The sequence below is a fragment of the Actinoplanes sp. G11-F43 genome, assembly GCF_050589265.1.
Taxonomy (GTDB): domain Bacteria; phylum Actinomycetota; class Actinomycetes; order Mycobacteriales; family Micromonosporaceae; genus Actinoplanes.
Window position 1 is genome coordinate 115,011 of sequence record NZ_JBNZCE010000004.1, and the last position, 54,771, is coordinate 169,781.

66 protein-coding genes, 3 tRNA genes, 1 pseudogene and 1 riboswitch (1 of these 71 cut by a window edge) are annotated in these 54,771 nt (G+C 68.1%); of the genes and pseudogenes, 66 read left to right on the forward strand and 4 right to left on the reverse strand.

Annotation, left to right across the window (positions count from 1 at the left end; all coding sequences use genetic code 11):
• Positions 1–144 carry the 3' end of a YajQ family cyclic di-GMP-binding protein gene (locus tag ACQ0O7_RS04290; protein ID WP_430780428.1) on the forward strand. 348 nt of this gene lie to the left of the window's left edge, so only the last 144 of its 492 coding nucleotides appear in the window; the start codon falls outside the window, past its left edge; its stop codon occupies positions 142–144.
• Between the two features lie 273 nt (positions 145–417).
• Here the strand turns inward: ACQ0O7_RS04290 and ACQ0O7_RS04295 are convergent, their stop codons facing one another.
• Positions 418–720, reverse strand: coding sequence for a hypothetical protein (locus tag ACQ0O7_RS04295; protein WP_430780429.1), 303 nt, complete (start codon positions 718–720; stop codon positions 418–420).
• A gap of 260 nt (positions 721–980) precedes the next feature.
• Here ACQ0O7_RS04295 and ACQ0O7_RS04300 point away from each other — a divergent pair, with 260 nt between their 5' ends.
• From ACQ0O7_RS04300 to truA, 55 genes are all read left to right on the forward strand, one after another.
• A complete protein-coding gene (locus tag ACQ0O7_RS04300) occupies positions 981–1,124 on the forward strand; it encodes a hypothetical protein (protein ID WP_430780430.1) in 144 nt (47 codons plus the stop codon).
• Between the two features lie 50 nt (positions 1,125–1,174).
• Complete coding sequence (locus ACQ0O7_RS04305; RefSeq protein WP_430780431.1) at positions 1,175–3,706, forward strand: putative bifunctional diguanylate cyclase/phosphodiesterase; 2,532 nt, start codon at positions 1,175–1,177, stop codon at positions 3,704–3,706.
• Between the two features lie 127 nt (positions 3,707–3,833).
• Positions 3,834–3,906 (forward strand) — tRNA-Thr (locus ACQ0O7_RS04310).
• Between the two features lie 50 nt (positions 3,907–3,956).
• Positions 3,957–4,029 (forward strand) — tRNA-Met (locus tag ACQ0O7_RS04315).
• Between the two features lie 107 nt (positions 4,030–4,136).
• On the forward strand, positions 4,137–4,304 hold the full coding sequence (gene rpmG / locus ACQ0O7_RS04320) for a 50S ribosomal protein L33 (RefSeq protein WP_014687739.1): 168 nt from the start codon (positions 4,137–4,139) through the stop codon (positions 4,302–4,304).
• Between the two features lie 109 nt (positions 4,305–4,413).
• Positions 4,414–4,860: an FAS1-like dehydratase domain-containing protein gene (locus ACQ0O7_RS04325; protein ID WP_430780432.1), complete on the forward strand. Its 447-nt coding sequence runs from the start codon at positions 4,414–4,416 to the stop codon at positions 4,858–4,860.
• Positions 4,860–5,255 carry a MaoC family dehydratase gene (locus ACQ0O7_RS04330; RefSeq protein WP_430780433.1) on the forward strand — a complete coding sequence of 132 codons (396 nt, stop codon included), beginning with the start codon at positions 4,860–4,862 and terminating at the stop codon, positions 5,253–5,255. Before ACQ0O7_RS04325 ends, ACQ0O7_RS04330 begins: the two co-directional genes overlap by 1 nt.
• 81 nt (positions 5,256–5,336) lie before the next feature.
• Positions 5,337–5,409 (forward strand) — tRNA-Trp (locus ACQ0O7_RS04335).
• A gap of 106 nt (positions 5,410–5,515) precedes the next feature.
• Complete coding sequence (secE, locus tag ACQ0O7_RS04340) at positions 5,516–5,884, forward strand: preprotein translocase subunit SecE (protein WP_430780434.1); 369 nt, start codon at positions 5,516–5,518, stop codon at positions 5,882–5,884.
• A gap of 46 nt (positions 5,885–5,930) precedes the next feature.
• Positions 5,931–6,638: a transcription termination/antitermination protein NusG gene (nusG, locus tag ACQ0O7_RS04345; protein WP_430780435.1), complete on the forward strand. Its 708-nt coding sequence runs from the start codon at positions 5,931–5,933 to the stop codon at positions 6,636–6,638.
• 76 nt (positions 6,639–6,714) lie between these two features.
• Positions 6,715–7,431: a 50S ribosomal protein L1 gene (gene rplA / locus ACQ0O7_RS04350; protein ID WP_430780436.1), complete on the forward strand. Its 717-nt coding sequence runs from the start codon at positions 6,715–6,717 to the stop codon at positions 7,429–7,431.
• Between the two features lie 78 nt (positions 7,432–7,509).
• Positions 7,510–8,694: an ATP-binding cassette domain-containing protein gene (locus tag ACQ0O7_RS04355; protein ID WP_430780437.1), complete on the forward strand. Its 1,185-nt coding sequence runs from the start codon at positions 7,510–7,512 to the stop codon at positions 8,692–8,694.
• Complete coding sequence (locus ACQ0O7_RS04360; RefSeq protein ID WP_430780438.1) at positions 8,691–9,389, forward strand: hypothetical protein; 699 nt, start codon at positions 8,691–8,693, stop codon at positions 9,387–9,389. The genes ACQ0O7_RS04355 and ACQ0O7_RS04360 overlap by 4 nt, the downstream gene beginning before the upstream one ends.
• Before the next feature lie 270 nt (positions 9,390–9,659).
• Complete coding sequence (rplJ, locus tag ACQ0O7_RS04365) at positions 9,660–10,205, forward strand: 50S ribosomal protein L10 (protein WP_430780439.1); 546 nt, start codon at positions 9,660–9,662, stop codon at positions 10,203–10,205.
• A gap of 54 nt (positions 10,206–10,259) precedes the next feature.
• Entirely contained in the window at positions 10,260–10,643 is a 384-nt protein-coding gene (gene rplL, locus ACQ0O7_RS04370) for a 50S ribosomal protein L7/L12 (protein ID WP_430780440.1), read from the forward strand.
• A gap of 594 nt (positions 10,644–11,237) precedes the next feature.
• Positions 11,238–14,678 (forward strand): DNA-directed RNA polymerase subunit beta, encoded by a 3,441-nt coding sequence (locus tag ACQ0O7_RS04375; protein WP_430780441.1) that lies wholly within the window; start codon positions 11,238–11,240, stop codon positions 14,676–14,678.
• A 94-nt stretch (positions 14,679–14,772) separates the two neighbouring features.
• Positions 14,773–18,663: a DNA-directed RNA polymerase subunit beta' gene (locus tag ACQ0O7_RS04380; RefSeq protein ID WP_430780442.1), complete on the forward strand. Its 3,891-nt coding sequence runs from the start codon at positions 14,773–14,775 to the stop codon at positions 18,661–18,663.
• A gap of 98 nt (positions 18,664–18,761) precedes the next feature.
• Complete coding sequence (locus ACQ0O7_RS04385; RefSeq protein WP_430780560.1) at positions 18,762–19,079, forward strand: hypothetical protein; 318 nt, start codon at positions 18,762–18,764, stop codon at positions 19,077–19,079.
• 127 nt (positions 19,080–19,206) lie between these two features.
• A complete protein-coding gene (locus ACQ0O7_RS04390; RefSeq protein WP_430780443.1) occupies positions 19,207–19,740 on the forward strand; it encodes a hypothetical protein in 534 nt (177 codons plus the stop codon).
• A gap of 432 nt (positions 19,741–20,172) precedes the next feature.
• Complete coding sequence (rpsL, locus tag ACQ0O7_RS04395) at positions 20,173–20,547, forward strand: 30S ribosomal protein S12 (RefSeq protein WP_014440718.1); 375 nt, start codon at positions 20,173–20,175, stop codon at positions 20,545–20,547.
• 1 nt (position 20,548) lies between these two features.
• Positions 20,549–21,019 (forward strand): 30S ribosomal protein S7, encoded by a 471-nt coding sequence (gene rpsG, locus ACQ0O7_RS04400; RefSeq protein ID WP_043531103.1) that lies wholly within the window; start codon positions 20,549–20,551, stop codon positions 21,017–21,019.
• Positions 21,020–21,104: 85 nt separating this feature from the next.
• On the forward strand, positions 21,105–23,201 hold the full coding sequence (gene fusA / locus ACQ0O7_RS04405; protein WP_430780444.1) for an elongation factor G: 2,097 nt from the start codon (positions 21,105–21,107) through the stop codon (positions 23,199–23,201).
• A gap of 119 nt (positions 23,202–23,320) precedes the next feature.
• On the forward strand, positions 23,321–24,514 hold the full coding sequence (gene tuf, locus ACQ0O7_RS04410) for an elongation factor Tu (protein WP_430780445.1): 1,194 nt from the start codon (positions 23,321–23,323) through the stop codon (positions 24,512–24,514).
• 405 nt (positions 24,515–24,919) lie between these two features.
• On the forward strand, positions 24,920–25,228 hold the full coding sequence (gene rpsJ, locus ACQ0O7_RS04415) for a 30S ribosomal protein S10 (protein ID WP_007073037.1): 309 nt from the start codon (positions 24,920–24,922) through the stop codon (positions 25,226–25,228).
• Positions 25,229–25,238: 10 nt separating this feature from the next.
• Positions 25,239–25,889 carry a 50S ribosomal protein L3 gene (gene rplC / locus ACQ0O7_RS04420; RefSeq protein WP_430780446.1) on the forward strand — a complete coding sequence of 217 codons (651 nt, stop codon included), beginning with the start codon at positions 25,239–25,241 and terminating at the stop codon, positions 25,887–25,889.
• Entirely contained in the window at positions 25,886–26,533 is a 648-nt protein-coding gene (rplD, locus tag ACQ0O7_RS04425) for a 50S ribosomal protein L4 (protein ID WP_430780447.1), read from the forward strand. The genes rplC and rplD overlap by 4 nt, the downstream gene beginning before the upstream one ends.
• Positions 26,530–26,832, forward strand: coding sequence for a 50S ribosomal protein L23 (gene rplW, locus ACQ0O7_RS04430; RefSeq protein WP_430780448.1), 303 nt, complete (start codon positions 26,530–26,532; stop codon positions 26,830–26,832). The genes rplD and rplW overlap by 4 nt, the downstream gene beginning before the upstream one ends.
• Before the next feature lie 14 nt (positions 26,833–26,846).
• Positions 26,847–27,686 carry a 50S ribosomal protein L2 gene (rplB, locus tag ACQ0O7_RS04435; RefSeq protein WP_317788697.1) on the forward strand — a complete coding sequence of 280 codons (840 nt, stop codon included), beginning with the start codon at positions 26,847–26,849 and terminating at the stop codon, positions 27,684–27,686.
• A 13-nt stretch (positions 27,687–27,699) separates the two neighbouring features.
• Positions 27,700–27,981, forward strand: coding sequence for a 30S ribosomal protein S19 (gene rpsS, locus ACQ0O7_RS04440; RefSeq protein WP_067696121.1), 282 nt, complete (start codon positions 27,700–27,702; stop codon positions 27,979–27,981).
• A gap of 37 nt (positions 27,982–28,018) precedes the next feature.
• Positions 28,019–28,477, forward strand: coding sequence for a 50S ribosomal protein L22 (gene rplV, locus ACQ0O7_RS04445; RefSeq protein ID WP_430780449.1), 459 nt, complete (start codon positions 28,019–28,021; stop codon positions 28,475–28,477).
• Positions 28,477–29,304: a 30S ribosomal protein S3 gene (gene rpsC / locus ACQ0O7_RS04450; protein WP_092548796.1), complete on the forward strand. Its 828-nt coding sequence runs from the start codon at positions 28,477–28,479 to the stop codon at positions 29,302–29,304. The genes rplV and rpsC overlap by 1 nt, the downstream gene beginning before the upstream one ends.
• 3 nt (positions 29,305–29,307) lie before the next feature.
• Positions 29,308–29,733: a 50S ribosomal protein L16 gene (gene rplP / locus ACQ0O7_RS04455; RefSeq protein ID WP_014440729.1), complete on the forward strand. Its 426-nt coding sequence runs from the start codon at positions 29,308–29,310 to the stop codon at positions 29,731–29,733.
• Positions 29,733–29,966 carry a 50S ribosomal protein L29 gene (gene rpmC / locus ACQ0O7_RS04460; protein ID WP_106315554.1) on the forward strand — a complete coding sequence of 78 codons (234 nt, stop codon included), beginning with the start codon at positions 29,733–29,735 and terminating at the stop codon, positions 29,964–29,966. Before rplP ends, rpmC begins: the two co-directional genes overlap by 1 nt.
• The gene (rpsQ, locus tag ACQ0O7_RS04465; RefSeq protein WP_092548791.1) at positions 29,963–30,235 is read left to right on the forward strand and encodes a 30S ribosomal protein S17; all 273 of its coding nucleotides are present in this window, start codon (positions 29,963–29,965) and stop codon (positions 30,233–30,235) included. Before rpmC ends, rpsQ begins: the two co-directional genes overlap by 4 nt.
• Positions 30,236–30,376: 141 nt before the next feature.
• Positions 30,377–30,745 (forward strand): 50S ribosomal protein L14, encoded by a 369-nt coding sequence (gene rplN / locus ACQ0O7_RS04470; RefSeq protein WP_007465279.1) that lies wholly within the window; start codon positions 30,377–30,379, stop codon positions 30,743–30,745.
• Positions 30,742–31,062 (forward strand): 50S ribosomal protein L24, encoded by a 321-nt coding sequence (gene rplX / locus ACQ0O7_RS04475; RefSeq protein ID WP_430780561.1) that lies wholly within the window; start codon positions 30,742–30,744, stop codon positions 31,060–31,062. The genes rplN and rplX overlap by 4 nt, the downstream gene beginning before the upstream one ends.
• Positions 31,062–31,631: a 50S ribosomal protein L5 gene (gene rplE / locus ACQ0O7_RS04480; protein WP_430780450.1), complete on the forward strand. Its 570-nt coding sequence runs from the start codon at positions 31,062–31,064 to the stop codon at positions 31,629–31,631. Before rplX ends, rplE begins: the two co-directional genes overlap by 1 nt.
• Positions 31,632–31,633: 2 nt before the next feature.
• Positions 31,634–31,819: a type Z 30S ribosomal protein S14 gene (locus ACQ0O7_RS04485; protein ID WP_020513598.1), complete on the forward strand. Its 186-nt coding sequence runs from the start codon at positions 31,634–31,636 to the stop codon at positions 31,817–31,819.
• Positions 31,820–31,938: 119 nt separating this feature from the next.
• Positions 31,939–32,346, forward strand: coding sequence for a 30S ribosomal protein S8 (gene rpsH, locus ACQ0O7_RS04490; protein ID WP_014440735.1), 408 nt, complete (start codon positions 31,939–31,941; stop codon positions 32,344–32,346).
• A 14-nt stretch (positions 32,347–32,360) separates the two neighbouring features.
• Positions 32,361–32,900 carry a 50S ribosomal protein L6 gene (gene rplF, locus ACQ0O7_RS04495; RefSeq protein WP_106315550.1) on the forward strand — a complete coding sequence of 180 codons (540 nt, stop codon included), beginning with the start codon at positions 32,361–32,363 and terminating at the stop codon, positions 32,898–32,900.
• Positions 32,897–33,292, forward strand: a complete 396-nt coding sequence (gene rplR, locus ACQ0O7_RS04500) for a 50S ribosomal protein L18 (protein ID WP_430780452.1) — start codon at positions 32,897–32,899, stop codon at positions 33,290–33,292. Before rplF ends, rplR begins: the two co-directional genes overlap by 4 nt.
• A gap of 13 nt (positions 33,293–33,305) precedes the next feature.
• Entirely contained in the window at positions 33,306–33,929 is a 624-nt protein-coding gene (rpsE, locus tag ACQ0O7_RS04505) for a 30S ribosomal protein S5 (protein ID WP_430780453.1), read from the forward strand.
• On the forward strand, positions 33,929–34,111 hold the full coding sequence (gene rpmD / locus ACQ0O7_RS04510) for a 50S ribosomal protein L30 (protein WP_043531070.1): 183 nt from the start codon (positions 33,929–33,931) through the stop codon (positions 34,109–34,111). Before rpsE ends, rpmD begins: the two co-directional genes overlap by 1 nt.
• Positions 34,111–34,560: a 50S ribosomal protein L15 gene (gene rplO / locus ACQ0O7_RS04515; RefSeq protein ID WP_430780455.1), complete on the forward strand. Its 450-nt coding sequence runs from the start codon at positions 34,111–34,113 to the stop codon at positions 34,558–34,560. Before rpmD ends, rplO begins: the two co-directional genes overlap by 1 nt.
• A 468-nt stretch (positions 34,561–35,028) precedes the next feature.
• On the forward strand, positions 35,029–36,369 hold the full coding sequence (gene secY / locus ACQ0O7_RS04520; protein ID WP_430780562.1) for a preprotein translocase subunit SecY: 1,341 nt from the start codon (positions 35,029–35,031) through the stop codon (positions 36,367–36,369).
• A 71-nt stretch (positions 36,370–36,440) separates the two neighbouring features.
• Entirely contained in the window at positions 36,441–37,094 is a 654-nt protein-coding gene (locus ACQ0O7_RS04525; RefSeq protein WP_430780456.1) for an adenylate kinase, read from the forward strand.
• Between the two features lie 87 nt (positions 37,095–37,181).
• Entirely contained in the window at positions 37,182–38,015 is an 834-nt protein-coding gene (map, locus tag ACQ0O7_RS04530) for a type I methionyl aminopeptidase (protein ID WP_430780457.1), read from the forward strand.
• Between the two features lie 34 nt (positions 38,016–38,049).
• A complete protein-coding gene (locus tag ACQ0O7_RS04535; RefSeq protein WP_430780458.1) occupies positions 38,050–38,472 on the forward strand; it encodes a DUF1707 SHOCT-like domain-containing protein in 423 nt (140 codons plus the stop codon).
• 235 nt (positions 38,473–38,707) lie between these two features.
• Positions 38,708–38,929, forward strand: a complete 222-nt coding sequence (gene infA / locus ACQ0O7_RS04540; protein ID WP_018347787.1) for a translation initiation factor IF-1 — start codon at positions 38,708–38,710, stop codon at positions 38,927–38,929.
• 52 nt (positions 38,930–38,981) lie between these two features.
• Entirely contained in the window at positions 38,982–39,098 is a 117-nt protein-coding gene (gene rpmJ / locus ACQ0O7_RS04545) for a 50S ribosomal protein L36 (protein WP_014440745.1), read from the forward strand.
• Positions 39,099–39,247: 149 nt separating this feature from the next.
• Positions 39,248–39,628, forward strand: a complete 381-nt coding sequence (rpsM, locus tag ACQ0O7_RS04550) for a 30S ribosomal protein S13 (RefSeq protein ID WP_430780459.1) — start codon at positions 39,248–39,250, stop codon at positions 39,626–39,628.
• Positions 39,629–39,645: 17 nt separating this feature from the next.
• A complete protein-coding gene (rpsK, locus tag ACQ0O7_RS04555) occupies positions 39,646–40,053 on the forward strand; it encodes a 30S ribosomal protein S11 (RefSeq protein ID WP_014440747.1) in 408 nt (135 codons plus the stop codon).
• Positions 40,054–40,145: 92 nt separating this feature from the next.
• Complete coding sequence (locus ACQ0O7_RS04560) at positions 40,146–41,168, forward strand: DNA-directed RNA polymerase subunit alpha (protein ID WP_014440749.1); 1,023 nt, start codon at positions 40,146–40,148, stop codon at positions 41,166–41,168.
• Positions 41,169–41,204: 36 nt separating this feature from the next.
• A complete protein-coding gene (gene rplQ / locus ACQ0O7_RS04565) occupies positions 41,205–41,771 on the forward strand; it encodes a 50S ribosomal protein L17 (RefSeq protein ID WP_430780460.1) in 567 nt (188 codons plus the stop codon).
• An 82-nt stretch (positions 41,772–41,853) separates the two neighbouring features.
• A complete protein-coding gene (truA, locus tag ACQ0O7_RS04570; RefSeq protein ID WP_430780461.1) occupies positions 41,854–42,681 on the forward strand; it encodes a tRNA pseudouridine(38-40) synthase TruA in 828 nt (275 codons plus the stop codon).
• Here the strand turns inward: truA and ACQ0O7_RS04575 are convergent.
• Positions 42,678–43,430 (reverse strand): hypothetical protein, encoded by a 753-nt coding sequence (locus ACQ0O7_RS04575; RefSeq protein WP_430780462.1) that lies wholly within the window; start codon positions 43,428–43,430, stop codon positions 42,678–42,680. The genes truA and ACQ0O7_RS04575 overlap by 4 nt on opposite strands.
• Before the next feature lie 95 nt (positions 43,431–43,525).
• On the opposite strand from ACQ0O7_RS04575, the gene ACQ0O7_RS04580 reads away from it, so the two are divergent.
• The 10 genes from ACQ0O7_RS04580 to ACQ0O7_RS04625 all read left to right on the forward strand — a co-directional run bounded on the left by ACQ0O7_RS04580 (position 43,526) and on the right by ACQ0O7_RS04625 (position 52,590).
• Entirely contained in the window at positions 43,526–44,143 is a 618-nt protein-coding gene (locus ACQ0O7_RS04580) for a class I SAM-dependent methyltransferase (protein ID WP_430780463.1), read from the forward strand.
• Positions 44,144–44,170: 27 nt separating this feature from the next.
• The gene (locus ACQ0O7_RS04585; protein ID WP_430780464.1) at positions 44,171–45,817 is read left to right on the forward strand and encodes an ABC-F family ATP-binding cassette domain-containing protein; all 1,647 of its coding nucleotides are present in this window, start codon (positions 44,171–44,173) and stop codon (positions 45,815–45,817) included.
• Between the two features lie 34 nt (positions 45,818–45,851).
• Positions 45,852–45,962: riboswitch (TPP riboswitch) on the forward strand.
• On the forward strand, positions 45,956–46,540 hold the full coding sequence (locus ACQ0O7_RS04590) for a thiamine phosphate synthase (protein ID WP_430780465.1): 585 nt from the start codon (positions 45,956–45,958) through the stop codon (positions 46,538–46,540). (Overlaps the previous riboswitch by 7 nt.)
• A complete protein-coding gene (locus ACQ0O7_RS04595; RefSeq protein ID WP_430780466.1) occupies positions 46,537–48,111 on the forward strand; it encodes an FAD-dependent oxidoreductase in 1,575 nt (524 codons plus the stop codon). The genes ACQ0O7_RS04590 and ACQ0O7_RS04595 overlap by 4 nt, the downstream gene beginning before the upstream one ends.
• Positions 48,108–48,308 (forward strand): sulfur carrier protein ThiS, encoded by a 201-nt coding sequence (thiS, locus tag ACQ0O7_RS04600; protein ID WP_430780467.1) that lies wholly within the window; start codon positions 48,108–48,110, stop codon positions 48,306–48,308. Before ACQ0O7_RS04595 ends, thiS begins: the two co-directional genes overlap by 4 nt.
• A 2-nt stretch (positions 48,309–48,310) precedes the next feature.
• On the forward strand, positions 48,311–49,087 hold the full coding sequence (locus ACQ0O7_RS04605; protein WP_430780468.1) for a thiazole synthase: 777 nt from the start codon (positions 48,311–48,313) through the stop codon (positions 49,085–49,087).
• Entirely contained in the window at positions 49,081–49,689 is a 609-nt protein-coding gene (locus tag ACQ0O7_RS04610) for a thiamine phosphate synthase (protein ID WP_430780469.1), read from the forward strand. Before ACQ0O7_RS04605 ends, ACQ0O7_RS04610 begins: the two co-directional genes overlap by 7 nt.
• Positions 49,686–50,456 carry a bifunctional hydroxymethylpyrimidine kinase/phosphomethylpyrimidine kinase gene (thiD, locus tag ACQ0O7_RS04615; RefSeq protein ID WP_430780470.1) on the forward strand — a complete coding sequence of 257 codons (771 nt, stop codon included), beginning with the start codon at positions 49,686–49,688 and terminating at the stop codon, positions 50,454–50,456. Before ACQ0O7_RS04610 ends, thiD begins: the two co-directional genes overlap by 4 nt.
• A gap of 75 nt (positions 50,457–50,531) precedes the next feature.
• Positions 50,532–52,040: a phosphomethylpyrimidine synthase ThiC gene (gene thiC / locus ACQ0O7_RS04620; RefSeq protein WP_430780471.1), complete on the forward strand. Its 1,509-nt coding sequence runs from the start codon at positions 50,532–50,534 to the stop codon at positions 52,038–52,040.
• Positions 52,041–52,404: 364 nt separating this feature from the next.
• Positions 52,405–52,590 carry a pentapeptide repeat-containing protein gene (locus ACQ0O7_RS04625; protein ID WP_430780563.1) on the forward strand — a complete coding sequence of 62 codons (186 nt, stop codon included), beginning with the start codon at positions 52,405–52,407 and terminating at the stop codon, positions 52,588–52,590.
• 1,202 nt (positions 52,591–53,792) lie between these two features.
• Here ACQ0O7_RS04625 and ACQ0O7_RS04630 read toward each other — a convergent pair.
• Both ACQ0O7_RS04630 and ACQ0O7_RS04635 read right to left on the reverse strand, forming a co-directional pair.
• Positions 53,793–54,053, reverse strand: a pseudogene (locus ACQ0O7_RS04630) (S24 family peptidase); the annotation flags it as partial.
• 96 nt (positions 54,054–54,149) lie between these two features.
• Positions 54,150–54,554 carry a hypothetical protein gene (locus tag ACQ0O7_RS04635; protein WP_430780472.1) on the reverse strand — a complete coding sequence of 135 codons (405 nt, stop codon included), beginning with the start codon at positions 54,552–54,554 and terminating at the stop codon, positions 54,150–54,152.
• Positions 54,555–54,771 lie beyond the last annotated feature (217 nt).

Here is a 54,771-nt window from a genome sequence, read left to right on the forward strand (position 1 = left end):
GAGGGCCCGAAGGGTGTGCAGGCGCAGATCCAGGGTGACCAGCTGCGGGTGACCGGCAAGAAGCGGGACGACCTGCAGGCGGTCATCGCACTGCTGAAGCAGGAGGATTTCGGGGTCGCCCTGCAGTTCAACAACTACCGCTAGAGCGGTTGCCGGTGGGGTGGGTTCGGCTTCGAACCCACCGCGCGACCCCGGTCCGCGTCCCTCTCCGGGTCTGCGGTCGTTTTCAAACCTTTGGTGGGTACGCCAATCGGCCCCACAGAAATCGGGCAGCCCTGTCGGGTCCGCGCGAGCCGGGCGTCGCTGCCGGACCGTCCGGCGACCGCCGGGCCGAATGCGGCGGTCACCGCACGATCCACCAAGGCCCCGGGCATCGCCCACATCGCCGGGGTGTGTGCTGCCGCCGGAGGCCGAGCGCTATTCATTCCAGCGCTGATGCGACTCCCATGCCGCCTGTTTGGTGGTGCCGAGTGCGGCGCCGATCCGTGTCCAGGAGGCGCCGGCCCCGCGTGCCGACCGGATCATCGCCTGCCGCCCGTACCCGGCCTTCCGGATGATCACTTCGCTGAGCGCGAGCATCTCCAGGGTCTCGTCGCGGGACAGGGCCGGCTCGTCGTCGGGGTCCATGGCGGCGAGGGCGTCCCGCATCCGTAGCGCGTCGTACCGGTGGGTGGCGGTGGTGAGTGTGTGCCGCCGCTCCAGCTCGTCGGGTGTGGTCACGCCGAGCAGTGTTTCGTCAGGCTGTCTTGACGTCAAGCCGCCCTGACGCGTACGCGCGAATTGGTCTCACTTCTCCCCCTAAATCGGCCATAAAGCCGTCAATTCTTCAGTAGCAGGCAGGAGTGCCTGCTCAGCCGTTCGGCCAGGATTTGCCGGAGCGTCGCCACGACCCGCCGATGAACGCTCCCTGTCGCACAACTGGTGTGGCACCATCATGTGACCCCCACACTCGATGCGAATCCCCAACTGAGGAGCGAGCGATGTCTGCAAAGAAGCTGAGCCGTCTGGCTGGCTTGGTTCTCGCACTTGCGGTGGTTTTCGGAGGCACAGCCGTTGAGGCCGGGGCGACCGAGAGCAGCGACGCCGCGGTGTTCAACACCAATATCGTTCTTGACTGGGAGTGAGGCGCCCCACCTGACGGTCTGAGGCGGCCGATCGGCTAGAGAGGATCTCGATGGTCGAGCGGCCCCGGGCCAGGCGAGGAGGAGCCCAGCGAGCGTGGCTCATCACGTACCCGCTGGCTCTGTTCGTCGTCCTCTGCTCCATCGGCTTCTGGATCACCGAGCCACATTGGTACGTTTCCTGGCCACTCGGGCTGGGCTTCTTCGGTGCCCTTCTGATCGCCCATCGGACGGGCCAGAGCATCGTCATCTGGCGCAGTAGTTTTTATGTCGGACTGACCGAGCTCCCGATTCTTCTGGCGCTGTTCTATCTACCGCCGATGATGGTGATCCTGGTCGCGAGTGGCGCCAGTCTGGTGCACCACCTCTGGTCCGGCACAGCGGCCACCAAACTGTCGTTCAACGTCGCCAAGTCCGCTGCCGGGAACTGCGCGGCGGTCCTGTTCATCACGGCCTTCCCGCCGATCGCGCCGGATGCCGGCCCGCGGACCTGGGCCATCCTCGCCGGCGCGCTGCTGCTGGCCTTCTTCGTCGAGCTGGTCAGCCTGGCCGGGGTGTTCAGTCTGGTCCAGGGGCTCTCCATGGGCCGGGACGTGCTGCGGGCCGGCTTCTCCTCGATCACGGTCACCGGCCTCAACATCCTGATCGGCCTGATCTTCCTGATCGCGCTGGACGCGACGCTCTGGTCGGCGGTGCTGCTGGCCTTCCTGATCGCGACCCTGGTGTCGATCCTGCGCTCCTACTCCGAGTTCTTCCGGCGGCACAAGACGCTCGCCGACGTGTACGAGTTGACCCAGGCGATGCGCGACGAGGGCGGCCGCAGTGGTCTGCCGGACGTGCTGCTCGGCCGGGTCCGTGCACTGATGCAGTCGGAGTACGCGACGCTGTGGCTCTCCCCGCAGGGCCGGCATCCGGAGGTGCTGCTGACCTCCCGGGTCGAGCACAAGGGCCTGCTCGACATCGCGCCCACTCCGGAGGACGTCCGGGACCGGGCGATCGCCTCGCAGGCCCCGGTCGGGGTCGGCCCGAGCTTCCCGGAGACCGAGGATCTGCGGGCCAGTCTGCGGTCCGCCAAGATCAAGGACGTCATCGTCATCCCGTTGCGCTCCGGCCCGGCGACGATCGGCACGCTCGAGGTGGCCAACCGGCTCGGGCAGAGCCGGAGTTTCCGGGAGACCGACGTGCAGGTGATGGAGACGGTGGCCGCGCACGCCGCGGTGGCCGTGGAGAACTCCCGCCTGGTCGACCGGCTCCGCTACGACGCCTATCACGACCGCCTGACCGGCCTGCCGAACCGCCGCCGGGTGATCGACGCCCTGGCCGAGTCGGTGAAGGTGCGGGCCGAGGACGAGGTCGTCGCGATCATGCTCTTCGACGTCGACGGCCAGCGGAACGTCAACGAGTCGATGGGTCATGCCGCCGGCGACAAGCTGCTGGGCGAGACCGCCGACCGGATCCGTGACATCGCCGACCCGGGCGCGCTGGTCGGCCGGATCGGCGGCGACGAGTTCGTGGTCACCCTGCGCGCGCCCAGCATCGACGCCACCATCGAGATCGCCACCCGGATGCGGGAGCGGCTGCGCGGCCCGATGGCGGTCGGCTCGCTCACCCTGGACGTGAACACCGCCGTCGGGGTGAGCGTCTACCCCGATCACGGCAGCGATCCGGAGGCGCTGCTCCAGCGGGCCGAGCTGGCCGCGAACGCCGCGAAGGTGCTGCCGTACGGCGTGCAGCCCTTCCACCCGGCACTGGAGTCCCGCGCGATCCGCCGCCTGGGCATCGCCGCCGACCTGCGCCACGCGCTGGACAACGATCAGCTCGAGGTCTACTTCCAGCCCAAGGTGACGCTCGCCGACCGGCACGTGGTGGGCGTGGAGTGCCTGGCCCGCTGGGTGCACCCGGCGCACGGCGAGGTGGCCGCGGAGGACTTCGTGGCGGTCGCCGAGCACACCGGTCAACTGGCCCGGCTCACCGAGGTGGTGCTGGTGGCCGGCCTGCGGCGGTGCAAGGCGTGGGCGGCGGCCGAGCGGCCGCTGGACATCGCGGTCAACCTCTCCGCGCGTACGCTGCTCGACTCCCGCTTCCCGGAGCTGGTCCGGGAGTTGCTGGAGGAGCACGCCGTCGATCCCGGCCGGGTGACCTTCGAGATTTCCGAGCCGGGCATGCTCAACGACATCGAGCGGGTGCTGCCGTCGCTGTACCGGCTGCGGGATCTCGGCGTACGCCTGAGTGTCGACGACTTCGGGACGGGCGCCTCGTCGCTGGCGTACCTGCGGCAGTGGCCGGTGCACGAGGTGAAGATCGACGACAGCTTCGTGCAGGGGATGGCGACCGACTCCGGTGACCTGGCGATCGTCCGGGCGGTGATCGGGCTCTCCCGCGAGTTCGGACTCACCGTGGTGGCCGAGGGCGTGGAGAGCGAACTGACCCTGGAGTTGCTGGAGGAGATGGGCTGCGAGATCGGTCAGGGCTATCTCTTCAGCCGGCCGCTGCCGTGGGAGCGGCTGGAGGCCTGGCTGAGCGCTCAGACCGAGCCGGAGTCCACTCCGACCGGAGAGGTCAGAAGGCTCCGAGCAGTGATCTGACCAGGTATTTCGCGGTAAGGGGGGTACTGATTTCACCCCGCCCCGCAGGCCGTGTAGTCTTATCCACGCAGCAAGCGAGAGATCGCGACAGCAAGAGATTGCGACAGCGAAGGATCGTTAGCGGCAAGCCCCCTTAGCTCAGTCGGCAGAGCGTCTCCATGGTAAGGAGAAGGTCTACGGTTCGATTCCGTAAGGGGGCTCTACCGGGTTCGTTCCGCCTTGCCTGGCGCTGGACATGTGAGCCTGGCTCGGCGGTGTAGCTCAGATGGCAGAGCAAGCGGCTCATAATCGCTGTGTCGCCGGTTCAAGTCCGGCCACCGCTACTTTCTCCCAGTGATTCCCCACCCGGGGACCCACTTTGCGAAGCGGCGGACCGAGCGTCTACGCTGGTTCGTCGACAGTTAATTCGTTAGCAGGAAGGCACCCCGCCGTGGCCAAGGCGACCGACGTCCGTCCGAAGATCACCCTGGCGTGCACGGAGTGCAAGGACCGGAACTACATCACCAAGAAGAACCGGCGTAACGACCCCGACCGCGTCGAGCTGAAGAAGTTCTGCCCGCGCGACGGCAAGCACACCCTGCACCGCGAGACGCGCTGATCGCCCGTACACAAGCAGCGCCTGAAGCTTTTCACTACGCCGTCCGGATTCGTCCGGGCGGCGTAGTGCTGTCTCCACGGCGAATGCCGCCGGCCGGTAGGTTGTCGGCATGCCACTGGACCAATCCTTCGTGGGCCGCACGTACCCGCCCACCGAGCCCTACCTGGTCGGCCGGGAGAAGATCCGGGAGTTCGCCCGGGCGATCGGCGCCACCGACGCGGAGTACCACGACCCCGAGGCGGCTCGTGCTCTCGGCTACCCCGACGTGGTGGCCCCGCCCACCTTCCCGGTCGCGATCACGATGCCGGCCACCCGTCAGGTCGTCGCCGACCCGGCCCTCGGAGTCGACTACAGCCGGGTGGTTCACGGCGACCAGCGTTTCGCGTACACCCGCCCGGTCGTCGCCGGTGACGCCCTGGTCTGTGTGAACACGGTGGAGGAGATCCTGAGCCGGGGTGGCCACGATTTCCTGACCACCCGCACCGACGTGACCACCGAGGCCGGCGAGCCGGTGGTGTCCGTCTGGCAGAAGCTCGTGGTGCGAGGAGAGGCCTGATGAGCGACATCCTGGAACCGCAGACCTTCCGGGTCACCCGGGCCGATCTGGTGCGCTACGCGGGCGCCTCGGGCGACTTCAACCCGATCCACTGGAGTGAGCGGACCGCGACCTCGGTGGGTCTGCCCGGCGTCATCGCGCACGGCATGTTCACGATGGCTCTGGTGGGCCGCGCGGTGACTCACTGGGCCGGCGCCCCGGACGCGGTCGTCGAGCTCAGCGTGCGGTTCAGCAAGCCGGTTCCGGTGCCCGACACGGACGAGGGGACCGAGGTCGTGGTGTCCGCCACGATCAAGGGTGTCACCGATGAGGGACACACTCGGCTGAGCCTGACTGCCACATGCGGCGGGGACAAGGTACTGTCCATGTCACAGGCGCTCATCAGGAAGCGGTAGCCCGGGTTGGGATAAGGCCGGGCGTACCCGTACACTGGTGCGCCGTGGGGCTCTGAAGTCGCAAGGCGACAGGTCCCGCAAAGGGGTGTAGCTCAATTGGCAGAGCAGCGGTCTCCAAAACCGCAGGCTGCAGGTTCAAGTCCTGTCACCCCTGCGCATTTCTCCTAGACGTGCCCGCCCGGTGCGCGGTTCGCACAAACTCCGCGTCCGGTCGAGCGCTGACAGGAACTCAAGCCCACCGACGACGGAGGTAGGACGAAGTGGCCGAGAAGGACCGGCCCGGTGACGACGTCCCGGGTGACGACGAGGTTCTCGCCGACGCCGCCGCCGGCGGTGGGGTTCCGGACGACGACGCCGACGAGTCACGCACTCGTGACGGTGGCACCGCGGTCGCCGAGCGGTCGGCGGAGGAGCCCTCGAAGAAGAGGGCTCGGGGCAAGGGTCCGATCGGCCGGGTGGGCGGTTTCTTCCGCGAGGTCACCGGCGAACTCCGTAAGGTCATCTGGCCGACCCGCAAGGAGCTGCTGACCTACACCGGTGTGGTCATCGTCTTCGTGGTCATCATGACGGCTCTGGTGGCCGGCCTGGACTACGGCTTCGGTAAGGCGATCCTCGCGGCGCTGGGCTAGACCCCCGCGAGTCCGACCGACGTTACATTTCTGGAAGTGAGCGAGCGTGCCTGAGTACGACGACGAGACAGTCGACGAGCAGTCGTCGCTGGCGATCGACGAGTCGGTGGAGGCGGCCGACGACGAGTCGGCCGTGGCCCAGGCGCCCGAGGCTGACGAGGACTACGACCCCGTCAAGGAGCTGCGGCAGAAGCTGCGGTACGCGCCCGGCGACTGGTACGTGGTGCACTCCTACGCGGGTTACGAGAACAAGGTCAAGACCAACCTCGAGACCCGGATCACCAGCCTCGACATGGAGGAGTTCATCTTCCAGGTCGAGGTGCCGACCCGTGAAGAGGTCGAGGTCAAGAACGGCAAGCGCAACCAGGTGCAGGCCAAGGTCTTCCCGGGTTACATCCTGGTCCGGATGGATCTGACCCCGGAGTCCTACTCCTGTGTGCGCAACACCCCCGGTGTGACCGGCTTCGTCGGCGCCACCGACCGGGTCGACCGGCCGGCCCCGCTCTCCCTCGACGAGGTGCTGAAGTGGCTGGCCCCGGCCGTGCAGGCCGAGGAGAAGAAGGCGAAGCCCGAGGTCAAGGTGCTCGACTTCGAGGTGGGCGACTCGGTCACCGTCACCGACGGTGCGTTCGCGTCGCTGCCGGCCTCGATCAGCGAGATCAACGCCGACCAGCAGAAGCTCAAGGTCCTGGTGTCGATCTTCGGTCGCGAGACCCCGGTCGAGCTGAACTTCAACCAGGTCACCAAGATCTGATCGCCGGATCCCCGGCGGTAATCAGTGGGAGGGGTCTTTCCGAAGGCCCCGCCATCTACCACAGGAGTAAGTAGCAATGGCACAGCGCAGCAAGGCGTACCGCTCCGCCGCGGAGAAGATCGACGCCAACAAGCTCTACGAGCCCAAGGACGCGATCGCCCTGGCCAAGGAGAGCAGCCCGGTCAAGTTCGACGCCACCGTCGAGGTCGCGATGCGCCTCGGTGTCGACCCGCGTAAGGCCGACCAGATGGTCCGCGGCACCGTCAACCTGCCGCACGGCACCGGTAAGACCGCCCGCGTCATCGTGTTCGCCCAGGGCGCGAAGGCCGAGGAGGCCGTCGCGGCCGGCGCCGACGAGGTCGGCACCGACGAGCTCGTCGCCCGGATCCAGGGTGGCTGGCTGGACTTCGACGCCGCGATCGCGACGCCGGACCAGATGGCCAAGATCGGCCGGATCGCCCGGATCCTCGGCCCGCGTGGCCTGATGCCGAACCCGAAGACCGGCACCGTCACCGTCGACGTGACCAAGGCCGTCAACGAGATCAAGGGCGGCAAGATCACCTTCCGGGTGGACAAGCACTCGAACCTGCACCTGATCATCGGCAAGGCGTCCTTCGCGCCGGAGCAGCTGATCGACAACTACGCCGCGGTGCTCGACGAGGTCCTCCGGGCCAAGCCGTCCGCCGCCAAGGGCAAGTACCTGAAGAAGGTCACCGTCGCCACCACGATGGGCCCCGGCGTCCAGATCGACCCGAACGTCGTGAAGAACCTGCGCGGCGACGCGAACGCCTGATCCACAGCATCACCGAAACCCCCGGGAGCCACTCCCGGGGGTTTCGGCTTTCCCACCGAGCGTGGAATGCTTCGGCCCGTGCGTTTCGACAAGGTCTGGTTCCGGTACGCCCGTAGAGCCCCATGGACCCTGCACGACATCGACGCGACAGTTCTGCCGGGCCGGGCGACGGTGGTCCTGGGCCCCAACGGTGCCGGCAAGTCCACCCTGCTCCAGCTGGCCGCCGGGGTCCTCCAGCCGTCACGCGGCGCGATCCACGACCGCCCCCGGGTGGTCGGCTGGGTCCCGGAACGTTTCCCGGCCGCCCAGCCGTTCAGCACGCTGGGCTATCTGCGGGCGATGGCCGAGGTCCGCGGTCTGCCGGCGCGCGCCGCCGACGAGTGGATAGACCGGCTGTACCTGGCCGCCCACGTCGACACCCCACTGTCCGACCTGTCCAAGGGCACCGCCCAGAAGGTGGGCCTGGCCCAGGCCCTGCTGACTCCGCCCGGCCTGCTGATTCTCGACGAGCCGTGGGAGGGCTTGGACGCCCAGTCCCGCGAGCTGGTCCCACAGTTGGTGTCCGAGGTGACCGAGGAGGGCGGAGCGGTGCTGGTCAGCGACCACCGAGGCGAGATCGCCACCCTCCCGAACGCGATCCACTGGACCGTGACCGGCCAGCGAGTGACAGTCTCCGGCGCGGAGCCAACCGAGAACCCCACCGGCCCGGCACCCGACGAGGTGGTGGTGGAGGTGGCGGTCCACAAGGACAAGGCAGCCGACGCGGTGACCAGTCTGACCGCCGCCGGCCACCGAGTCCTGGGCGTCCGATCAAATTCCCAGCTTGCGGTACGCAGAACGAACGTTCTGTCCCGCGAAGTCGCCCCGGCGCTCGTGCGAAAAACCGCGCCCACCCTAGGCGGAACGAACGTTCTATCGCGGGAGGGTGGTCCGGGGTTCGTGGGGGAGTCTGCGCCGACCTCAGGCGGAACGAACGTTCTGTCGCGTGAAGGCGGTCCGGGGTTCGTGGGGGAGTCTGCGCCCACCTCAGGTGAAACGAACGTTCTGTCGCGTGAAGGCGGTCCGGAGCCCACGAAGAAGACCACCCCCACCCCAGGCAGAACGAACGTTCTGTCCACGACAAGCGACCACGAGTCCGACGAGTCGGGCGACCACGCGGCCGAGCAGCCGGGCGAGCACGCGGCCGAGCACCCGGGCGAGCACCCAGGCGACCACGCGGCCGAGCACCCGTGCGAGCACGCGGCCGAGGAGCCGAGCCGATGACCGCGCTCGTACGGATGCGCCTGTCCGGCTTCCTGCGGGGCGGCCGTGCCCTGGCCCCGCTGATCACCGTGCTGGCCGTCCTCTCGGTCCTGTACGGCGGTGGCGCCGCCCCGGCCGCCTCCGCCTACGGGTATTCCGCCGTCTGCCTCTTCCCGATCCTGGCCTGGCTCACCAAGCTGCTGCTGGACACCGAACCGGACGCCCAGCGCCGTCTGGCCCGGCTGGCCGTCGGCCCGGCCCGGGAAGCCGCCGCCGGCCTGCTGGCGGCGCTGGTTCTGGCCGGCGTGGTGTGTCTGTTCGCGATGGTGGCCCCGCTGCCGTTCGGTGGCATCCGCCCACCCGCACCGGGTTCTGCGGAACCCTCACTCCCGGCCGGGATCCTGCTCGGCCTGTCGGCGCATCTGCTGGTGGCGCCGGCCGCGGTGGCGCTGGGCGCGCTGGCCGGCCGGGCCGTGACCAGGCGGGTGCTGCCCGGGGTGGCGGTGCTGGTGACCGGTTCGATCCTGGTGATCGTGCTGGGCTTGCGTGACTCGATCGCGCCGTGGCTGGTGCCGCCGGTGCTGGCGACGGCACGCGAGCTGGGCACCGACCGGCTGCCGGACCCGGGCACGATGACGCTGCTGGCCGGCTGGGCGCTGCTGTGGTGTACGGCTGCTCTGGGGCTCTACGCACGTTTGCGCAAGGCTCGTTCCTGACCCCGATTTGGCGTTCGGTGACGGTCCCGCGTACTGTTGCATCTCGAAGTTCCACCCATAGACCGCTGGTCGCCGCAACAACCGTCGTGAGGCGGATGTCGCGGCCGAAGGTCCCGCAACAGGCGGGCGACCCGTGCAGGGGAGAACGGTTCGTGATCGCCGACCGCGCCTTTGCGTGTGTTCGAGTTCGCCCCGTGCCTCTGCGCCCGGGGCGTTTTGTTTTGTTCGGACCCTCTCGACCAGTGGCTGAAGCACTGAGAGAGGAGGGACATGGCGGACAAGCCGGTCCGGGCCGACAAGGCTTCGGCCGTTGCCGAACTCACGGACCACTTCCGTGCTTCGGCGGCCACCGTGTTGACCGAATACCGCGGCCTCACCGTGAAGGAGCTCACCGAGCTCCGGCGGTCGCTGGGCGGCGAGAACAAGTACACCGTCGCGAAGAACACGCTGGCTAAGCGTGCCGCGAGCGACGCTGGTATCGAGGGTCTCGACGCGCTGTTCACCGGTCCTACCGCGCTCGCCTTCGTGAACGGCGATGTGGTCGAGGCGGCCAAGGGCATCCGTGCCTTCGCCAAGGCCCACCCCGTTCTCGTCATCAAGGGCGGTGTCTTCGAGGGCAAGGCCATCACGGCGGACGAGGTCAACAAGCTTGCTGACCTCGAGTCCCGTGAGGTGCTGCTGGCCAAGCTGGCCGGCGCCATGAAGGCGAACCTCAGCAAGGCCGCTGCCACGTTCCAGGCGCCCCTCACCAAGACGGTGCGCACGGTCGAGGCGCTGCGGGCTGAGCGCGAGAAGGCCGGTTCCGCGGAGGCCTGAGGCCACCGTGTGAACCGTTTAAACGTCAAAAGTACTTAGGAAAGGTTGCCTCACATGGCGAAGATCAGCACCGAAGACCTGCTCGAGGCCTTCAAGGAGATGACCCTGATCGAGCTCTCCGAGTTCGTGAAGCAGTTCGAGGACGTCTTCGACGTCAAGGCTGCCGCTCCGGTCGCCGTCGCGGGCCCGGCCGGCCCCGGCGCCGCTGCCGACGCCCCGGAGGAGAAGGACTCGTTCGACGTCGTCCTCGAGGGTGACGGTGGCAAGAAGATCCAGGTCATCAAGGTCGTGCGTGAGCTGACCGGCCTGGGCCTCAAGGAGGCCAAGGACGCCGTCGAGTCCGCCCCCAAGGCGATCCTCGAGGGTGTCAACAAGGAGAAGGCCGAGGCCGCCAAGGCCAAGCTCGAGGGTGAGGGCGCGAAGGTCACCCTCAAGTGATCTAACGCTCCACAGTGTTATCCGTCGATGGCGGGGATTCGTTCGCGGATCCTCGCCATCGCCGTATCACCCGTCGTCCCCGCTGGTCAGCGGGGTGCGGTCGGGCCGCCGGCGACACAGGCGGCAAAAGCTTGTAAAGTTCACTTTTCGTGAAATAAAGCGCTGAGCGGACGACCGCGGCTGTCCGACCCGCGGCACAGCCCTTGACTGTGTGTCGGCGGACAGGCACGCTGACAGCAGCAAGTTTCCGCGCTTGCGACAGCCGCCCTGTGGGTAACGAGGCTTTGCGCCCGCCACTCACCGGACCGGCACCGGAGGACAGTTACTGCGTTTCCGAGCGGTTCCCGTCACCGTTCCTGACCGCCTGTTGCGCAGGTCAGCGACGATGGGGACTTGTTCCGCAGAGCACCTCGGGTGTGGGGCTGGACAGCGGTTAGCCGAGCGGCTACACTGCTAGTTTGCGCTGCCTTCTGCCTTGCCTTCGACTGAGATATCCATGTGGATAACTCTCTTGGGGGCTCATTGGAGTGCACGCAGACCAGTTGCACCAGCAACTCAGCCGCATAGCAGCACCGGTCCTCGGAAGGACGCATCTTGGCAGCTTCCCGCCCTGCGAAGACCAGCCGTACGTCGAGCGCTTACGCACCCCGCCGGGTCTCTTTCGGCCGGATCACCGAGCAGCTAGAGGTCCCCAACCTCCTCGCCCTCCAGACGGACTCCTTCGACTGGCTGGTCGGCAACGAGGCTTGGCAGGCCCGGACGACGGACGACCCGCACGCCCACTCGGGCCTCGCAGAGATCCTCGAAGAGATCAGTCCCATTGAGGACTTCTCCGGCACCATGTCGCTGTCCTTCTCAGCTCCGCGCTTCGACGAGGTCAAGGCCTCGATCGAGGAGTGCAAGGAGAAGGACCTGACCTACTGTGCCCCGCTGTTCGTGACCGCGGAGTTCACCAACAACACCACTGGCGAGATCAAGAGCCAGACCGTGTTCATGGGTGACTTCCCGATGATGACCCCCAAGGGGACGTTCGTCATCAACGGCACCGAGCGGGTCGTGGTGAGCCAGCTCGTCCGTTCGCCGGGCGTGTACTTCACCAAGGAGCCGGACAAGACCTCCGACCGCGACCTCACCAGCGTCAAGGTCATCCCGAGCCGGGGTGCCTGGCTGGAGTTCGACATCGACAAGCGCGACACCGTCGGTGTCCGCATCGACCGCAAGCGCCGGCAGGCCGTCACCGTCCTGCTCAAGGCGATCGGCTGGTCCGCCGACCAGATCCGTGAGCGTTTCGGCTGGTCCGAACTGCTCATGACGACCCTGGAGAAGGACCACATCGGCGGGCAGGACGAAGCCCTGCTCGACATCTACCGCAAGCTGCGTCCCGGCGAGCCGCCGACGCGCGAGAACGCCCAGACCCTGCTCGACAACCTCTTCTTCAACCCGAAGCGGTATGACGTCGCCAAGGTCGGCCGTTACAAGTTCAACAAGAAGCTCGAGATCGACGTCCCGATCGTCCGGGGCACGCTCTCCGAGGAAGACATCGTCAAGACCGTGGACTACCTCTGCCGGCTGCACGCCGGTGAGGACGGCTACGAGGCCGACGACATCGACCACTTCGGCAACCGCCGTCTGCGCACCGTCGGCGAGCTCATCCAGAACCAGGTCCGCGTCGGCCTGTCCCGGATGGAGCGCGTCGTCCGCGAGCGGATGACGACCCAGGACGTCGAGGCGATCACGCCGCAGACCCTGATCAACATCCGCCCCGTGGTGGCTGCGATCAAGGAGTTCTTCGGCACCTCGCAGCTGTCGCAGTTCATGGACCAGACCAACCCCCTCGCGGGTCTGACCCACCGTCGCCGTCTGTCGGCGCTCGGCCCGGGTGGTCTGAGCCGTGAGCGGGCCGGCTTCGAGGTCCGCGACGTGCACCCGTCCCACTACGGCCGGATGTGCCCGATCGAGACCCCGGAAGGCCCGAACATCGGCCTGATCGGCGCGCTCTCGACGTTCGCGCGGGTCAACCCGTTCGGCTTCATCGAGACGCCGTACCGCAAGGTCGAGAACGGCATCGTCACGGACGAGGTGCACTACCTCACCGCCGACGAGGAAGACCGGTTCATCAAGGCCCAGGCGAACGCGGTGCTGTCCAGCGACGGCACCTTCGCCGAGGACCGCGTCCTGGTCCGCCGTAAGGGCGGTGAGGTCGACTACGTGCCCGGCACCGAGGTCGACTACATGGACGTGTCGCCGCGGCAGATGACCTCGGTCGCGACCGCGATGATCCCCTTCCTCGAGCACGACGACGCCAACCGCGCACTCATGGGCGCGAACATGCAGCGCCAGGCGGTGCCGCTGGTCAAGGCCGAGGCCCCGCTCGTCGGTACGGGCATGGAGTACCGCGCCGCGGTCGACGCCGGTGACGTGGTCGTCGCCGAGGTCGCCGGTGTGGTCGAGGACCTGTGCGCCGACTACGTGACGGTGCACCAGGACGACGGCCACCGCCGGACCTACCTGCTGCACAAGTTCCGCCGCTCGAACGCCGGCTCCTGCGTCAACCAGAAGCCGGTCGTCTTCGAGGGTGACCGGGTCGAGGCCGGCCAGGTCATCGCCGACGGCCCGTGCACCGACGAGGGGGAGATGGCCCTGGGCCGCAACCTCCTGGTCGCGTTCATGTGCTGGGAGGGTCACAACTACGAGGACGCGATCATCCTGTCGCAGCGCCTCGTGCAGCAGGACGTCCTCACCTCGATCCACATCGAGGAGCACGAGGTCGACGCCCGGGACACCAAGCTCGGCCCGGAAGAGATCACCCGCGACATCCCGAACGTCAGCGAAGAGATGCTGGCGGACCTGGACGAGCGTGGCATCATCCGGATCGGCGCCGAGGTCGTCCCCGGTGACATCCTGGTCGGCAAGGTCACGCCCAAGGGTGAGACCGAGCTGACCCCGGAGGAGCGTCTGCTCCGCGCGATCTTCGGTGAGAAGGCCCGGGAGGTCCGGGACACCTCGCTGAAGGTTCCGCACGGCGAGACCGGCACCGTCATCGGTGTCCGGACGTTCTCCCGCGAGGACGGCGACGAGCTGCCCCCGGGTGTCAACGAGCTGGTCCGGGTCTACGTCGCCCAGAAGCGCAAGATCCAGGACGGTGACAAGCTCGCGGGCCGGCACGGCAACAAGGGCGTCATCTCCAAGATCCTGCCGGTCGAGGACATGCCGTTCCTCGAGGACGGGACCCCGGTCGACATCGTGCTCAACCCGCTCGGTGTTCCGTCGCGTATGAACATCGGCCAGGTTCTGGAGACCCACCTCGGGTGGATCGCCAAGACCGGCTGGTCGGTGGAGGGCGACGACGAGGAGTGGAAGCGTCAGCTCCGCTCGATCGAGGCGCACGAGTCGGTGGCCGACAGCAACGTCGCGACCCCGGTCTTCGACGGTGCCCAGGAGGAGGAGATCAAGGGTCTCCTCGAGTCGACGCTGGTCAACCGCGACGGTAAGCGGCTGGTCAACGGCGACGGCAAGGCGCACCTGTTCGACGGTCGCTCGGGCGAGCCGCTGCCGGACCCGATCTCGGTCGGCTACGTCTACATCCTGAAGCTGAACCACCTGGTCGACGACAAGATCCACGCTCGCTCGACCGGCCCGTACTCGATGATCACGCAGCAGCCGCTGGGTGGTAAGGCGCAGTTCGGTGGTCAGCGTTTCGGTGAGATGGAGTGCTGGGCCATGCAGGCCTACGGCGCCGCTTACGCGCTGCAGGAACTGCTCACCATCAAGTCCGACGACGTCCTCGGCCGAGTGAAGGTCTACGAGGCCATCGTCAAGGGCGAGAACATCCCGGAGCCGGGAATCCCGGAGTCGTTCAAGGTGCTTCTCAAGGAGCTCCAGTCGCTGTGCCTGAACGTTGAGGTGCTCTCCAGCGACGGCGTTGCCCTGGAGATGCGCGAGACCGACGACGAGGTCTTCCGGGCCGCGGAGGAACTCGGCATCGACCTGTCCCGGCGCCCGAACGAGGGCGTCAGCAGCGTCGAGGAGATCTGACGGAGAGCGGCTCCGGTTCCCCCACCCGGGGAGCCGGAGCCGCCCCCGCCGGCCTTGAATTCACCCGAGCAACGAAACACGAGGGATAGTCCAAGTGCTCGACGTCAACTTCTTCGACGAGTTGCGCATCGGCCTTGCTACCGCTGACGACATCCGGCAGTGGTCGCACGGCGAGGTCAAGAAGCCCGAGACGATCAACTACCGCACCCTCAAGCCCGAGAAGGACGGACTCTTCTGCGAGAAGATCTTCGGTCCGCAGCGGGACTGGGAGTGCTACTGCGGTAAGTACAAGCGGGTCCGGTTCAAGGGCATCATCTGTGAGCGCTGTGGCGTCGAGGTGACCCGGTCCAAGGTCCGCCGTGAGCGCATGGGTCACATCGAGCTGGCCGCGTCGGTGACCCACATCTGGTACTTCAAGGGCGTCCCGAGCCGTCTGGGCTATCTGCTCGACCTGGCCCCCAAGGACCTCGAGAAGATCATTTACTTCGCCTCGTACGTGGTCACCAGCGTGGACGCCGAGTCGCGTCACCGTGACATGTCCACCATCGAGAACGAGATCTTCGCCGAGAAGCGCCAGTCCGAGAACGGTCGTGACTCGGAGATCGAGAAGCGCGCCGCGAAGCTGGAGCAGGATCTCGCCGAGCTCGAGGCCGAGGGTGCCAAGGCCGACGTTCGCCGCAAGGTGAAGGAAGCCGGCGAGCGCGAGATGCGCCAGATCCGTGACAAGGCGCAGCGCGAGATCGACCGCCTGGACGAGGTGCTCGACACCTTCCGCAAGCTCGACTCGAAGCAGCTGGTCACCGACGAGCTGCTCTACCGCGAGCTGCGCGACCGCTTCGGTGAGTACTTCACCGGTGGCATGGGCGCCGAGGCCATCAAGGCCCTGCTGCAGAACATGGACCTGGACGCCGAGGCGGAGAACCTTCGGGAGATCATCCGCAGCGGCAAGGGCCAGCGGAAGATCCGGGCGCTCAAGCGGCTGAAGGTCGTCGCGGCGTTCCTGAACACCCGCAACTCGCCGCTCGGCATGGTCCTGGACTGCGTCCCGGTCATCCCGCCGGACCTGCGCCCGATGGTGCAGCTCGACGGTGGCCGGTTCGCGACCTCCGACCTGAACGACCTGTACCGCCGGGTGATCAACCGGAACAACCGCCTCAAGCGTCTGATCGACCTCGGTGCCCCCGAGATCATCGTGAACAACGAGAAGCGGATGCTCCAGGAGGCCGTCGACGCTCTGTTCGACAACGGCCGTCGTGGCCGGCCGGTGACGGGTCCGGGTAACCGCCCGCTCAAGTCGCTGTCCGACATGCTCAAGGGTAAGCAGGGCCGGTTCCGTCAGAACCTGCTCGGCAAGCGCGTCGACTACTCCGGCCGTTCCGTCATCGTCGTCGGCCCGCGGCTCAAGCTGCACCAGTGCGGCCTGCCGAAGCAGATGGCGCTGGAGCTGTTCAAGCCGTTCGTGATGAAGCGCCTGGTGGATCTCAACCACGCGCAGAACATCAAGTCGGCCAAGCGGATGGTCGAGCGTCAGCGCCCGGTCGTGTGGGACGTCCTCGAAGAGGTCATCTCCGAGCACCCGGTTCTGCTGAACCGCGCGCCGACCCTGCACCGTCTCGGCATCCAGGCCTTCGAGCCCCAGCTGGTCGAGGGCAAGGCCATCCAGATCCACCCGCTCGTGTGTACGGCGTTCAACGCCGACTTCGACGGTGACCAGATGGCGGTCCACGTGCCGCTGTCGGCCGAGGCGCAGGCCGAGGCCCGGATCCTGATGCTGTCGTCGAACAACATCCTCAAGCCGGCCGACGGCAAGCCGGTCACCATGCCCACCCAGGACATGGTCATCGGTCTGTACCACCTGACCCACCTCACGCCCGGTGCCAAGGGCGAGGGCCGGGTGTTCAGCTCGGACGCCGAGGCGCGGATGGCGTACGACAACGGTGAGCTGCACCTGCAGGCTCCGGTGAAGATCCGGCTGCGGGAGGTCATCGGGGTCGACAACGGCGCCAAGGGTGCGACCTGGACCGCTCCGGAGGAGTGGGTCGAGGGCGACCCGGTGCTGGTGGAGACCACGCTGGGCCGGGTCATCTTCAACGAGACCCTGCCCCCGGGCTACCGGTACGTGAACTACGAGATCCGCAAGGGTCAGCTGTCGGCGATCGTCAACGACCTCGCCGAGCGCTTCCCCAAGGTCGCCCTGGCCGCGACCCTGGACGCGCTCAAGGAGGCCGGTTTCCACTGGGCCACCTGGTCCGGTGTGACGATCGGCATGGGCGACGTCATCGGTCCTCCGCGCAAGCCGGAGATCCTGGCCCGCTACCAGGTCGAGGCCGACCGCATCGACAAGCAGTACCAGCGTGGTCTGATGACCGGTGAGGAGCGCCGCGGCGAGCTCATCGAGATCTGGACCAAGGCGACCAACGAGATCTCCAAGGAGATGGAGACCGCGCTGCCGCAGGAGAACCCGCTCTGGGTGATGATCAACTCCGGCGCTCGCGGTAACCTCCTCCAGCTCCGGCAGATCGCCGCGATCCGTGGTCTGGTGGCCAACCCCAAGGGCGAGATCATCCCGCGCCCGATCACGTCGTCGTACCGCGAGGGTCTGACCGTTCTGGAGTACTTCATCTCCACGCACGGTGCCCGTAAGGGTCTGGCCGACACCGCGCTGCGTACCGCCGACTCGGGTTACCTGACCCGTCGTCTGGTGGACGTCTCGCAGGACGTCATCATCCGCGAGGAGGACTGCGGCACCGACCGCGCGATCCCGATGCAGGTGGGCGAGCGCGAGGCGGACGGCACCCTGGTCGTCCACGTGCACGCCGAGACCGGTGTGCACGCCCGTACGCTGGCCGACAACATCGACGACGAGAACGGCAACCGCGTCGTCTCGCGCGGTGACGACCTCAACTCGATCCTGGTCGACAAGCTCGTCGCCGCCGGCGTCGAGAACGTCCGGGTCCGCAGCGTCCTGACCTGTGAGTCGAAGCTCGGTGTGTGCGCGGCCTGCTACGGCCGTTCGCTGCCGACCGGCAAGTCGGTCGACATCGGCGAGGCGGTCGGCATCATCGCCGCCCAGTCCATCGGTGAGCCCGGTACGCAGCTGACGATGCGTACCTTCCACACCGGTGGTGTCGCGGGTGAGGACATCACCCAGGGTCTGCCGCGTGTGCAGGAGATCTTCGAGGCACGTGTGCCGAAGGGCAAGGCGCCGATCGCCGACACCCCCGGCCGCGTCCGCATCGAGGACGGCGAGCGCTCCCGGAAGATCATCGTGGTGCCGGACGACGGCAGCGAAGAGATCGTCTACGACAAGATCTCGAAGCGCGTCAAGCTCCGGGCCCACGACGGCGACCACATCGCGGTCGGCGAGAAGCTCACCGAGGGCACCATCGACCCGCACGAGCTGCTGCGCATCATGGGCCCGCGCGCGGTCCAGGTCCACCTGACCAGTGAGGTCCAGGAGGTCTACCGCTCGCAGGGTGTGCTCATCCACGACAAGCACATCGAGATCATCATCCGCCAGATGCTCAAGCGGGTGACGGTCATCGACTCCGGCGCGACCGAGTTCCTGCCGGGTGTGCTGGTCGACCGGGCGCTCTTCGAGTCGGAGAACCGCCGGCTCGTGGGCGAGGGTGGCGAGCCCGCCGCCGGCCGTCCGGTGCTGATGGGTATCACCAAGGCCTCGCTGGCGACCGACTCCTGGCTCTCGGCGGCCTCCTTCCAGGAGACCACCCGGGTGCTCACCGACGCTGCGATCAACTCGCGCAGCGACTCGCTGGTGGGCCTCAAGGAGAACGTCATCATCGGTAAGCTCATCCCGGCCGGTACCGGTATCTCCAAGTACCGCAACATCCGGGTGGAGCCGACCGAGGAGGCCAAGGCCAAGGTGTACTCGATGACCGGGTACCCGGAGACCGACTACGGCTTCGGGCCGGCCAGCGGGCAGGCAGTGCCGCTGGACGACTTCGACTTCGGGTCGTACCGCTAAGGGTTTCTCCACACGGGGCGGTCGCGCGTTGCGCGGCCGCCCCGTGTGCTTTCTAGGATGGTTGAGTGACGCTTCCCGCTGTGCCCGCACGCCACCCGATGGACCCGGAGCCCGTGCCGTCGACGAAGGCCCGGGCGGTGTTCGCGCTCGGCCTGGTGGGGCTGCTCACCGGCCCGCTGGTGGGTGGGGTGATACCCGCCACGCTGGCGCTCGTGCTGGCCCGGCAGACCGGGCGTGAGGTCTATGCCGCGGGCGGGTTCCTGACCGGTTCGGTGTGGATCCGCCGGGGCACCCAGCTGGCCTGGGTGGGCATCGTGCTGACGGTGACCGCGCTGGTGGTGCTGGCGATCGCCGGGCTGCTGCATCTGGCCGCCGCGCCGGGCGGCGCCCAGGACTTCTCGCCGGGCACCGACTGAGGCCCGGGCCCGCGGAGGCCGGCACCGACCGAGGTCCGGGTGCGTCGAGGCCGGGTGCCGGCCGGCGTCCGGCCCGCCGAGGCCGGGCGGGCTGCGGCCACGCTCGGATGAGTGACATGCTTCGGATATGACGCAACTCCCGGGCGCCGTTCCGCCGCCGCAGCCGGGCCCGCCGTACCACGCGCCGTACGGCCAGTCCCCGGCTCCGTACGGCGCGCCCCCGCCGTACCCACCAGTTCCTCCGCCACCACCGGTGACCGCGGGCTGGCAGCCGGAGCGGGTGGATCAGGTGACCGGGACCGGATTCGGCCTGGTCCACCTCCAGGTGGCACCGATCACCTCCGGGCCGGCCGTCGGTTCGCTGGTGGCCGGCATCGCCGCGATCGTCGTCTCGTTCGCTGTCTTCTGCTTCGGCCTCAGTGGAGCCCAGGAGGGCTGGGGCGGCTGGGTCGCTGGAGCGTTCACCCTGCTCAGCCTGCTGGCCGGCGCCGGCGCCGTGGTGGCCGGCCTGATCGCGCGGCGGCAGATCGCCCGCCCCGCGGAGCCGGGGAGAGTACGGTTCACCGGGCGGGGTCTCACCGTCGGTGGCCTGGTGTGCGGGATCACCGGCGCCGCTCTGTCGGTGGTGGCACTCTCGGTGGGGTTGTTGGTGCAGTTGTGAAGTCCGGTTCGGACCGCGCGAGGGCGGCCGGTGGCCGGGATCCGGCACCGCGACGATGGCACGCCGGGCCACCCGGTACACTGGTATACGGAGATGTCCATCGTGGGAGCCTGGGTTCATTTTGACCTGGGTGCGCAGGGTGGGTAGTCTTTCCCCTCGTGCCCGGGCTCGCCCGGGCAACTCGTGCGTGCACCCGTTTCGGAACGTGCGACGGGTTAGAGCACCACGACGGGCAGGGCTCAGTGAAGGGCCCTGTTCACACAGACAAACATCCGGAACGCGCGAACCTTCGCGCGTGAAGGGACCGTGAGCCGGACGACACGCCCGACCGCGGGTGCGGGAGGCTTCCCTCGGGGAGCGGCTCGCACACAGAGGCAGAAATACTCGGTGCGGCCGTGAACAGGAAGCGGCCGAAGGGAGCGGAGAAACCCGGTGCCCACGATCCAGCAGCTGGTCCGCAAGGGCCGCCAGGCGAAGACGAGCAAGACGAAGACGCCGGCGCTGAAGGGAAGTCCTCAGCGGCGCGGCGTGTGCACGCGCGTGTACACCACCACCCCCAAGAAGCCGAACTCTGCGCTGCGCAAGGTCGCTCGTGTGAAGCTCAGCAGCCAGATCGAGGTGACGGCGTACATCCCGGGCGTCGGCCACAACCTGCAGGAGCACTCCATCGTGCTCGTGCGTGGCGGTCGTGTGAAGGACCTCCCGGGCGTCCGCTACAAGATCGTTCGTGGTTCGCTGGACACCCAGGGTGTCCGCAACCGCAAGCAGGCTCGCAGCCGCTACGGCGCGAAGAAGGAGAAGAGCTGACATGCCGCGTAAGGGACCCGCTCCGCGCCACCCGGTGGTCGCTGACCCGGTGTACAACTCCCCGCTGGTAACTCAGCTGGTCAACAAGATCCTGATCGGCGGCAAGCGTCAGCTCGCCGAGCGCATCGTGTACGGAGCCCTGGAAGGCGCCCGCGAGAAGAGCGGCACCGACCCCGTGGTGATCCTCAAGCGCGCCATGGACAACGTCAAGCCGACCCTCGAGGTCCGCAGCCGCCGTGTCGGTGGCGCGACCTACCAGGTTCCGGTCGAGGTCCGTACCCCGCGCCAGACCACCCTCGGTCTGCGCTGGCTGGTCCAGTACTCCAAGGCCCGCCGCGAGAAGACCATGATCGAGCGCCTGCAGAACGAGCTGCTCGACGCCAGCAACGGCCTCGGTGCCGCGGTCAAGCGCCGCGAGGACACTCACAAGATGGCGGAGTCCAACAAGGCCTTCGCGCACTACCGCTGGTAAGACCCTGCTGCGGGCCCGGCAATCCGCCGGGCCACGGCATTCGTACCGGTCCACGAGACGACGACGAAGAAAAGTAGGGATGGAAGTGGCCGCCGCAGACGCGCTCGCCAAGGTACGCAACATCGGCATCATGGCGCACATCGACGCTGGTAAGACCACGACGACCGAGCGAATCCTGTTCTACACCGGTATCACGTACAAGATCGGTGAAGTGCACGACGGCGGCGCCGTCATGGACTGGATGGAGCAGGAGCAGGAGCGCGGTATCACCATCACTTCCGCCGCCACCAAGTGCGAGTGGAAGGGTCACACGATCCAGATCATCGACACGCCTGGCCACGTCGACTTCACGGTCGAGGTCGAGCGGTCGCTGCGTGTGCTCGATGGTGCGGTCGCGGTGTACGACGGTGTGGCCGGCGTGGAGCCCCAGACCGAGAACGTCTGGCGCCAGGCGGACAAGTACGACGTCCCCCGGATGTGCTTCGTCAACAAGCTCGACCGGACCGGTGCCGACTTCTTCCGCTGCGTGCAGATGATGATCGACCGGCTCAACGCCACCCCGCTGGTCCTGCAGATCCCGATCGGGCTCGAGGGTGACCACATCGGTGTCGTCGACCTGATCGAGATGCGCGCGCTCACCTGGCGTGGGGAGACCCAGAAGGGTGAGGACTACGCGATCGAGGAGATCCCGGCCGACCTCGCCGACCAGGCCGCCGAGTGGCGCGAGAAGCTCATCGAGACCCTCGCGGACGTCGACGACGCCGTGATGGAGAAGTACCTCGAGGGCGAAGAGGTCTCGGTCGACGAGATCCGGGCCGCCATCCGGCGCGCCACGATCGCCAGCAAGGCCAACCCGGTTCTGTGTGGCTCGGCGTTCAAGAACAAGGGTGTGCAGCCGATGCTGGACGCCGTTGTCGAGTTCCTGCCGTCGCCGCTGGACGTTCCGGCCATCGAGGGCACCGCGACCGACGGCGAGACGCCGATGCTGCGGAAGCCGTCGAACGACGAGCCCTTCTCGGCGCTGGCCTTCAAGATCCAGACCGACAAGCACCTCGGCAAGCTCACGTACGTCCGGGTCTACTCCGGCACGCTCGAGACCGGTACTCAGGTGGCGAACTCCACCAAGGACCGCAAGGAGCGCATCGGCAAGATCTACCAGATGCACGCGAACAAGCGCGAGGAGCGCTCGACCGCGCAGGCCGGCGACATCATCGCCGTCCAGGGTCTGAAGCAGACCACCACCGGTGACACCCTCTGTGACCCGAACAAGCCGGTCGTCCTCGAGTCGATGACGTTCCCGGAGCCGGTCATCGAGGTGGCCATCGAGCCGAAGACGAAGTCCGACCAGGAGAAGCTGGGCACCGCGATCCAGCGCCTCGCCGAGGAGGACCCGACCTTCCGGGTCTCCACCAGCGAGGAGACCGGTCAGACCATCATCGCCGGCATGGGTGAGCTGCACCTCGACATCCTCGTCGACCGGATGCGCCGCGAGTTCAACGTCGAGGCGAACATCGGTAAGCCGCAGGTGGCGTACCGCGAGACCATTCGCGGCACGGTCGAGAAGCTCGACTACGTGCACAAGAAGCAGACCGGTGGTTCGGGCCAGTACGCGAAGGTCATCGTCAAGGTCGAGCCCCTGGGCCTCGAGGCTGACGGCCCGACCTACGAGTTCGTCAACGCCGTCACCGGTGGCCGTATCCCCAAGGAGTTCATCCCCTCGGTGGACCACGGCGCGCAGGACTCCCTGCAGTACGGCGTTCTCGCCGGCTACCCGCTGGTCGGTGTGAAGTTCACGCTGCTCGACGGTCAGTACCACGAGGTCGACTCGTCCGAGATGGCGTTCAAGATCGCCGGCTCGATGGCGATGAAGGAAGCGGCCCGCAAGGCCGACCCCGCGCTGCTCGAGCCGATGATGGCCGTTGAGGTCACCACCCCCGAGGACAACATGGGTGACGTCATCGGCGACCTCAACTCCCGGCGTGGCATGATCCAGTCGATGGAGGAGCGCCACGGCGCCCGCGTCGTCAAGGCTCTGGTGCCCCTCTCGGAGATGTTCGGCTACGTCGGCGACCTGCGGTCGAAGACTGCCGGCCGGGCTAGCTACAGCATGCTGTTCGACTCCTACGCCGAGGTTCCTCAGAACGTGGCGAAGGAGATCATCGCGAAGGCCACCGGCGCCTGATGCGTTGAGGCACGTGCGGCCTGTCGAGGGCCGCACGTGCACTAGCAGTCGACAGAGTCCTGAGCGCCTCACTGGGCGTGCCGGGCGAAAAGAAATGACCAGTCCACAGGAGGACACCAGTGGCGAAGGCGAAGTTCGAGCGGACTAAGCCGCACGTCAACATCGGCACCATTGGTCACATCGACCACGGTAAGACGACGCTGACTGCGGCCATCACGAAGGTCCTGCACGACGAATACCCGGACCTGAACCCGTACACCCCGTTCGACGAGATCGACAAGGCGCCTGAAGAGAAGGCCCGTGGTATCACGATCTCGATCGCGCACGTCGAGTACCAGACCGCGTCGCGTCACTACGCGCACGTGGACTGCCCCGGCCACGCCGACTACATCAAGAACATGATCACCGGTGCCGCGCAGATGGACGGCGCGATCCTGGTGGTTGCCGCGACCGACGGCCCGATGCCGCAGACCAAGGAGCACGTGCTCCTGGCCCGCCAGGTCGGCGTTCCGTACATCGTCGTCGCCCTGAACAAGAGCGACATGGTCGAGGACGAGGAGCTCCTGGAGCTCGTCGAGCTCGAGGTCCGTGAGCTGCTCAGCACCTACGAGTTCCCGGGCGACGACCTGCCGGTCGTGCGCGTCTCGGCGCTCAAGGCGCTGGAGGGCGACCCGGAGTGGACCGCCAAGCTCCTCGAGCTGATGTCCGCGGTCGACACCGCGATCCCGCAGCCCGAGCGTGAGACCGAGAAGCCGTTCCTCATGCCGATCGAGGACGTCTTCACGATCACCGGCCGTGGCACCGTGGTGACCGGTCGCGCCGAGCGTGGCATCCTCAAGCCGAACGAGGAGGTCGAGATCGTCGGTATCCGCGAGAAGTCGACCAAGACCGTTTGCACCGGCATCGAGATGTTCCGCAAGCTGCTCGACGAGGCCCGCGCGGGTGAGAACGTCGGTCTGCTGCTCCGCGGCATCAAGCGCGAGGACGTCGAGCGCGGCATGGTCGTCGTGAAGCCCGGCACCTCCACTCCGCACACGGAGTTCGAGGGCCAGGTCTACATCCTCTCGAAGGAGGAGGGCGGCCGTCACACGCCGTTCTTCCAGAACTACCGGCCGCAGTTCTACTTCCGCACCACGGACGTCACCGGCGTCGTCACGCTGCCCGAGGGCACCGAGATGGTCATGCCCGGCGACTCCACCTCCATGTCCGTGAAGCTGATCCAGCCGATCGCCATGGAGCAGGGCCTGAAGTTCGCGATCCGTGAGGGTGGCCGCACTGTCGGCGCCGGCACGGTCACGAAGATCAACGTCTGATCTGAGGATGTTCACGACTGCTTCTCGTGAGCTTCGGCTCACGGGGAGTGGTGAGCAACTCTCAGAGGTGACCCCGATTAGCAATGTCGGATTCGATCCGGCATACTAGTCAGGTTGCGTCCGCGCGGGGTGGGTAGCTGACCGAGTGACACTGCTCGTGCAGTTGCCCACCCTCGCCGGGTGTCCGGGTGTGTTTTGACTTGCCGCCCGGCCCCCAGATTCCCGCGATCGGCGCCTACCCAGCAGTCAGGGGGCAGGGGCTGAAGCAGAATGCCCAGCATTCTGAGCAGAGGCGCGACACGCCCGACCGCGGGGGTCGGACAACGCAGGATCAACGGTCCTGCGGGCATGCGGAGGCACCGCTTCCGCACGTAGCGGCATCGAGAGAAGGAAACAGAAGCCACCATGGCGGGACAGAAGATCCGCATCCGGCTCAAGGCCTATGACCACGAGGTCGTCGACTCCTCGGCGCGGAAGATCGTCGAGACGGTGACGCGTACCGGGGCGCAGGTCGCGGGCCCGGTGCCGCTGCCCACGGAGATCAACCGTTTCTGCGTGATCCGTTCGCCGCACAAGTACAAGGACTCGCGCGAGCACTTCGAGATGCGCACGCACAAGCGTCTGATCGACATCATCGACCCGACTCCGAAGACGGTCGACTCGCTCATGCGCCTCGACCTGCCGGCTGGCGTCGACATCGAGATCAAGCTGTAGGGACCGGACAATGGACAGGCAAGTTAAGGGGATCCTGGGCGCCAAGCTCGGCATGACCCAGGTCTGGGACAACAACAAGGTCGTCCCGGTAACCGTGGTGCAGGCCGGCCCGTGCGTCGTGACCCAGGTCCGCACCGATGAGAAGGACGGCTACGCGGCTGTCCAGCTGGCTTACGGCGCGATCGACCCGCGCAAGGTGAACAAGCCGGAGGCCGGCCAGTTCGCCAAGGCCGGGGTTTCGCCGCGGCGCCACATCGTGGAGCTGCGCACCTCCGACGCCAGCGAGTACGAGCTCGGCCAGGAGGTCAGCGCCGACACGTTCGCCGCCGGCCAGCCGATCGACGTGACCGGCAAGACCAAGGGCAAGGGCTACGCCGGTGTCATGAAGCGGCACGGCTTCCACGGTCTCCGCGCCAGCCACGGTGTCGAGCGCAAGCACCGTTCGCCCGGTTCCATCGGCGCCTGCGCGACCCCCGGTCGTGTCTTCAAGGGTGTCAAGATGGCCGGCCGCATGGGTGGCAAGCGCTTCACCGTGCAGAACCTGGTCATCCAGGCCGTCGACACCGAGCGCAACCTGATCCTGGTCCGCGGCGCGGTTCCCGGTCCCAAGGGCGCGCTGATCCTGGTCCGTAGCGCGGCGAAGAAGGGCGGTGCCAAGTGAGCTCGGTTGACGTGATCAACGCCGAGGGCACCAAGACCGGCTCGGTCGACCTGCCCGCCAACGTCTTCGACGTCGCGGCGAACATCCCGCTGATGCACCAGGTCGTCGTGGCGCAGCTGGCCGCGGCCCGTCAGGGCACGCACAAGGCCAAGACGCGCGGCGAGGTCGCCGGCGGCGGCAAGAAGCCGTACAAGCAGAAGGGCACCGGTCGCGCCCGTCAGGGCTCGATCCGCGCGCCGCAGTTCACCGGCGGTGGCGTCGTGCACGGTCCCGTGCCGCGCGACTACAGCCAGCGGACCCCCAAGAAGATGAAGGCCGCCGCCCTGCGCAGCGCCCTCTCCGACCGGGCCCGTGACGGCCGCGTCTTCGTGGTCGAGTCGTTCGTCTCCGGCGAGAAGCCGTCGACGAAGGCCGCGGTCACTGCCCTGCGCAAGGTCGCCCAGACCACCAAGGTCCTGGTCGTTCTGGACAGCCAGGACGAGCTGAACTGGGTGTCGCTGCGTAACGAGCCGACCGTCCACCTCATCGAGGCCGGCCAGCTCAACACCTATGACGTGCTGGTCGCCGACGAGGTGGTCTTCACGAAGGCCGCGCTCGACGAGTTCCTCGGCGGGTCCGAGAAGTCCGAGGAGGGCGACAAGTGAGCACGATCGCCGACCCGCGCGACATCATCTTCGCGCCGGTGGTCTCCGAGAAGAGCTACAGCGTTCTCGACCAGAACTGGTACACGTTCGAGGTCAGCCCGGCCGCGAACAAGACCCAGATCAAGATCGCGATCCAGCAGATCTTCAACGTCCGCGTGCTGACCGTGAACACCGCCAACCGTGAGGGCAAGCGCAAGCGCACCCGCACCGGCTGGGGGCAGCGCAAGGCCACCAAGCGCGCGATGGTGAAGCTGGCTGACGGTGACCGTATCGAGGCCTTCGGCGGCCCGGTCAGCTAAGGGGTTTGTGAATCATGGCAATCCGTAAGTACAAGCCGACCACGCCGGGCCGTCGTGGCTCCAGCGTCGCCGACTTCGCCGAGATCACCCGGTCGACGCCGGAGAAGTCTCTGCTGGTCCCGCTGCCCAAGAAGGGCGGCCGCAACGTCCACGGCCGGATCACCACCCGGCACCAGGGCGGTGGCCACAAGCGGCAGTACCGGCTGATCGACTTCAAGCGGAACGACAAGGACGGCGTGCCGGCCAAGGTCGCTCACATCGAGTACGACCCCAACCGCACCTCGCGCATCGCTCTGCTGCACTACGCCGACGGTGAGAAGCGCTACATCCTCGCGCCGAAGGACCTCAAGCAGGGCGACCGCGTCGAGTCGGGCGTGGGCGCGGACATCAAGCCGGGGAACAACCTTCCCCTGCGCAACATCCCGGTCGGTACGACGATCCACGGTGTGGAGCTTCGTCCCGGCGGTGGAGCCAAGCTGGCCCGTTCGGCCGGCGTGGGCATCCAGCTGCTCGGCCGTGAGGGCGCCTACGCCACGCTGCGTATGCCTTCCGGTGAGATCCGTCGCGTCGACATCCGCTGCCGCGCGACGGTCGGCGAGATCGGCAACGCCGAGCAGTCGAACATCAACTGGGGTAAGGCCGGCCGTATGCGGTGGAAGGGCAAGCGCCCGACCGTCCGTGGTGTGGCCATGAACCCCGTCGACCACCCGCACGGTGGTGGTGAGGGTAAGACCTCCGGTGGTCGTCACCCGGTCAACCCGGCTGGTAAGCCGGAGGGCCGTACCCGCCGCAAGGGCCAGGAGAGCGACAAGCTGATCGTTCGCCGCCGCTACGCCACCCGCAAGCGCGGGTAACGGGAGTTAAAAGATGCCTCGCAGCCTGAAGAAGGGCCCGTTCGTCGACGACCACCTGCTCAAGAAGGTGGAAGTCCAGAACGAGAAGAACTCGAAGAACGTCATCAAGACCTGGTCGCGGCGTTCGACCATCATCCCCGACATGCTCGGGCACACGATCGCGGTGCACGACGGGCGTAAGCACGTCCCGGTGTTCATCAGTGAGGCGATGGTCGGGCACAAGCTCGGCGAGTTCGCTCTGACCCGCACGTTCAAGGGTCACGAGAAGGACGACCGCAAGAGCCGTCGTCGCTAAGCAGATTCACGGATCAGAGGAATTAGGAGCTACAGCGATGCCAGTTAAGGGCGACGCTCCGGTGCTTCCGGGCGCGCGGGCGGTTGCGCGGCACGTGCGCATCTCGCCGAACAAGGCGCGCCGGGTGATCAACCTCGTTCGTGGTCTGCCCGCGAAGGAGGCGCTGGTCGTCCTGCAGTTCGCGCCGCAGGCCGCCAGCGAGCAGGTCTACAAGGTGCTTGCCAGCGCCATCGCGAACGCGGAGAACAACGAGCGGCTCGACGCCGACGGTCTCCTCGTGAGCGAGGCGTTCGTCGACGAGGGTCCCACGCTCAAGCGGTTCCGTCCGCGGGCGCAGGGCCGGGCGTACCGGATCCGCAAGCGCACGTGTCACATCACTATCGCGGTCGAGGCGGTCCAGACGGCCCGCCCGGCGAAGAAGGCCGCGGCGAAGAAGGCCGACAAGCCGGCTGAGCCGCAGGCTGCCGAGTCCCAGAGCACGGAGGGTGCCGAGTAATGGGTCAGAAGGTTCACCCCACCGGGTTCCGTCTCGGCATCTCCACCGACTGGCGGAGCCGTTGGTTCGCCGACAAGCTCTACAAGGACTACATCGGCGAGGACGTCAAGATCCGCCGGATGATGTCCAAGGGCCTCGAGCGCGCCGGCATCTCCAAGGTGGACATCGAGCGGACCCGCGACCGGGTGCGTGTCGACATCCACACCGCCCGGCCGGGCATCGTCATCGGCCGTAAGGGGGCGGAGGCCGACCGGATCCGTGGCGAGCTCGAGAAGCTCACCGGCAAGCAGGTCCAGCTGAACATCCTCGAGGTCAAGAGCCCCGAGTCGGACGCTCAGCTGGTCGCGCAGGGTGTCGCGGAGCAGCTGTCCTCCCGGGTCAGCTTCCGCCGCGCGATGCGCAAGGCCATGCAGTCGGCCATGAAGAACCCGATCTGCAAGGGCATCCGGGTGCAGGTCTCCGGCCGCCTCGGCGGCGCGGAGATGAGCCGCACGGAGTTCTACCGTGAGGGTCGCGTTCCGCTGCACACGCTCCGCGCGAACATCGAGTACGGCTTCTTCGAGGCCCGTACCACGTTCGGCCGGATCGGCGTGAAGGTCTGGATCTACAAGGGCGACGCCGTTCCGGGTCGCGAGGTCGCCCCCGAGGCGCCCGCGCGTCCGCGCCGGGACCGGGCCGACCGTCCCGAGCGTCCGCGTCGTGGCCGTTCCGGTTCGTCCGGTACGACCGCGGGCGGCACCGAGGCCGGCCGGGCCGCTCAGGCCGCGGCGACCGCCGATGACACCGCCGCTGCTCCGGCCGCGGCTGAAAAGCAGCAGGAGGGCTGACCTGTGCTGATGCCCCGTAAGCCCCCGAAGGGCTTCCGTAAGCCGCACCACCCGGACCGCAGTGGCGCGTCCAAGGGTGGCAACCGGGTCGTCTTCGGTGAGTTCGGTATCCAGGCTCTCGAGCCGGCGTACGTGACCAACCGTCAGATCGAGTCGGCTCGTATCGCCATGACCCGTCACATCAAGCGTGGCGGCAAGGTCTGGATCTCGATCTTCCCGGACCAGGCTCTGACCAAGAAGCCGGCCGAGACCCGCATGGGTTCCGGTAAGGGTTCTCCCGAGTGGTGGGTGGCGAACGTCAAGCCGGGACGGATTCTCTTCGAGATGTCCTTCCCGAACGAGACGGTCGCGCGTGAGGCGATGCGCCGCGCGATCCACAAGCTCCCGATGAAGTGCCGCATCGTGACGCGCGAAGTGGGTGAAAGCTGATGGCAGCCGGCGTTAAGGCCGCTGAGCTCCGCGAGCTTCCTGAAGAGGAACTGGTCGCGAAGCTCAAGGAGGCCAAGGCGGAGCTGTTCAACCTTCGTGTGCAGCGCGCGACCGGGCAGCTCGACAATCACCGTCGGCTCCAGGTCGTCCGCAAGGACATCGCGAAGATCTACACGATCATGCGGGAGCGGGAGCTGGGCCTCTCGGTCGCGCCGGATGAGGTGACGGCATGAGTGAGAACACCACCGCTCCGCGCGCGCAGCGCAAGGTGCGTGACGGTCTCGTGGTCAGCGACAAGATGGACAAGACCGTCGTTGTCGAGGTCGAGGACCGGGTCAAGCACGCCCTGTACGGCAAGGTCATCCGCCGTACGCGGAAGCTGAAGGTGCACGACGAGCAGAACGCTGCCGGAGTCGGCGACCGCGTCTCGATCATGGAGACTCGTCCGCTCTCCGCCACCAAGCGGTGGCGCATCGTGGAGATCCTCGAAAAGGCCAAGTGAGTGCGCTGGGGCCGGTGTGAGCCGGCCCCAGCGGCCCGTCAACCACCCCGCCACCCGCCCGTAAAGCGGAACAACAGCAGGGTGAACGTTCCGCCAAGCTTCGGGCAGTGCCTGAAGAACTGGCAGACATAGGAGACAGACGTGATCCAGCAGGAGTCGCGACTGCGCGTCGCCGACAACACGGGTGCCCGGGAGATCCTGTGCATCCGCGTGCTCGGTGGCTCCGGTCGCCGTTACGCGAGCATCGGCGACGTCATCGTGGCCACGGTCAAGGACGCCATTCCGGGTGCCGGTGTGAAGAAGGGCGACGTCGTCAAGGCGGTCGTCGTTCGCACTGCCAAGGAGCGGCGCCGCCCGGACGGCTCGTACATCCGCTTCGACGAGAACGCCGCCGTCATCATCAAGGACGGTGGGGACCCCCGCGGTACCCGCATCTTCGGCCCGGTCGGGCGCGAGCTGCGCGACAAGCGGTTCATGAAGATCATCAGCCTGGCGCCGGAGGTGCTCTGACCGTGAAGATCAAGAAGGGCGACACGGTCGTCGTCATCGCCGGTAAGGACAAGGGCGCCAAGGGTAAGGTCATCGCGGCCTACCCGACGCGGGACAAGGTCCTGGTCGAGGGCGTCAACCGGATCAAGAAGCACGAGCGCATCCGCACGAACCAGCGTGGTTCGAAGACCGGTGGCATCGTCACCCAGGAAGCCGCCATTCACATCTCGAATGTGCAGCTGCTGGACGGCGACGGCAAGCCGACTCGCATCGGTTACAAGATTGACGAGAACGGCAACAAGGTCCGGATCGCGCGCACGACCGGTAAGGAAATCTGATGACTGCCGCTACCGAGCCCAAGACGCTGCCGCGTCTCAAGCAGAAGTATCGCTCCGAGGTCGTGCCGGCCATCCAGGAGCAGTTCAAGTACGGCAACGCCATGCAGACGCCCGGCCTGGTCAAGGTCGTCGTGAACATGGGTGTCGGCGAGGCTGCCCGGGACGCCAAGCTGATCGACGGCGCGGTCCGCGACCTGACCACCATCACCGGTCAGAAGCCGCTGATCCGCCGGGCGACCAAGTCCATCGCGCAGTTCAAGCTGCGTGAGGGCATGCCGATCGGCGCGAAGGTCACCCTCCGCGGCGACCGGATGTGGGAGTTCCTGGACCGGCTGCTGTCGATCTCGCTGCCCCGTATCCGCGACTTCCGCGGTCTGGACGGCCGGAAGCTCGACGGTCACGGCAACTACACGTTCGGTCTGACCGAGCAGTCGGTGTTCCACGAGATCGACCAGGACAAGATCGATCGTCCGCGGGGCATGGACATCACCGTGGTCACCACCGCCACGACCGACGACGAGGGCCGGGCGCTGCTGAAGCTCCTGGGCTTCCCGTTCAAGGAGAACTGAGCATGGCTAAGAAGGCGCTGATCCTGAAGGCGGCCGCGAAGCCCAAGTTCGCCGTGCGTGCCTACACCCGCTGCCAGAAGTGCGGGCGCCCGCACTCGGTCTACCGCAAGTTCGGCCTGTGCCGCGTTTGCGTGCGGGACATGGCCCACCGTGGTGAGCTGCCCGGCGTGTCCAAGGCCTCCTGGTAACTTTCCGCCCCACGGCCCGCCCTCGCGGCGGGCCACCAGGCGGACCCGAATGTAATGCCGCTTCGCCGTAGGCCTGAGCCCAGCCCGGGAACCCCGGCGAGAAAGGTTGACGAATACCCATGACGATGACGGACCCGATCGCAGACATGCTGACGCGTCTGCGCAACGCCAACCAGGCGTACCACGACAAGGTGACGATGCCCTACTCGAAGATCAAGGCGAACATCGCCGAGGTCCTCAAGGCCGAGGGTTACATCGCGTCGTGGACGTCTGAGGAGCCCGAGGAGGGCGCGGTCGGCAAGCGTCTGGTCGTTGAGCTCAAGTACGGCCAGAACCGCGAGCGCAGCCTCGCCGGCATCAAGCGCGTCTCGAAGCCCGGCCTGCGGGTTTACGCCAAGTCCGACGAGCTGCCCCGCGTGCTCGGTGGCCTCGGTGTCGCGATCATTTCGACGTCCCAGGGACTGCTGACCGACAAGCAGGCCCGCAAGCGGAGCGTTGGCGGGGAAGTCCTCGCCTTCGTCTGGTAACTGGAGACTTAGACATGTCGCGAATCGGACGTAAGTCGATCCCGGTCCCGGCCGGCGTCGACGTCACCATCACGGGGCAGACCGTCAAGGTCAAGGGCCCCAAGGGCGAGCTCTCGCACACCGTCGCCGAGCCGATCACGGTCTCGAAGGACGGCGGCGAGCTGGTCGTCAACCGACCCAACGACGAGCGCAAGGCCAAGGAACTCCACGGCCTGTCTCGTACCCTGGTCGCCAACATGATCATCGGCGTGACCGAGGGCTACAAGAAGACGCTCGAGATCAACGGCACCGGTTACCGCGTGACCGCCAAGGGCAAGGACCTCGAGTTCGCCCTCGGCTTCTCTCACCCGGTTCTGGTCCCGGCCCCCGCGGGCATCACCTTCTCCGTCGAGAAGCCGACCGTGTTCTCGGTCGCCGGCATCGACAAGCAGCTGGTGGGTGAGATCTCCGCGAACATTCGCAAGATCCGTCCGCCGGAGCCCTACAAGGGCAAGGGTGTCAAGTACCAGGGCGAGGTCATCCGCCGCAAGGCTGGAAAGGCAGGTAAGAAGTGACCGCCACGCTGCTCAAGCGCCGCAACGGCGGCGGGGTTGCCGCCAAGCGTGCCGTCGGCAAGGCGCGTCGGCACTTCCGGGTCCGCAAGAACGTCCGTGGTACGGCCGAGCGTCCCCGTCTGGTCGTCACCCGCTCTTCGCGGCACATCACCGCGCAGATCATCGACGACCTCAAGGGCCACACGCTCGCTTCCGCCTCGACTCTCGACGCCTCGATCCGTGGCGCCGAGGGCGACAAGAGCGCCCAGGCCGTCAAGGTCGGTGCTCTGCTCGGCGAGCGGGCGAAGGCCGCCGGTATTTCCAAGGTCGTCTTCGACCGCGGTGGCAACAAGTACGCGGGGCGTATCGCCGCGCTTGCCGGTGCCGCTCGCGAAGCCGGACTCGAGTTCTAGGAGGAATTGACCAATGCCTGGTCAGCAGCGCCGTGGCGGCGGGTCCGGCGGTAACACCGAGGGTGGCGGCCGCCGCGACAACCGTCGTGAGGGCGGCCGCGGCAACGCGCCCGTCGAGAAGACCCCGCACCTCGAGCGGGTCGTCGCGATCAACCGTGTCGCGAAGGTCGTCAAGGGTGGTCGTCGCTTCAGCTTCACCGCCCTGGTGATCGTCGGCGACGGTGACGGCACCGTCGGTATCGGTTACGGAAAGGCCAAGGAGGTGCCCGCGGCGATCGCCAAGGGCGTCGAGGAGGCCAAGAAGCACTTCTTCAAGGTTCCGCGGATCGGCACCACCATCCCGCACCCGATCAAGGGTGAGGCGGCGGCCGGTGTGGTCCTGCTCAAGCCGGCTTCCGCCGGTACCGGTGTTATCGCCGGTGGCCCGGTGCGTGCCGTGCTCGAGTGCGCGGGTATCCACGACATCCTGTCGAAGAGCCTCGGCTCCTCGAACCCGATCAACATCGTGCACGCGACCGTGGCCGCTCTGAAGGGCCTCGAGTCGCCGGAGATGGTCGCGAAGCGTCGTGGCCTCCCCGTCGAGGACGTGGCTCCGGCCGCCATGCTGGCGGCGCGGGCGGAAGCGGCGGTGCACTGATGGCGCGCTTGAAGGTCACCCAGATCCGGTCCGGGATCGGGCGTAAGCAGAACCAGCGGGACTCCCTGCGGTCGCTCGGCCTGAAGCGGATCAACGATGTGGTGGTCAAGGAGGACCGTCCCGAGATTCGGGGCATGATCTTCGCGGTGAACCACCTCGTCACTGTCGAGGAGGTCGAGTAATGGCGATCAAGGTCCACCACCTTCGTCCCGCCCCCGGTGCCAAGACCGCCAAGACCCGCGTGGGTCGTGGTGAGGGCTCCAAGGGCAAGACCGCGGGTCGCGGTACCAAGGGCACAGGTGCTCGGAAGAACACCCCGGCGTCGTTCGAGGGTGGGCAGATGCCCATCCACATGCGGCTCCCGAAGATCAAGGGTCTGGGCAACCGGCCCCGCAACAAGGTCGTCTTCCAGGTCGTGAACCTGGACCGGCTCGCCGAGCTGTTCCCGAACGGCGGCGAGATCGGCCCGGCCGAGCTGGTCGAGGCCGGCGCGGTCCGCAAGGGTCAGCCGGTCAAGGTGCTGGGCTCGGGCGAGCTGGGCGGCGTGTCGCTGACCGTCTCCGCCCACGCGTTCAGCGGGTCGGCCAAGGAGAAGATCGCTGCCGCCGGTGGTTCCACCACCGAGCTGTAGCAACTAGCACGGCTGGAGGCCGCGGCACCGGGGAGACCCGGGGTCGCGGCCTCTTTCCGTTGTCCGGGAGCGGCGTAAAACGGCCCTGTGCGCCGCGTGAGGCGCTGATTGCGCTCCGACTGCCGCCCAGGTACGGATCGGGCGTTCCGGCCCGTGTGGGCCCTCTGAGGACCCGGGGCCGCGCGCCGGCGCGGGCGGACACTGGTTGTCTTCGATGGAAACTGGGAGTGTTCCGGTCCGTGCCGTAGGGTGAGACGAGCGTGCCGACCGGCGCGCAACCAACCGGTTCAGCCATGAAGCCGGACAGTTGTGTTGTACTGGGACATCGGCCCGAGCCATGCCGGTGGTTGCGCTCTCGGCCTTGCTGATACAGTGCTCCGCTGGCGGCCTCTATGGCTGTCCAATGATGTGTGCCCGAAGTTCCGGGATTTCGCAACCCAGAGTGTGGCGACCACGCAGGAGGATCAGTTGTTGTCCGCCTTCTCGAGCGCGCTTCGGACGCCTGACCTGCGGAAGAAGCTACTATTCACGGTAGCGATCGTGGCTATCTACCGTCTCGGTGCCACATTGCCCAGTCCGGGCGTCTCCTATGCCAACGTCCAGGCGTGTCTCAAACTCACCGAGTCGGACACCAATGGCGTGCTCAACCTGCTGAACCTCTTCTCCGGCGGAGCGCTGCTGCAGCTCTCCGTCTTCGCGCTGGGCATCATGCCGTACATCACGGCGTCGATCATCCTGCAGCTGCTCACGGTGGTCATCCCCCGTCTGGAGCAGCTTCGCAAGGAGGGTCAGTCCGGCCAGGCGAAGATCACTCAGTACACCCGCTACCTGACGCTCGGCCTGGCTGTCCTGCAGGCTTCCGCGTTCGTGGCGCTGGCTCGGACCGGTCAGCTGTTCAACAACATGTGTGACCAGGACGACCCGACCTACCAGATCATCCCGGAGAACACCGGCGTTCCGATGTGGCTCACGCTCACCATCCTGGTGATGACGATGACCGCCGGCACCGGTGTGGTCATGTGGCTCGGCGAGCTCATCACCGACCGGGGCGTCGGCAACGGCATGTCCGTGCTGATCTTCACATCGATCGCGGCCCGCCTCCCCGGCGAGGGCTGGAGCATCAAGGAGTCCAGCGGCACCGGCAAGTTCTTCCTGGTGATCGGCCTGGTTCTGGTCATCATCGCGCTGGTGGTCTTCATCGAGCAGGCGCAGCGCCGGATCCCGGTGCAGTACGCCAAGCGCATGATCGGCCGGCGGATGTACGGCGGCACCTCGACCTACATCCCGCTGAAGGTGAACCAGGCGGGTGTCGTCCCGGTCATCTTCGCGTCGTCGCTGCTCTACCTGCCGCAGCTGTACCTTCAGTTCTTCGACCAGAACAACCTGAAGGACTACCAGATCTGGATCCAGCGGTACCTGGCCGACGCGACCAGCCCGTTCTACATCGGCGTGTACTTCCTGCTGATCATCTTCTTCACGTACTTCTACGTCTCGATCACGTTCAACCCGACCGAGGTCGCTGAGAACATGAAGAAGTACGGTGGTTTCGTGCCGGGCATCCGCCCGGGCAAGCCCACCGCCGACTACCTGGACTTCATCCTCAGCCGGATCACCCTGCCGGGGGCGTTGTACCTTGGCTTGATCTCGGTCCTGCCGAACTTCTTCTTCATCTGGCTCAACCAGCAGCAATACCAGAACTTCCCCTTCGGCGGCACGGCAGTGCTGATCATGGTGGGTGTGGGTCTGGAGACGGTGAAGCAGATCGAGAGCCAGCTCATGCAGCGGAACTATGAAGGGTTCCTCCGGTAGTGGGTACGCGGGGCCGAGCGGCTCTGGCGTCGATGTGCGTGGTTTCTCAGGACCGAAGCGAGGCGATGTAGGTGCGGCTGGTACTGGTGGGCCCTCCGGGGGCCGGCAAGGGGACCCAGGCTGAGTTCATCGCCGCCCATCTCGCCGTACCGAAGATCTCGACCGGGGACATCTTCCGGGCGAACGTGTCGCAGGGGACGCCGCTGGGCGTCGAGGCCAAGCGCTACATGGACGCCGGGCAGCTCGTCCCCGACGAGGTGACCATCAACATGGTCCGGGACCGGCTGGCCGAACCGGACGCCGGCGACGGCTTCCTGCTGGACGGCTTCCCGCGCACCGTGCCCCAGGCGCAGGCCCTGGACAAGCTCCTGGCCGACCTGGGCACGGCGCTGGACCTGGTGATGGAGCTCGTGGTCGACGACGACGAGGTCATCCGCCGGCTGTCCGGGCGGCGTACCTGCCGGGGTTGCGGAAAGATCTGGCACGTCGAGTTCGACCCGACGAGCAAGGAGAACATCTGCGACCGCTGCGGCAGCGAGCTGTTCCAGCGCGATGACGACAAGGCCGAGACGATCGCCAACCGGCTCGTGGAGTACGCGGACAAGACCGCTCCGCTCGTCGACTTCTACGGCGCTCAGGGCAAGCTGGTGGGCATCGACGCGACCGGCCCGGTCGAGGACGTCACGATGCGCGCGATCGACGCCCTGCAGTCGTTCGGCGGCTGATTCCGCCCCGTTCCATCAAGCACGACGCCGCCCCGGGTAACCCCGGGGCGGCGGCATGTCCAGCACGAGAGGGTTAGGCTCACCGCCATGCGCCGCCAGGAGCTGAATATCCAGCTGAAGACTCCCGAGCAGATCGAGTTGATGCGGGCCGCCGGCCTGGTCGTCGCCGCGGCTCTGGACGCGATGCGGGCGGCGGTGGCCCCCGGTGTCTCCACCGCCGATCTGGACGCCGTCGCGGAGAAGGTGATCCGCGACGCGGGCGCCGTCCCGTCGTTCAAGGGCTACCACGGCTTCCCCGCGTCGATCTGCGCCTCGGTCAACGAGCAGGTGGTGCACGGCATCCCCAGCGCCGAGCAGGTCCTCCGGGAGGGTGATCTGATCTCGCTGGACTGCGGCGCCATCCTGGAGGGCTGGCACGGCGACTCGGCGATCACCGTCGGGGTCGGCGAGACCGCCCCGGAGCTGCTGAAGATGGCCAAGGTGGCCGAGGACGCGATGTGGGCGGGTATCGCCGCCGCGGCCCGGGGTGTGGCCAACGGGCGCGGCCGGCTGACCGACATCTCGTTCAACGTGGAGAAGACGGTCCGCAAGGCCGGGCGGTACGGCATCGTCGACGGCTACGGCGGCCACGGCATCGGCACCGAGATGCACCAGGACCCGCACGTGCTCAACCACGGCAAGCCGGGGCGTGGCATCCGGCTGGAGCCGGGCCTGGCCCTGGCCATCGAGCCGATGATCACCATGGGGTCGCCCCGGACGGCGGAACTCAGCGACGGCTGGACCGTGGTGACCCGGGACGGCTCGCGGGCGGCGCACGTGGAGCACACGATGGCGCTGCTGGCCGACGGGGTGTGGGTGACCACCGCCCCGGACGGTGGACGTGCTCGTCTCGGCGATCTCGTGACCGCCCGTCAGCCATAGATGACCCTGGCGACCTGCTGGCATGCTGGGACCCATGGGGCATGAGGGGATGCGGGCCGGTGACACCGATCGGCAGAAGGTCGCCGATCAGCTGAAGGCTGCGCTGGACGAGGGCCGGCTCGACCTGAGTGAGTACGACGAGCGGGTGCAGAAGGCGTACGGGGCGAAGACGTACGGCGATCTGGATGGTCTTCTGGACGATCTGCCCGGCACCGTGCCCGTGACGAAGTCCCAGGTGGTGCCGGCCGGCCCGCAGAGCCCGGCGGCGCCGGCGAAGAAGGGCAGGAAGCACAAGGAGAAGCAGTCCGGGGTCCAGGGCATGGCCTTCGTCTTCGTGATCTGCGTGCTGGTCTGGCTGATGAGTGGGGCGGGTTACTTCTGGCCGGGCTGGGTGGCGATCCCGCTGCTGTTCGCTCTGATGGCGCACTTCCGGGACCGGGGCAATCGCGGCCACTAAGCCCGATATGGTCGAGTTGTCCGCCAGCGAACACGCCCGGCAGCGGGGTGCGCAACCCTCGGTTTGGCGTCGCTGTTACGGGCGCGTAGACTGGCTCGCTGGCGCGTAGCGTCCACTCCTTCATGTCCTCAAGCGCTTCCGGGGACCGAGGGAGTCGCGGCTGTTTCGGACCTTTGGTCCGGATACGACGTTGCGACAGCCTGCCCCAAGAACCCGATGTCAGGTAGCGGAGGACATGCCAAAGAAAGACGGAGCCATCGAGATCGAAGGCCGTGTGATCGAGCCTCTACCGAACGCAATGTTCCGGGTGGAGCTCGCCAATGGTCACAGGGTTCTGGCACACATCTCCGGGAAGATGCGCCAGCACTACATCCGCATCCTTCCCGAGGACAGGGTCGTCGTCGAACTCTCGCCGTACGACCTGACCCGTGGGCGCATCGTCTACCGCTACAAGTAAACGGGTCGCGGGGAGTTTTCCAATCCCGTCTGACTGAGAGTTAAGGCAAACCGTGAAGGTCAAGCCGAGCGTCAAGCGGATCTGCAACAACTGCCGGGTCATCCGGCGGCACGGCCGGGTCATGGTCATCTGCTCGACCGACCCGCGCCACAAGCAGCGTCAGGGCTGAGTCCCGCGCAGGATCCGCACCACTGAAGAAGCTCGTCCCAGTCGCGTTCCGGCGCGACTGCACCCCCGGTCGGAGGCCGGGGCCCACCGGGGCAGGTGGGGTGGGACGGGCACAGACCTCCGCGATCACAACGAGGAGTACGCCCAGCAATGGCTCGTCTCGTCGGCGTCGATCTTCCCCGCGAAAAGCGGATGGAGATCGCGCTCACTTACGTTTACGGCATCGGCCGTACCCGCGCTGTAGAGGCTCTGACCGCTACGGCTATTGACCTGAACAAGCGCGCCAAGGACCTCACGGACGAGGAGCTGGTTCAGCTCCGGAACTACATCGAGGCCAACTTCAAGGTTGAGGGTGACCTGCGCCGCGAGGTCGCCGCGGACATCCGCCGCAAGGTCGAGATCGGCTGCTACGCCGGTATCCGCCACCGCAAGGGTCTGCCCGTCCGGGGCCAGCGGACCCGTACCAACGCTCGTACCCGTAAGGGTCCGAAGCGGACGGTCGCCGGTAAGAAGAAGCCCGGTCGGAAGTAATAGGAGCGCACTGACTTATGCCACCGAAGGCACGCGCAGGGGCCGCAGTCAAGAAGGTCCGGCGCAAGGAACGCAAGAACGTCGCCCACGGGCAGGCGCACATCAAGAGCACCTTCAACAACACCATCGTGTCGATCACCGACCCGACCGGTGCTGTCATCTCCTGGGCCTCCTCCGGCCAGGTGGGCTTCAAGGGCTCCCGCAAGTCGACCCCGTTCGCCGCGCAGCTCGCTGCCGAGGCGGCCGCCCGTCGTGCCATGGAGCACGGCATGCGCAAGGTCGACGTGTTCGTCAAGGGCCCGGGCTCCGGCCGGGAGACCGCGATCCGTTCGCTTCAGGCCGCCGGCCTCGAGGTCGGGCAGATCTCCGACGTGACGCCCCAGCCGCACAACGGCTGCCGTCCGCCGAAGCGTCGTCGGGTCTGACGAAGTAGTACCGATTGCCCGGCGTCCTCATCGGCGCCGGGCACATCCGATGGCCATCAAATAGCGGGTGGCCGGACAGAAAGAAGAACAGCGTGCTCATCAGCCAGCGACCGACCCTCTCGGAGGAGTCGCTCAGCGAGACCCGCTCCCGGTTCACCATCGAACCGCTGGAGCCGGGCTTCGGCTACACCCTCGGTAACTCACTGCGGCGTACCCTGCTGTCGTCCATCCCGGGCGCGGCGGTCACCAGCATCAAGATCGACGGCGTTCTGCACGAGTTCACCACCATCCCCGGTGTCAAGGAGGATGTGGTCGAGCTGGTCATGAACGTCAAGGAGCTCACCGTCAGCTCCGAGCACGACGAGCCGGTCAGCATGTACCTGCGCAAGCAGGGCCCGGGCGACGTGACCGCCGGTGACATCCAGCCCCCGGCTGGCGTCTCGGTGCACAACCCCGATCTCAAGCTGGCGACCCTGAACAGCAAGGGCCGGCTGGACATGGAGCTGACCGTCGAGCGCGGTCGTGGCTACGTCACCGCGGCGCAGAACAAGAGCGCCGGCGCCGAGATCGGCCGGATCCCGGTCGACTCGATCTACTCGCCGGTTCTCAAGGTCACCTACCGCGTCGAGGCTACCCGTGTCGAGCAGCGTACCGACTTCGACCGCCTGATCATCGACGTCGAGTCGAAGGCGTCGATCTCCCCGCGGACCGCGCTGGCCTCGGCCGGCTCGACCCTCGTCGAGCTCTTCGGCCTCTGCCGTGAGCTGGACGAGACCGCCGAGGGCATCGACATCGGCCCGTCGCCGCAGGACGCGCAGCTCGCTGCCGACCTGGCCCTTCCGATTGAGGAGCTGGACCTCACCGTCCGGTCGTACAACTGCCTCAAGCGTGAAGGCATCAATTCGGTGGGCGAGTTGATAGGGCGTACGGAGGCCGACCTTCTGGACATCCGGAACTTCGGCCAGAAGTCGATCGACGAGGTCAAGATGAAGCTCGCCGGAATGGGCCTGGGCCTGAAGGACAGCGCGCCGTCCTTCGACCCCGCGCACGTGGTCGACTCGTTCGGCGACGTGGACTACGACACCGACGACTACCGCGAGACCGAGCAGCTCTAAGAGCTCGGCTGCGCCACATTTCAAGGAGCATCTGAAATGCCCACGCCCACCAAGGGTGCCCGCCTCGGCGGCAGCCCGGCACACGAGAAGCTCATCCTGGCCAACCTGGCCACCGAGCTCTTCCGGCACGGGAAGATCAAGACCACCGAGACGAAGGCCAAGCGGCTCCGCCCGCTGGCCGAGCAGCTCATCACGAAGGCCAAGCGCGGCGACCTGCACGCCCGTCGCCGGGTGCTGGCCACCGTGAAGGACAAGGACGTCGTGTACGCCCTGTTCGAGCAGATCGCTCCGCGGTACACCAACCGTCCGGGTGGCTACACCCGGATCACCAAGACCGGCCCCCGCAAGGGTGACGCCGCCCCCATGGCGGTCATCGAGCTGGTCGAGGAGCTCGAGGTCGCGGCGACCACCGGCCCGTCGAAGGAGGCCCGCAAGGCCGCCGCGCAGCAGGCCAAGGTCGAGGCGCTCGCGCCCGAGGAGGACGAGACCCCCTCGAGCAAGAGCACCGACGCCGACCAGGACGCCGAGGCTCCGGTCAGCGCCTCCGGTGACAAGGGCGCCGAGGGCGACAAGGCCGAGGGCGACGACACCACCAAGGCCTGATCTTCACGGCTGGAAACACATCGACCGCGGCCCGGCACCCCGAGAAGGGTGCCGGGCCGCGGTCTTTCCCGAACGAGGAGCGATGACCGAATCGATCCGGCTGCGGCTGGACGTGTCCTACGACGGCGCCGAGTTCTCCGGCTGGGCGGTCCAGCCCGGTAGACGTACCGTCGCCGGGGTGTTGATCGAGGCCTTCGCCCGTCTGCTCGGAACGGACACACCGCTCGGGCTGACCGTGGCCGGGCGCACCGACGCCGGCGTGCACGCCTCCGGGCAGGTCTGCCACGTCGACCTGCCGGCCGGGCGCTGGGCCGAGCTGGAGGGCTCGCTGCTGCGCCGGCTGGCCGCGCTGACCCCGCCGGACGCCCGGGTCCGGGCGATCACGCCGGTGCCGGACACGTTCGACGCACGGTTCTCAGCGACCTTCCGGCGGTACGAGTACCGGGTCACCGACCGCCCGTGGGGCCCGGAGCCGCTGCGCCGGCACGACACCCTCGGCTGGGTGCGGCCGCTCGATCTGGACCGGCTCAACGCGGCCGCCGCCGGGCTGGTCGGTGAGCACGACTTCGCCGCGTTCTGCAAGCGCAAGGAGCACGCCACCACGATCCGGGCGATCAACCGGCTGGACTGGCGGCGTGAGCCGGACGGGGTCCACGTGGCCACCGTGCGGGCCGACGCGTTCTGTCAGGCGATGGTGCGCAGCCTGGTCGGGGCGATGCTGACGGTCGGTGACGGCCGCCGGGCGCCGGAGTGGCCGGCCGAGCTGCTCACCCTGCGGGAACGGTCCAGCGAGGTGGTGGTGGCGCCGGCGCACGGGCTCACCCTGGTCGAGGTGGGATATCCGGAGGAGACCGAGTACGAGGCGCGGGCCGTCGCCACCCGACGCCTGCGCGCCGACCCCCGTGTCTAGCTGCCGGCCCGGCGGACCAGCACCCGGTCGTGCAGATGGGTGTCCAGCAGCTCGGCGGTGATCCGCTGGACCGCCGGGTCGGTGGCCGGGACCAGGGCGCCGTCCGGGCCGGTGATCACGAGGTACATGACGTAGTGGCCGCGGGTGCGCCACAGCACCGGAGTGCCCGGCGTGGCCGCGGCGCCGGTCAGGTCGGCGAACCCGCCGTCACCCGTCTCGACCAGGTCGCGGATCTGAGCGCCGACGGCATCGGCACCGGCCACGTCGGGCAGGTTCAGCATGCCGGCGGTCACCCGATGGCCGGCGTACGGCACCGACAGGGCGGCCCGGACCGCTTGGGAGCAGCCGTACCGGGCAAGCGTCTGTCGCAACGCGCCGGTGACCGCGACCGCGCAATCGGCGGTGACCTCGCCGGACGCCGTCGCGAATCCGGCGGAGCCGGGCGGGAACACCTCGTCCACGGTCAGCGGCGCGGGATCCACCGCACGGGACGCGATGCGCGCGTCGACCTCCGCGGACGCGAGGGTACGGCCCTGCTCCGGCCGGCGCTCGTCGGCGAGGAAGAGGACACCCAGCATCACGAAGATGCCGAGCACGATCAGCCCGGCCAGGCCGCGGGTCAGCAGGTGGGCGGTCGGGTGAGGCTCGCGCCGGAGGTGCCGCCGGGTGGCCCGCCGATGCTGGCCGGCGGCATAGAACCACACCGGTGCGGCGCGGTGGGCGGAGCGCGTCGGAGAGGCGTGCCGCATCAATCAAAGCTAGGCGCGCACGCTGATCAATGAACGCACAGCCTGTCCGCCACCCCGGCGCCCCGCGGGACATCCGGCGGCGGGAGACTGGGCCGGTGAGCGCCGACCATTACTTCACCGCCGAGCCCGACGCCCCGTTCCGCAAGGGCGAGATCGAGTTCACCGTCGCCGGGCGGGACTACCGGCTCGCCGTCGCCTCCGGGGTCTTCTCCGCCGGACGGCTCGACCCGGGCACCGCAGTGCTGCTGCGCAAGGCCGGACTGCCCGGCCCGGACGCCGAGGGCACCATGCTGGACATCGGATGCGGGTACGGGCCGATCGCCTGTGTGCTGGCCAGTGAGGCGCCGCGGGCGACGGTCTACGCGATCGACGTCAACTCCCGGGCCCGTGACCTGGCCGCCGAGAATGCCGAACGGCTCGGGCTCGGCGACCGGCTGCGGGTGGCCGCGCCGGACGAGGTGCCGGACCAGGTGACCTTCACCCAGATCTGGAGCAACCCGCCCACCCACGTCGGCAAGACCGAACTGCACGCCCTGCTGGAGCGCTGGCTGCCCCGGCTGGCCCCGGACGGCGTGGCCTGGCTGGTGATCAACCGGAACCTGGGCGGTGACTCGCTGCACACCTGGCTCGTCGGGCTGGGCTGGACGGTTGAGCGAATCGCCAGCCAGAAGGGGTTCCGGGTGCTCCGGGTCACCGGAAAATCGGCTGACTGAACCGCTGCTTCCAGGGAGGATGCCGCCATGGGTTACGTGGATGTCGCCGGCGCCGGATTCGTGCTCCCGGACGGGCGGGAGCTGTTCGCCGACGTGTCGTTCCGGGTCGGCGAGGGCGCCAAGGTCGCGCTCGTCGGTCCCAACGGGGCGGGCAAGACCACCCTGATGCGGATGGTGGCGGGAGACATCCCGACCCAGAGCGGGACCATCGCCCGATCCGGTGGGCTCGGGGTGATGCGCCAGTTCATCGGCATGATCGGCGACGACCGGACCCTGGAGGACCTCGCCCTCTCCCTGGTCACCCCGGCACTCGGTGCGGCCGGCACCCGGTTGGCCAAGGCCTCCGCGGCACTGGACGAGACCGAGAAGACCCAATTGGCGTACGCGAACGCGCTCGCCAACTGGGGTGAGACCGGTGGATACGACGCCGAGGTGCTCTTCGACACCGTGACGGTCGCCATCCTCGGCAAGCCGTGGGAGGAGGCCCGGCACCGGGTGGTGCGCACCCTCTCCGGCGGCGAGCAGAAACGGTTCGCTCTCGACCTGCTGCTGCGCGGCTCCGACGAGGTGCTGCTGCTCGACGAGCCGGACAACTTCCTCGACGTGCCCGCCAAACGCTGGCTGGAGCAGCGGCTGCGCGAGTCGAACAAGTCGGTGCTCTACGTCTCGCACGACCGGGAGTTGCTCGCCGAGACCGCCGACCGGGTGGTGGCCGTCGAGGGCGGTGGCGCCTGGACCCATCCGGGCGGGTTCACCTCCTGGCACGAGGCCCGGGTGAACCGGCACGAGCGGATGGAGGAGCTGCGCCGCCGCTGGGACGAGGAGCACGAGAAGATCAAGGAGCTGGTCTTCACCCTGAAGAACAAGGCGGCCTACAACGACGGGCTGGCCTCGCGCTATCAGGCCGCACAGACCCGGCTGCGCAAGTTCGAGGAGGCCGGCCCGCCACCACTGCCGCCGAAGGACCAGTCGGTGCGGATGAACCTGCGCGGTGGCCGCACCGCCAAACGTGCCGTCATCTGCGAGCAGGTCGAGATCGAGAACCTGACGTTCCCGTTCGACCTGGAGATCTGGTACGGCGACCGGGTGGCCGTGCTGGGCGCCAACGGCACCGGCAAGTCCCACTTCCTGCGACTGCTCGCGGCCGGTGGCAGCGACCCCGATCCGGAGCACAAGCCGGTCGACGGGGCGCCGCTCGCGCACGTCGCCCACGAGGGCCGGGCACGGCTCGGGGCGCGGGTCCGGCCGGGGCACTTCTCGCAGACCCACGACCGTCCCGAGCTGCAGGAGAAGACCCTCGTCGAGATCCTCTGGCGCGGCGACGACCACCGGTCCGGAATGGACCGGGCCGGGTCGATGAAGGCGCTCAACCGGTACGAACTGGCGGCTCAGGGAGACCAGCGGTTCGGCACCCTCTCGGGTGGGCAGCAGGCCCGGTTCCTGGTGCTGTTGCTGGAATTGTCGGGTGCGACCGTTCTGCTGCTCGACGAGCCGACGGACAACCTGGACCTGGCGTCGGCGGAGGCGCTGGAAGAAGGGCTCAAAGCCTTCGAGGGCACGGTGATCGCTGTCACGCACGACCGCTGGTTCACCAGGTCCTTCGATCGTTTCGTGCTGTTCAGAGGCGACGGTGAGGTGGTCGAGGTGCCGGAGCCGGTCTGGGACGTGCGCTAGACACTCCTGTGACGGACCGGTTATGGTCCGGTCACATACAACCCACGGGAGTCCGGGCACCGGGCTGAGAGGGGGGCTGATGCGGCCCCCGACCGTCGAACCTGATCCGGGTCATGCCGGCGCAGGGAGGAGTGCATCATGGGCACATCATTTCCCCGTATCCATGTCATAACGGACACGATCGACGTCGTTCGCGGGGTGGCCGGTCTAGCTGACGTGGCCGTGCAGATCCGGGTCAAGAGCACCGATGCGGCGGCCTACGCCCTCGTCGTCGAGGCCGTCGCGATCTGCCGGCCCGCCGGGACCCCGGTGCTGGTCAATGACCGGGTCGGGGTGGCCCTCGCCGCCGGTGCGGACGGGGTCCACGTCGGAGCCGACGATCTTCCGGTCGACGCCGTCCGGCGGGTTCTCGGTCCGGGCGCCGTCGTCGGGGCCACCTGCCGGTCCGCGGCCGACGCCCGGGCCGCCGTCGCGGCCGGGGCCAGCTATCTCGGGGTCGGGCCCGCCTTCGCCACGTCCACCAAGGACGGATTACCGCCACCGCTCGGGCCGGCCGCTGTCGCGGCCGTCGCCGAGGCGGTGCCGGGCACTCCGGTCCTCGCCATCGGAGGTATCACCGCGGAACGGGTGCCGCAGCTCGCGGTGCACGGGGTCGCGGCGGTCTCCGCCTTCCGGGCGGATCCGAAGGGAGCAGTCGCGGAATTCCTGGCGGCCCTGCGATGAGCGCGGCCGCGGGTCTTCCCGAAGCGGCTGGTCTCCCCGGCTCGGCGGGTCTTCCCGTCACGGGTGTTTCTGCTGGTACGGCCGGCCTTCCCGGTGCGGCGAGCCGTTCCGGCGCGGGTTCTTCTGGTGCGGCGGGCCTTCCTGGTGCGGCGGGTTCTTCTGGTGCGGCCGGCCCTTCCGATGTGGCCAGCCCTCCCGATGCGGCCGGCCCTCCCGGTGCGGCTGGTCTTCCTGGTGCTGTCAGCCCTTGTGGTGCTTTCGGGCGATCCTCTTCGCGCGTCGCCGTCGTCGGGGGCGGGATCATCGGGCTTGCCGTCGCGGACGAACTGGTGCGGCGTGGGGCGGACGTCACCGTTTTCGACCCGGCACCCGCGGGGGCGGGCGGGGCCTGGCACGTCGCGGCGGGGATGCTCGCGCCGGGTGGGGAGTCGGCCTTCGAATATCCGCACCTCACCCGGCTGTTGGAGGCCTCGCATGAGCTGTGGCCGGAGTTCGCGGCGACACTCGGCGACATCGGATACGACACCGCCGGGACGCTGTCGGTGGCGCTCACCGCTGATGACGTCGTGGATTCCGCCCGGGAGTGGAAGCATCAGAAGCTCACCCCGCTGACCGGGTCCCAGGTGCGGGATCGGGAGCCGGCGATCTCGCCGCGGGTCCGGGCCGGAGCGTTCGCGGCCGACGAGCATCAGGCTGATCCGCGCAAGATCGTGGCGGTGCTGCGGGAGCGGCTGGCGGGGCGGATCATCGCCCGGCGGATCAGCGATCTATCCGAAATATCCGGTGAATTAGATAGATCCGGCATGTCGGTTGTGTCAGACCGGGATGGCAGGTCTGACGTGGCCGGCGTCGCCAGCGGGGTCGGTGTGGACGGCGTGGCTGACGCGGTCGGCGAGATCGGCGTGGGCGCTGCGGTCGCCGCACCGGACGCGACCAACTCGGGCGGTGGGTCCGGGTCGGGTGGTGGGTCCGGGTCGGGTGGTGGGTCCGGGTCGGGTGGTGGGTCCGGGTCGGGTGGTGCGGCCGGTTCCGGTGGTGGGGCCGGCCCGGGCGGTGGCGGCTTCGATGCCGTGGTGGTCGCCGCCGGAGCTGGGACCGCCGGGCTCACCGGGATTCCGATCCGGCCGGTCAAAGGCCAGGTGCTGCGGCTGCGTGGGGAACCGGGACTGCTGCGGCACGTGATCGACGGGGCCGCGGACGGACGGCACGTCTACCTGGTGCCCCGGGCCGACGGTGAGGTTGTCGTCGGGGCCACCCAGGAGGAAATCGGTGACCTGCGGAACACCGCCGGGGGAGTGCACGACCTGTTGCGTGCGGCGCTCGACCTGGTGCCGGGGCTCGCCGAGCACGAACTGACCGAGGTGACCGTCGGCCACCGGCCGGGCACGCCGGACAACGGGCCGATCCTGGGATTCCTGGACGGGCAGCCGACGCCGACGGTGGTGGCCGCCGGGCATTTCCGGAACGGGATCCTGCTGGCGCCGATCACCGCACGACTCATCGCCGACCTGGTGCTGACCGGGACGGCGGATCCGATCATCGACGGGTTCGGCCCGGGGAGGTTCCGATGAAGCTGACGATCAACGGCCAGGCGCAGGACCGGACCGGCACCTGCTCGGTGGCGACGCTGGTCGCCGAGATCATCGCGGCGCAGCGTGGGGTCGCGGTGGCGGTGAACGGGACGGTGGTGCCCCGGTCGACGTGGGCCGAGGTGGATCTGGCCGACGGCGACCGGATCGAGGTCCTCACCGCGGCGCAGGGAGGCTGACGATGACACGGGATGCGGCGTACCGGGACGGCCGGGGGTTTCTGCCGGACAACGGGCTGATCCTCGGGACCGGTGGGGCGAACAGCCTGGCCGCCCTGGAAGAGGCGATCGTGGCGTCCGAGTCGACGCTGGTCACGGTGGCTCTCCGGCGGGTGGACGCGGCCGGTCCGGGTCTGCTGCCGATGCTGGACCGGCTGGCGGTCCGGGTGCTGCCGAACACCGCCGGGTGCTACACGGCGGGCGACGCGGTGAAGACGGCGCAGATGGCGCGGGAGGCGTTCGAGACCGACCTGATCAAGCTGGAGGTGATCGGCGACGAGCGCACCCTGCTGCCCGACGGGGTGGAGCTGTTGCGGGCAGCGGAGACGCTGGTCGCCGACGGGTTCACGGTTCTGCCGTACACCAGTGACGATCCGATTCTGGCCCGCCGTCTGGCCGACGCCGGATGTGCGGCGGTGATGCCGGCCGGGTCGCCGATCGGTTCCGGGCTGGGTATCTCCAACCCGCACCACATCGAGCTGATCCGGCAGAGCGTCGACGTCCCGGTGGTGCTGGACGCCGGTATCGGGACCGCCTCGGACGCGGCGCTCGCCATGGAACTGGGCTGTGACGCGGTGCTGATCGCCAGCGCGATCACCCGGTCCGACGATCCGGCGGCGATGGCGGCGGCGATGCGGCACGCGGTCACCGCCGGGCGGCTGGCGCGGGCGGCGGGGCGGATTCCGCGGCGGTTCCACGCGCTGGCGTCCACCGAGGACGACGGGATCGCGCAATGGTGATCCCCGGCGGGCTGGTGGTGCTCACCGATCGGCGGTCCGCTTCCGGTCCGCTGGTGCGGGTGGTCGAGGAGGCGGTCCGGTCCGGCGCCGCGTGGGTCGTTCTCCGCGAGCGCGATTTGCCGTACGACCGGAGAACAGCCCTGGCCGAGCGCCTCCGCACGGTCGTACCGCCGGGGCGGTTGATCGTCGCCGGGCCGGATCCGCTCGGTGGCGACGCCGTGCATCTGGCCGGTGCCGATCCGCTCCCGGCCGGGGTTTCGCTGGTGGGACGGTCATGGCACGGCGCCGAGGATCTGTCGGGTGTGGACTATGTGACGGTGTCGCCGGTCTACCCGACCGTGTCGAAGCCGGGGTACGGTCCGGCGCTCGGCGCGTCCGGTGCGGCCGCCCTGGGCGCCCCGGTGCCGTGGCTGGCGCTCGGCGGGGTGGACTCGCCGCAACGGGCCGGGGAGTGTGCCGCCGCCGGGGCGGCCGGCATCGCGGTGATGGGAGCGGTGATGCGCGCTCCGGCGCTGGCCGGGGAACTGTCGGAGGCCTTCGGCCGGGCGGCGGGCCGGACGGGTCGCGTCGGCGGCGCCGCACCGGTCGGGAGTGGACGATGACGCCGCCGGTGGTGTTGACGATCGCCGGGTCGGACTCCGGTGGGGGTGCCGGGATCCAGGCGGATCTGAAGACGTTCGCGGCCCTCGGGGCGTTCGGGACGTCGGTGCTCACCGCGATCACCGCGCAGAACACGCTCGGGGTGACCGCGATCCATCCGGTGCCGGCCGACGTGGTCGCCGCCCAGCTGGACGCGGTGCTGTCGGATCTGCCGGTGGCCGCGGTCAAGGTCGGGATGATCTCTGATCCGGCGGTGGCGAAGGTGATCGCCGAACGGGCCGGTGACCTGCCACCTCTGGTGGTGGATCCGGTGCTGGTGGCGACCGCGGGCAGCCGTCTGGGTGAGGCGGCGGTGGTGGGCCTGCTCCTGCCGTACGCACGAGTGGTGACGCCGAACCGGCACGAGGCCGCGGCCCTCCTGGGACGGCGGGTGGAGACCACCGGGGAGATGGTGGAGGCCGCCGCCGAGCTGGCCGGTCTCGGACCGCGAGCGGTCGTGGTGACCGGCAGTGAGCTGGCGCTGGATGTCCTGCATCACGACGGCGAGACCACACTGCTGCGCGGCGAGCCGGTGGCGACGGTCAACAACCACGGTTCGGGCTGCACGTTCTCGTCGGCGATCGCGGTGCGGCTGGCGGCGGGGGACCGGCTGCCGGACGCGGTGGCGGCGGCCAAGGAGTACGTGAACCGGGGCTTGCGCGGTGGCTCCTCGTGGCGGCTGGGCGCGGGGCCCGGACCGCTCGACCACTTCGGCTGGTCCGTTTCCTAGCTTCCGGCGGCGTACCGCGATGGGGTGGACCTCTTTCGGCCGTACGCCGCCGGTTTTATCCGTCTTCAGGAGGTTTTGATCATGCGTCGTAAGGTCTACGTCGACGGTGTTCCGTTCACCGAGGTGGTGCTGACCGGCGACCATCCGCCGGTGCGGCTCTACGACACGTCCGGCCCCGGCAGCGATCCCGAGGTGGGGCTGCCCGAGCTGCGGAAACCCTGGCGGACCGGGCGGACCCAACTGGCCTCCGCACGGGCCGGGATCATCACGCCGGAGATGGCGTTCGCGGCCCGGCGTGAGGGCGTCGACCCGGAACTGGTGCGGGACGAGATCGCCGCCGGGCGGGCGGTGCTGCCGGCCAACGTCAACCACCCGGAGTCCGAGCCGATGGTGATCGGATCGCGGTTCCTGGTGAAGGTCAACGCCAACATCGGCACGTCGGCGGTCACCTCGTCGGTGGCCGAGGAGGTGGAGAAACTCACCTGGGCCACCCGGTGGGGCGCCGACACCGTGATGGACCTGTCCACCGGGCCGCGGATCCACCAGACCCGGGAGGCGATCGTCCGGAACTCGCCCGTCCCGATCGGCACGGTGCCGATCTACCAGGCCCTGGAGAAGGTCAAGGGCGACCCCTTGAAACTGACCTGGGAACTGTTCCGGGAGACCGTCATCGAGCAGGCCGAACAGGGCGTCGACTACATGACGATCCATGCCGGCGTGCTGCTGTCCTATGTGCCGCTGGCCGCCGAGCGGGTCACCGGCATCGTCTCCCGCGGCGGTTCGATCATGGCCGCGTGGTGTCTTGCCGAGCACCGGGAGAACTTCCTCTACACCCACTTCCGGGAGCTGTGCGAGATCTTCCGGGAGTACGACATCACCTTCTCGCTCGGTGACGGGCTGCGCCCGGGATCGATCGCCGACGCCAACGACGAGGCCCAGTTCGCGGAGTTGCGCACCCTCGGCGAGCTGACCCATATCGCTTGGGAGTACGACGTACAGGTGATGGTGGAAGGCCCTGGTCATGTCCCCATGCACAAGATCAAGGAGAACGTGGATCGGCAGGTCGAGCTGTGCGGGGGTGCGCCGTTCTACACCCTCGGGCCGCTGGCCACCGACATCGCGCCCGCCTACGACCACATCACCTCGGCGATCGGCGCCGCGATGATCGGCTGGTTCGGCACCGCGATGCTCTGCTACGTCACACCCAAGGAGCATCTCGGCCTGCCGAACAAGGACGACGTCAAGGCCGGGATGATCGCCTACAAGATCGCGGCGCACGCGGCCGACCTGGCCAAGGGGCATCCCGGTGCGCAGGAGTGGGACGACGCCCTGTCCCGCGCCCGGTTCGACTTCCGGTGGGAGGACCAGTTCGAACTGGCCCTCGACCCGGAGACGGCACGGTCCTATCACGACGAGACGCTGCCCGCCGACGCCGCCAAGACCGCGCACTTCTGCTCGATGTGCGGGCCCAAGTTCTGCTCCATGAAGATCAGTCACGAGCTGCGGGAAGCCGGGATGAGGGCGAAGTCCAGCGAGTTCGTCGACGCCGGCGGCCGGGTCTATCTGCCGGTGACCCCGGCCTGACCCGGCCGTGCTGAGCATCGTCGGCGCTCTGCCCGGATTCGGTCAGGAGTCGGCGGACGGCGGTGGCTGGCGTTTCGCCGGGGGCAGGAAGTCGTAGATCGGCTCGTTGCGGGGCTCCGGCGCGGCCAGCGGCAGGTTGCGCTCGGCCAGATCCTCCATCTCCTCGCGCATCTCCTCGTGGGCGGCGCGGGGCTCGGGGGCCGGGAACTCCGGCTTGCGGCGCGGGGCCCGCTTCCGCGGCGGTGGCTTCTCCGCGGGCGTCTCGGCGCCCGCCTCCGATGCCGGGGCGGCCGGTGCCTTCAGCGGGGCGGCCTTCACCGGGGCGGCCTTCGCCGGTGTGCGTTTTACCGGCGGCTTCGCGGGCGTGGACTTGGTCGGGACGGACCTGTCAGGGACGGACCTGTCAGGGACGGCCTTGTCAGGGACGGACTTGGTGGGGCGCCTGCGCGGTGCCGCCTGCTGCTCGGGAGCCGGCTCGTCGGGCGTCATCGTCTCCACCACCGTCGGCGGTTCCGATGGCGGTGGAGACGGGACGATCCGGAAACGGTAGGTGATGCCCTCGTCACGCACCACGAAATCGTCCGAGCCGTCCGGCCTGGTCCAGGTCAGGATCATCTGGCCGTACCGCTCGGCCAGCCGGACCAGCGCCGGGAACGTGTCGACGAGCACCACCGGCTTGCCCGGCGGACTCGCCATCGGCTCCACCGGGACCAGCAGGTGCGGGTAGCGGCGCTCGATCTGCTCACGGGTCCGCAACGGCACGTGCCGCAGCGCCGACATCGCGACCAGGACCGCGCCGAACACCGCGGCCAGCAGCAGGACGACCGAGGACCGGCGGGCCGTCGTCGCGGTGAGCAGGTCATACCCGAGAACACCGATCCGGCGGTCGACGGTCGACGAACCCGCGGAGGCGCCGGAACGGTTCACCACCAGACTGCCCGGCCCGTTGGCCAGCGACAGTTGCAACGGAGCCAGCGTCAACGGGATCTGCGGTTCGAACAGGCCGCCGTCACGGTGCCGGATCTGCGCGGTCACCGCCACGGTGATCTGCCCCAGATCCGCGCCGATCGCCGTTCCGGCGGCCCGTGCGCGCCGCTCCAGAGCATTCAGATCCAGTTGTACGGTGCCCGCGAAGAACGAGGACGCGAACTGTTGCTGCTGGGACAACTGAATGGTGGTGTGCCAGCCGACCGGAGAGGAGAGCCGGGCCATCACCAGAACCCGCCCCGGCTCGCCCCGGTAATCCAGATTCAGGTCGACCAGATTGGTGAGCCGCCGGAATATCGGATCCGGAGAATAGGCGGTCGTCCCGTCATAGGCGGCGGATCGGGGAACGGCCGCGGAATAGGAGAACGTCATCGACTCGCCGGGCGTCCCGGAGCCGGAGACCGTCTCGGTGGCCGGTCTCATCCAGCCGAGCGCGCCGAGGAGCAGACCGGTCACACCGCAGGCGGCGGTGGCGACGGCGAGGGTGCGCATGACCGGGCTCAAGCGGCCGACCGCCCGCAGAGCGGCCGAGGTGGTGGCCCACGAGCCGCCGGTGCCGGTCATCACCTTCACCTTCTTCTTCCGGGGACCGCGAGCGATGTCCCGGCGGGTACGGATCGTCGCCGCACCCCCGCTGAACAGCAGAAACCCGATCATGCCGAGCCCGGTCGGACTCAACAGCGGCTGGATCCAGCCGCCGATCCGCGGGATGTGCAGAATCGCCCGGCCGATCAGGTCGCCACCGGCCGGCCGGGCGGCGTCGGCGGACTGATTGTTGTCCCCTTGGAGAACGAAACCGGTCTCGCCGTCACCGCCGACGATCCGGTGCAGCACCTCGACCCGGCCGTCCGCCCCAGCGTAGGCGGCTATCTGGCCGATCTCGTAGGAATCGGATCGGGCGACGACGACCAGATCGCCGGCGTGGTAGACGGGTTCCATGCTGACGCCATAGGTCACCACATAGGAGATCTGGCCGGTGCCGACCACCCATGCGCCGATGGCCGCCATCACGAGGACGGCGGCCATGGCAAGGCGTCGTTTAACCCGAATAACCAGGTCTCCCTGATCTAGGCCGGCGGCACGGGCACCGTGGGAATGGTGCCGACGCCGCCAGCCTAGGGGCTATCCGACCTGAATGTTGACGGTAGCGACACCCGTGAAATAGCCACTGTTGTTGGCGGTGCAGGTGGAGGCGTTCGAGGAAACTGGGGTGCAGGTCCAGGCGGTCGCCGGAGTACCGCCACCGCCGGTCGCGCCGGGAGTGGTGGCGACGACGGTGGTGCCGTCCGCGGCACCGGAGAGAGTCATGGCGAACGCGGACACCCGGGTCGGGGTCTGTGCGGTGTCGGCGGTGAAGCTGATGGCGGTCAGGGTGGCGCCGGTGATGGTGTGACTGGTGGTGCCACCGATGAAGGTGCTCGTCCCCGCCACGTTGTTGGTCAGGCCGGCGGCGGTGAAAGCGGTGCTACCCGCGGCGATCACGCCCGCCGCGGCCACGCCGCCGAGCAACTGGACCATGTTCCGCATACAGGTGTCTCCCCTTGGTCGTTCGAGGGCCGAGCGGGTGCTCGAGTTCTCGCGACGTGTCTTTCGGTTACCAGGGGTGGGGGGTAAGAGTTCGTGGCCGACGAATTCCGGGGGCGTCACGCGTACCGGCGACGACCGCCACTGCTCTCGCGCCGCTCGCGGTACCGCCTGAACGCATCGTTGCATCGGTGTTCGCCGCGGCTTCGGACGACGTCGG

Coding starts and splice junctions, on each gene's coding strand:
- ACQ0O7_RS04305 (WP_430780431.1), top strand. CDS start 1,175: ATGGTCGAGCGGCCCCGGGCCAGGCGAGGAGGAGCCCAGCGAGCGTGG.
- rplQ (WP_430780460.1), top strand. CDS start 41,205: ATGCCCACGCCCACCAAGGGTGCCCGCCTCGGCGGCAGCCCGGCACAC.
- rpsJ (WP_007073037.1), top strand. CDS start 24,920: ATGGCGGGACAGAAGATCCGCATCCGGCTCAAGGCCTATGACCACGAG.
- ACQ0O7_RS04330 (WP_430780433.1), top strand. CDS start 4,860: ATGAGCGACATCCTGGAACCGCAGACCTTCCGGGTCACCCGGGCCGAT.
- ACQ0O7_RS04610 (WP_430780469.1), top strand. CDS start 49,081: ATGGTGATCCCCGGCGGGCTGGTGGTGCTCACCGATCGGCGGTCCGCT.
- rplC (WP_430780446.1), top strand. CDS start 25,239: ATGGACAGGCAAGTTAAGGGGATCCTGGGCGCCAAGCTCGGCATGACC.
- ACQ0O7_RS04385 (WP_430780560.1), top strand. CDS start 18,762: ATGGACCCGGAGCCCGTGCCGTCGACGAAGGCCCGGGCGGTGTTCGCG.
- rpmD (WP_043531070.1), top strand. CDS start 33,929: ATGGCGCGCTTGAAGGTCACCCAGATCCGGTCCGGGATCGGGCGTAAG.
- thiS (WP_430780467.1), top strand. CDS start 48,108: ATGAAGCTGACGATCAACGGCCAGGCGCAGGACCGGACCGGCACCTGC.
- rpsC (WP_092548796.1), top strand. CDS start 28,477: ATGGGTCAGAAGGTTCACCCCACCGGGTTCCGTCTCGGCATCTCCACC.
- rplB (WP_317788697.1), top strand. CDS start 26,847: ATGGCAATCCGTAAGTACAAGCCGACCACGCCGGGCCGTCGTGGCTCC.
- ACQ0O7_RS04535 (WP_430780458.1), top strand. CDS start 38,050: ATGGGGCATGAGGGGATGCGGGCCGGTGACACCGATCGGCAGAAGGTC.
- rplV (WP_430780449.1), top strand. CDS start 28,019: ATGCCAGTTAAGGGCGACGCTCCGGTGCTTCCGGGCGCGCGGGCGGTT.
- rplF (WP_106315550.1), top strand. CDS start 32,361: ATGTCGCGAATCGGACGTAAGTCGATCCCGGTCCCGGCCGGCGTCGAC.
- rpmC (WP_106315554.1), top strand. CDS start 29,733: ATGGCAGCCGGCGTTAAGGCCGCTGAGCTCCGCGAGCTTCCTGAAGAG.
- ACQ0O7_RS04590 (WP_430780465.1), top strand. CDS start 45,956: ATGGGCACATCATTTCCCCGTATCCATGTCATAACGGACACGATCGAC.
- infA (WP_018347787.1), top strand. CDS start 38,708: ATGCCAAAGAAAGACGGAGCCATCGAGATCGAAGGCCGTGTGATCGAG.
- ACQ0O7_RS04300 (WP_430780430.1), top strand. CDS start 981: ATGTCTGCAAAGAAGCTGAGCCGTCTGGCTGGCTTGGTTCTCGCACTT.
- ACQ0O7_RS04595 (WP_430780466.1), top strand. CDS start 46,537: ATGAGCGCGGCCGCGGGTCTTCCCGAAGCGGCTGGTCTCCCCGGCTCG.
- rplA (WP_430780436.1), top strand. CDS start 6,715: ATGGCACAGCGCAGCAAGGCGTACCGCTCCGCCGCGGAGAAGATCGAC.
- ACQ0O7_RS04360 (WP_430780438.1), top strand. CDS start 8,691: ATGACCGCGCTCGTACGGATGCGCCTGTCCGGCTTCCTGCGGGGCGGC.
- ACQ0O7_RS04635 (WP_430780472.1), bottom strand. CDS start 54,554: ATGCGGAACATGGTCCAGTTGCTCGGCGGCGTGGCCGCGGCGGGCGTG.
- rplO (WP_430780455.1), top strand. CDS start 34,111: ATGGCGATCAAGGTCCACCACCTTCGTCCCGCCCCCGGTGCCAAGACC.
- rpsG (WP_043531103.1), top strand. CDS start 20,549: ATGCCGCGTAAGGGACCCGCTCCGCGCCACCCGGTGGTCGCTGACCCG.
- ACQ0O7_RS04585 (WP_430780464.1), top strand. CDS start 44,171: ATGGGTTACGTGGATGTCGCCGGCGCCGGATTCGTGCTCCCGGACGGG.
- ACQ0O7_RS04575 (WP_430780462.1), bottom strand. CDS start 43,430: ATGCGGCACGCCTCTCCGACGCGCTCCGCCCACCGCGCCGCACCGGTG.
- rpsH (WP_014440735.1), top strand. CDS start 31,939: ATGACGATGACGGACCCGATCGCAGACATGCTGACGCGTCTGCGCAAC.
- rplE (WP_430780450.1), top strand. CDS start 31,062: ATGACTGCCGCTACCGAGCCCAAGACGCTGCCGCGTCTCAAGCAGAAG.
- rplL (WP_430780440.1), top strand. CDS start 10,260: ATGGCGAAGATCAGCACCGAAGACCTGCTCGAGGCCTTCAAGGAGATG.
- thiD (WP_430780470.1), top strand. CDS start 49,686: ATGACGCCGCCGGTGGTGTTGACGATCGCCGGGTCGGACTCCGGTGGG.
- rpsK (WP_014440747.1), top strand. CDS start 39,646: ATGCCACCGAAGGCACGCGCAGGGGCCGCAGTCAAGAAGGTCCGGCGC.
- rpsE (WP_430780453.1), top strand. CDS start 33,306: ATGCCTGGTCAGCAGCGCCGTGGCGGCGGGTCCGGCGGTAACACCGAG.
- ACQ0O7_RS04325 (WP_430780432.1), top strand. CDS start 4,414: ATGCCACTGGACCAATCCTTCGTGGGCCGCACGTACCCGCCCACCGAG.
- map (WP_430780457.1), top strand. CDS start 37,182: ATGCGCCGCCAGGAGCTGAATATCCAGCTGAAGACTCCCGAGCAGATC.
- rpsQ (WP_092548791.1), top strand. CDS start 29,963: ATGAGTGAGAACACCACCGCTCCGCGCGCGCAGCGCAAGGTGCGTGAC.
- ACQ0O7_RS04390 (WP_430780443.1), top strand. CDS start 19,207: ATGACGCAACTCCCGGGCGCCGTTCCGCCGCCGCAGCCGGGCCCGCCG.
- rpsS (WP_067696121.1), top strand. CDS start 27,700: ATGCCTCGCAGCCTGAAGAAGGGCCCGTTCGTCGACGACCACCTGCTC.
- ACQ0O7_RS04485 (WP_020513598.1), top strand. CDS start 31,634: ATGGCTAAGAAGGCGCTGATCCTGAAGGCGGCCGCGAAGCCCAAGTTC.
- rplJ (WP_430780439.1), top strand. CDS start 9,660: ATGGCGGACAAGCCGGTCCGGGCCGACAAGGCTTCGGCCGTTGCCGAA.
- rpsM (WP_430780459.1), top strand. CDS start 39,248: ATGGCTCGTCTCGTCGGCGTCGATCTTCCCCGCGAAAAGCGGATGGAG.
- ACQ0O7_RS04605 (WP_430780468.1), top strand. CDS start 48,311: ATGACACGGGATGCGGCGTACCGGGACGGCCGGGGGTTTCTGCCGGAC.
- truA (WP_430780461.1), top strand. CDS start 41,854: ATGACCGAATCGATCCGGCTGCGGCTGGACGTGTCCTACGACGGCGCC.